Here is a 57,671-nt window from a genome sequence, read left to right on the forward strand (position 1 = left end):
ATCTGGTTGTCGCTTTGCTCGTGCGGCGTCAAGGTGTCCGACGAGTAGTGCATGATGTTCTGCGACATTTCGACGAAGGAAGAGAAGATGCGCCGGCGCGTCGGCCCGGCCGCGCCGGCCGTGTCCAGGCGCGCCTTGATGGTTTCGGAAATGGCCGCCACCACGTGCTGCGAAAAATAGCCCACGTAGAAAAAGATGATGTGGCGCTTGCGGGCCACGTCCCAGAAATCGTTGAATTCTTCGTACAGCAAATCGTGCTCCTGATGGACTAAGGGCGGAAACAGAAAAAGGTCAGGTCGTCGCGGCGCGGCTGCTCGCCCTGCCAGGCCTGGTAGTCGTCCAGCATGGCCTGGCTGACGTGGCGCGCGCACTGGGTGCGCTGGGCCAGCAGCACGTCGCGCATGCGGCGCTTGCCGTAGGCGATCTCCTTGCTGCCGCCGATCTGGTCGATCAGGCCGTCCGTGGTCAGGAATAGCAGGCTGCCTTCGGCGATGGCGATGGTCTTGTTGGTCCAGCTGTGATCCAGCGGCGTGTCGACGTAGCCGACGCCCATGCGCTCGCCGTCCACCGTCTGCACCGCCTGCTGGTCGGGATCGAGCTGGTACAGCGCCAGCTTGGCGCCGGCGAAATGCAGCCGGCGGCTGGCGTTGTCGAACCATAGGAAGGCGGCGTCCATGCCGTCGTTGGATTCGGCGGCGCCGCTTTCGATCTGGCCCAGCATGCTCTTGACGCCGCGATTGACTTCGCCGATCAGCGCGGCCGGATCGCGCGGCCCCAGCTGTTGCAAGGCCTGCGCCAGCGTCGACGATGAAATCAGGGTCATGAAGGCGCCCGGCACGCCGTGGCCGGTGCAGTCGGCGATGGCTGCGAACCAGCCGTCCGGATAGCGGGCGAAGTGATAGAAATCGCCGCCGACGACGTCGCGCGGCTGCCATTCCAGGTGGGCGTCGTCCAGCGCCTCGTTCAGCGCCAGGTCGGAGGGGCGCAGCAGCGAGCGCTGGATCACGCTGGCGTAGTCGATGCTGTGCATGATCTGGCGGTTCTTCTCGGCCTGCATATTGGCCACCACGTTCATCAGCTGCAGGCCGAAGCCGACGCCGGCCAGGCTGCCTTCGCGCGTGACGATGAAGCCGTCGGCCAGCGCCTTCTCGCCCGATTCGACGGCGCGGAAGGTCAGCTGCTCGATGCTCATGGCGGCGTCGACGATCAACGGCTCCTTGTCCATGAAGGCGATGCAGCTCTTCTTGCCGTACAGCTCGTGATAGAAGGGCTTGGACATCTGCGACATGAAGATGTTGCGGCTGATCAGGCCGATCGGCCGCTCGCCATCGATCACCGGCAGGCTCATCAGATCACGGCGCTCGGTGAACAATTCCAGCACCATGAAATTGCTGGTGTCGGACGGCACCGACACCGTTTCCACGCACAGGTCGGCGGCGATGGAGAGGCGGAATCGGGGCAGGTGCAAACGCGAGGCATTGAACTCCATGACCTGTAACCTTTGGATGACAACAATGCGGGCAATGCTACCGGGAAATTATTACCGCCTGATTACAGCTTAACCAAAAGAAAAGAATGTTATCAGTCTGTGCACATTTAGTTTCCATACGGTAATGGCCCCGTAACAATTGGTGAGTATATTGAGCCTCATCTTGTGTTGTGTGCACCTCTCTTATATGAATGCCATGAAAACCCCCAATCTGAATACCGGCGCCCGCGTGGTGGCGTCGTTTGCCATCCTGCTGTTGGTGATGGCCTGCATGTCCGGCGTGTCGCTGTGGAGCCTGCAGTCGGCCAACGACACGGCGTCCAACCTGGTCAACGACAAGCTGGCCAGGCAGCAGCTGACCTCCGACCTGCTGGGCATGACCGAGCTGAACGGCTTGCGGGCGATTTCAATCGCCCGCAGCGACAGCCTGGAGGTGGCCGACATCTTCCAGGCGCAGCTGGCCGCCGGCGAGAAAGCCGCCGCGGCGATGGAAACCAGGCTGCTGGCGATGCCGGCCGACGCCGACGAGGCCGCATTGCTGCGCGCGGTGACCGGCAAGAAGTCGGCCTACCTGGGCCTGCGCGCCGAACTGTTCAAGATGAAGGACAGCGGCCGCGTGCAGGAAGTGGGCGAGCTGCTGGACAACAAGATGCCGGCCGTGTTCCAGGGCTATACCGGCGCGCTGGGCAAGCTGCTGTCCTACCAGAGCCAGGAAGCGAAGGCGCTGGCGCAGCAGTCGGCCAGCCAGTTCCAGCGCAGCCGCGCGCTGCTGATCGGCCTCGGCCTGGCGACCCTGGGGCTGGGCGCGGTGCTGGCGCTGCTGCTGACGCGCAGCATCGTGCGGCCGTTGACGCAGGCGGTGACCTTGGCCGAGCAGGTGGCGGCGGGCGAATTGCACGTGGCGATCCAGCACGGCCGCAGCGACGAGATCGGCCAGCTGTTCGATGCGCTCAGCCATATGACCAGCCGCCTGGCCGACACCGTGGGCCGGGTGCGCGACGGCGCGGTGGCCATCGATTCGGCGTCGCGCGAGATCGCCAACGGCAATATGGACTTGTCGCGCCGCACCGAGCACCAGGCCGGCGCGCTGGAGGAAACCGCATCGGCGATGGTGGAACTGACGTCGGCGGTGCGGCAGAACAGCGGCAACGCGCGCCAGGCCAACCAGCTGGCGCTGTCGGCCTCGGCGGTGGCGGGCAAGGGCGGCAAGGTGGTGTCGGAGGTGGTGGCGACCATGGACAGCATCAATGACTACGCGCACAAGATCGTCGACATCATCGCGGTCATCGACGGCATCGCCTTTCAGACCAATATCCTGGCGCTGAACGCGGCGGTCGAAGCGGCCCGGGCCGGCGAGCAGGGGCGCGGTTTCGCGGTGGTGGCCTCCGAGGTGCGCAACCTGGCCCAGCGCTCGGCCGGCGCGGCCAAGGAAATCAAGAAGCTGATCAACGATTCGGCCGAGCGCATCGCCAGCGGCAGCGAACTGGCGCAGGCGGCCGGCGCGACGATGGACGAGATCGTGTCCAGCGTGGAAAAGGTGACCACCATCATGTCGGCGATCAGCACGGCCAGCGCCGAGCAGGAGCACGGCATCGAGCTGGTCAACGCGGCCATCGGCGACATGGACGACGTCACCCAGCAAAACGCCGCGCTGGTGGAGGAGGCCGCCGCCGCGGCCGACGCCATGCAGGAGCAGGCCAGGGAGCTGGCCGAGCTGGTCGGTTCGTTCAAGATCGACGCCGACGAGTGGGACAGCCGCGCCAGCGTCAGCCGCTTGCCCGCCGGCCGGCAACGCCCCGCGCGGCCGGCGCTGCAACTCCAGTCGCTGCCGCGCGCAGCCTGACCCCGTCGCGCCTTGCGCCGCCGCAAGGGCGGCGCCGACCTCCTTTGATCTAATGAACGATGCGTTCAACCAAAGGAGGCCGTTATGAAAACGCCGAAATCGTTCCTCTGCGGGGCGATCGTGATTGCGGCCGCCATCGCGATCGCGTCGTTGCCGCCGGTGCAGGCCCAGGTGGCGCAGCCGCTGCCGCCGGGCCATCCGACCAGCTACGCCAAGGTCGACATCAGCGAGGACTTCGCCGTGACGATGGCGCGCATGCGGGCGGCGCGCGCGGCCATCATGCAGCGCCAGCTCGACCTGCTGGCGGCCCGCTACGACCTGGCCAACCGGCCGGCGCCGGGCGTGACCATGTTTCGCGGCAAACCGGTGCAGGAGGGCGTGCGGGTGCGCCTGCCCAGGGGCTTGAGCTGGGAGCAGCTGGCCGCGCTGAGTCCGAACGAGATCCGCGAGCGCAACCTGTTCCCGGCCGGCTTCCTGCCGCTGCCGCATCCCAACCAGACCGAAGGCGGCATGCTGTTTCCGCAGTTCGAGATCGACGAGATCCAGCGCCAGGAGGCGCGCACCTTGAAGCGCTTCGACCTTGATTTCGACCTGCCGGACCATTTCCTGCCCGAGTTCCCGGCGCCGATCTTCCTGACCACGCATCCGGAAATGGGCGACGTCTCGCAAGGCAAGCTGCTGACCATCGACAACTTCCACCAGATGTTCAACGGCGTGCTCAATCCCAAGCAGCTGGAAGGCCTGCGCCTGCTGCTGACGCCGTTCCCGCAGCAGCAGTTCAACCAGACCGAGGACCGGCGCACCGAGCGGCCCAGCCGGGGCGTGACCTGTTTCGATTGCCACGCGAACGGCCACAGCAACGGCGCCACGCACCTGGCCGGCGATGCCCGGCCGCAGGAATTGCGCCACCGCATCGATACGCCCAGCCTGCGCGGCGTGAACGTGCAGCGGCTGTTCGGCTCGCAGCGGGCGCTGAAGACGGTGGAGGATTTCACCGAGTTCGAGCAGCGCGCGGCGTATTTCGACGGCGATCCGGTGATCGCCACCAAGAAGGGCGTCAATCCGCTGGAGCGCGGCAGCCAGGTGCACTTCATGGCGGAATTCCAGGAGCTGCTGGATTTCCCGCCGGCGCCCAAGCTGACGGTGACCGGCAAGCTCGATCCCAGGCTGGCCACGGCGGCCGAGCTGCGCGGGCAGGCCGTGTTCAACGGCAAGGGGCAATGCGTCAGCTGCCATGCGCCGCCGTATTTTTCGGATAACCTGATGCACAATCTGAGGATCGAGCGCTTCTTCAAGCCGCAGACCATCAACGGCATCAAGGCGGTCGGCGACGGCCCGATCAAGACCCTCCAGCTACGCGGCATCAAGGAATCGCCGCCCTATCTGCACGACGGCAGGCTGTTGACCCTGGAGGACACGGTGGAATTCTTCAACCTGGTGCTGGAAACGCACCTGAATACGCAGGAGAAGTCCGACCTGGTGGCCTTCCTGCGCACGCTGTGACGGTTGTGTCGTTGCTAGAATGGGGGCTATGAATAAATCCTCCCGCATTTTGATTCCGATTCCACTGCATGACTTTGATCCGACCGAGGTCGCGCTCAGCTGGCGCATTTTGCGCGATGCCGGCCACCGGATCGAGTTCGCCACCGTCGACGGCACGCGCGGCCATGCCGATCCGAGGATGATCAGCGGCGTGGGCCTGGATCCGTGGGGCTGGCTGCCCGGCCTGCGCAAGCTGCGCCTGATCGGCCTGATGCTGCGGGCCAACCGCGACGGCCGCCAGGCCTATGCTGCGCTGGAACAGGATGCGGCATTCCTGCGGCCGAAGCGGTTCCGGGACGTCGGCGTGGCCGACTACGACGCGCTGCTGCTGCCGGGCGGCCATGCCAGGGGCATGCGGCCCTATCTGGAAGACCTGACTTTGCAGGCGCTGGTCGCCGGATTTTTCGACAGCGGCAAGCCGGTGGCGGCGGTTTGCCACGGCGTGCTGCTGGCGGCGCGCTCGGTGTCGCCGCTGACCCGGCGCTCGGTGCTGTACGGCCGCAAGACCACCGCGCTGACGTGGAAACTGGAGCGCAGCGCGTGGAATGTCACGCGCTTCCTGGCCCGCTTCTGGGACCCCGGCTATTACCGCACTTACGGCGAGGACAAGGGCGAGCCCGCAGGCTACTGGAGTGTTGAGCAGGAGGTGCGGCGCGCGCTGGCGTCCGCCGATGACTTCGTCGACGTCCCGCCGGGCACGCCGCATTATTTGCTGAAGACCTCCGGCATGGCGCGCGACACCCCTGGCGACGACCGCGCGTCCTGGGTGGTCCGCGACGGCAACTACCTGTCGGCGCGCTGGCCGGGCGACGTGCATGCGTTCGCCCGCCAGTTTGCGCAGCTGCTGGCGGAGTAGCGCCGCCGCGCTTACATCTTGTACGAGGCCTGGATCGAGAGCGAGCGCGGCGCCATCGGCAGGTCGTACGGCAGTTGCAGGCCTGGCGCCGGACTCGGCTCGCGCACGTCGGCGTTGAAAACGTTGCGCAGCGCGGCCGAGAAATTCCATTGGTTGCGGCCGTTGCGGGTGGCCAGCGTCAGGTCCAGCGTGGTGTAGTCGGCGATCGGCGTGCGCAGGTCGCCGAAGGCGCGCCGGCGTCCCGCCACCCAGTTCAGCTGCGAGCCTGCCTGGTAGCCGCTGGCGAACACCCAATCGGCGCGGCCGTACAGATGGTGGTGCGGCGCGTAGCCCGCATCGGCGTGGGTGGTCTGGTCAGTCGAGCGCTGCCAGGCGTAGTTGCCCGACAGGCGCAGGTCGCGCGTGACCGTCCAGTTCGATTCCAGTTCAAGGCCGTGGCCGCTCTGATTGCCGGTGTTGGCGTAGGTGCCGCCGGTGCCCGGCGTGGCGTTCGGCACCACGCGGATGATGTTCTTCATATCGTAGTGATAGAAGGTCAGGTTGACGGTGGCGTCGGTGCGCGCCTGCCAGGCGAAGGCCAGCTCGGTGGTCGCGTTGCGTTCCGGCTTCAGGTTGGGATTGCCCAGCGCGACCGGATTGGTGATGCCGTAGCTTTCCGAGAACGATGGCGCGCGGAAGGCGCGGCCATACAGCAGCTTGGCGGTCAGGTCGAAGCTGGCGTCCCACACCAGCGCCAGGCGCGGATTGGTGGTGCCGCCGAAGTCTGAATAGTGGTCGTGGCGCACGCCGGCCGTCAGGTTCCAGTCCTGGGCCAGATTCCATTCATCCTGTAGATACAGGTAATCGATCCTGCGCCGCTGCGGCCGCAGGAATGGCGTGGTGTAGGTGGTCTCTATCACCGCCGGCAGCGGAATCGGCGTGCCGTTGGCCGCGTAGTTGAAGTTGCGGTATTCGCGGGTGCGGTACAGGTCGATGTCGTCATGGCCGACGCCGATGCGCACATGATGATCGTGCAGGCCGCTGTAGTCCGCATAGCCGGACAGCCGGTAGGTGCGCTCCCAGGTTTCCGGCGCGCCGATCATGCCGTTGGGGAAGGTCCCGGTCGGGAAGGCGGCGCCGGGCGGCAGCAGCTGGTACAACACCGGCACTTCCTGCGCATACTGTTGGGTGCTGAAGCTGGCCCCCATGCCCCAGTCGCGCGTGACCAGCGGTTCGGTCCAGCTCAGGTTGCTGGTGACGCGTTCGCTGCGCTGGCGGCCGACCGGATCGAGCGCCACGGCGATGCCGGCGCCGGTGCCCATGTCGTAGCGCTTCTTGTAGCCGAAGCGGGCGCGCCACTGGCCGTAGACCAGGTCGAGGTTGCCGTCGATGGATTTGACCTGGTTGTTGAGGCCGCCGGGCGCCAGGCTGGCGTGGGTCTTGAACAGCGTATCGTTGCGGGTCTGGGCGTCGGCGCCGATTTCGCTGGAGAAACCGTCGGTCTGGCCCATGCGCACATAGGCCTCGACCTCGACCGGGCCCAGCTTGCCGCCGTGCTGCAGCCAGCCGTCGTAGGTGTGGAAGGAGCCGGCGCGCGCACCCACTTCGGTGCCCTGCGCCTCGGCCGAACCCTTGGTGATGATGTTGATGACGCCGGAGAAGGCGTCCGAACCGTACAGCGCCGAACCGGGGCCACGGATGATTTCGATGCGCGAGATATGCTCGACCGGATAGCCGCCCCAGATGTTGCCCTTGTTGCCGATGAAGGCGGTGGTGATGGGAACCCCGTTTTGCAGCATCAGCACCTGCGGCGTGTAGGAACTGACGATGCCGCGCACCACATACAAGGGGTTGTTGCCGTTCGGGCCGTGGTTGACATGGATGCCAGGCACGCTTTCCAGCACCTGGTCGAGGTCGGTGGCGCCCATGGCCGCGATATCGGCCGCCGTGATGACCGAGGCCACCGCCGGCGCGCGCCGCAAGGCCAGCAAATTGCCGGTGGCGATGCTGACGCTGTCGCTGTTGCCGTAGACAAGGTTCAGTTCGTCTTCTTCGGTGGTGGGCTGGCCGGCCAGGGCCTGTACTGAAGGCAAGGCCAGCGCGGCAGCCAGGAATACATGGGACGCATAGGAAGACTTCAACATCCATTCTCCAAGGGGCTATTTTTTTTCCATTGTATCCGCAGGAAACACAGTATTGGGCAAAAATGCCACGCAAGTTGCTTGCGTGTTGCTATCTGCGCATCCAGGGCCGGGCGGCCGGGCCGTTGTAGGCCACCGCCTCGCATGGCGTGGGGAACAATGTGCCCTCGGGCTTTTCCATCGCCTCGGCCACGCAGGGAGCCATGCCGGCCAGGAAAACCGGCACCCGCAGCAGCTGGTATTCGCGCAGGGACAAGCCCATGTCGGCCACCAGCGCCGCATGCGGCGCCGCGAAATTCATGCGCAATTGCGGGTAGCGTGTCAACAACACTTTCTCGATCTCGAAGGCCAGCGTCAGGTGCGGGCCATGGCGCATGCCCAGCCGTTCGGCGACGGCCATGACCACCGGGATGCGCTCGTCGATCGAGCTGATGGGGCGGCCGTAGCCATAGATACGGCGCTGCGCCGCCTCCGCCCAGACGATATCTTCCAGCGTTTCGCCGGCCCGCACCCGTGCCAGCGTGGTTTGCAGGAAGCGCATCGAACGCAGCGCGGCGTTGCCGCCGTAGACGGTGGCCTCGGACACGGCCGCGCCGGCGATCATGCCGAGGTTGGCGCTGCTGCGGGCGTTGCCGGCCAGCGCCGCCACGCGGTTGTTCCACAGCCGCGCGTCCGGATAGCTGGTGCTGACCCACAGCGCCTGCACCATCTCCACCTGTTCCGGCGGCAGCTGGCGGCCGGTCACGCCGTAGGCGTACAGCGCCACCCATTCCAGCTGCTGCAGGTCGCGGTGCAGGTTATGGCCGCGGAACACAGCGTGGCTGCCGGGGAAGGCGCCGCCCACGCTGGTGCGCAGCACGCCGGTGTGCCGGCGCAGCGATTCCGGTCCGCTCATCGTGTCGTTCATCGTCTCTCTCATGCCGGCCCCCCCGGCGTGGCGGCGGGATCGAGTTCCAGCCGGTAGAACGGAAAGTGCTTGAAGCCGACGGCCTGTTGCTCCAGCGCGTGGGCTGCCGCGCCGGGCAGGCGCAGCAGCAGGGTCAGCATCTCGCCCTGGTCGGGGCTGAAGCCCAGGTCGTGCAGCACGCAGGCGGTCACGCCGCTGATGGACAGCGGCAGGCCGATGGACTCGGCGGCCTGGTCCAGGTTGGCATGCAGCCAGCTGGTGCCGGGGCCCGCGCCCAAGCCCGCCAGCGTGGCCGCCAGCTGGCGCACCGGCAGCGGCGTGCCGGCGCCGTGCGGGTCGAAACCCGGCACGTGGGCGCGCTCGGGGAAGATTTCCACCGGATCGTCGGCGCTGGCGGCCAGATAACCTTGCCAGGCGGCCAAGTCGGGGCCGCAGCGGCGCCACATGGTCATGGCGTCGTGCACTTCGCGCGCGCCGCCGTTGCGGCCGGCGCCGACGGCCAGCGCGGCGATCAGCGCGGACGCGGCGGGCGAGCCGCCGACGCCGGCGCACATGGCGGCATGCACCGACGGGTCGCGCGGGCCGGGATTGGCCAGCGCCACGGCCAGCGCTTCGAGCACGTCCAATGCCGCGCCGTCCGGCAGCTCGGGCCGCATCAGCAGCCACAGCATGTCCACCCAGCGCGCCCGGCCGACCATCTCGCCGTGCACGTCGTAGCCGCGGCAGCGCGCGGTGCGGGCGGCGTAGGGATTGTCGGCTTCCGGCGTTTCCTGCCAGATGCCGGTGTGGATCAAGTCCTTGGGCGAGGGCGCGGGGGCTGCGTGCGTGGACATGCCGGCCTCCTTATTCGCCGCCGTTGAGCAGCACCTTGAGGCGGCTGCCCATCGGCGGAATGGCGTCCGGATCGATCTGCACGTCCAGCAGCGTCGGGCCCGGGTAGTTGCAGATGGCCTTGATGTCGAGCGCCTGCAGGTCGGCCGCCGAGCGGATGGTGTGGCCGCGGCCGCCCAGCGCGCGCGCCAGCCCGGCGAAGTCGGTCTGCGGCAGCGCGAAGGCGATCTGCTCGCCGCCGCCTAGGCGCTGGCCGTGCTTGACCATGCCCAGCGCGGCGTCGTTCAGGATGACGAAGATCACGCACTGCTGCTCGGCCACCGCCACCGACAACTCCTGGCCGCTCATCAGCATGCTGCCGTCGCCGGTGATGCAGACCACTGGCGCGGTCGGATTGCCGGCCGCCGTGCCGACGGCCGCGCCGATGGCCCAGCCCATCGGCGCGAAGTGCGACGTCAGGCGCAGCCAGCCGCCGGTGCTCTGGCGCTTGCCCAGTTCGCGCGGACGGTCGCCGCAGCCGGTGCGGCGTTCGCCCAGGCGGCGGTCGCGAGGCTGCAGGTAGTGGATGGCCCAGGCCGCGCTGCTGCCGGCGTCGGCCAGGAAGCGGGTGCCGTGTGGGAACAGGCTGCCCAGCTCCTTCATCAGGCGCTGCGGCTTGATCGGCACGGCGTCGCTGTCGAAGGCCGTTTCGTCGGCCATGATCGACACCGGATTCCACTGCACGTTGCTTTGCTCGCGCTTGGCGATGCGGCGGGCGCGGGCGTAGCAAGCCTTGCCCAGCGTGGCGCCGTGGTCCGGCGTCATCGCGGCCAGCGCCTGCTCGTCGCCGACGATGCCGTCGACCAGGCGGTTGAACACGGCCGCCAGCGCGCCGCGCACATGCAGGCCTGCCATCGGCGTGCGCGCCAGGTGTTCCTCGGTGTTGCCGATGTGGACCAGGCGGTTGTTGAGCAGGCTGTCGCTCCAGCCGCCGGTGTCCCATTCGCCCATGCTGCAGCCGGCCGCCAGGATCAGGTCGACCGATGGATCGCGCAACGCGGCGTCGGCCGTGGCGTGGCCGCCGAAGCCGAAGGTGCCGCGATACAGCGGATGGCGCGGATTGACCAGGCCCTTGCCGTCGGTGGTGGCGATGAAGGTGGCGCCTTCGAGGTCGGCGAACTGCAGGATGGAATGGATGGAATCGCCGCAACCGCCGCCGATCAGCATCACCACGTTGCGCGCCTTGGCCAGCAGCGCGCGCAGCTTGTCGATCGCCGCGTGGTCGATCAGGCCGGCCGGGCTTTGCAGCGCCGCCAGGTCGTAGCTCGGCGTGCGCTGCTTGCTCGGCGCGCGGAACACGTCCGACGGCACGCTCAGGTGGACCGGGCCCGGCGTGTTGTGGCTGGCGTGCTGCAGGGCGGTGACCAGCTTCCATTCCAGCTGGTCCGGGTGCGACACCAAGGTGTTGTAGCGGGTGCAGTGGCTGAACATGGCCAGCACGTCGACGCCGGTGCACGACGATTCCTGCAGGCCGGTCTTGCCGAACGAGGGCAGGTTGGGCTGGGCCGTGATGACCAGCACCGGGATGCCGTTGGCGTGCGAGGTGGCGACCGCGGTCAGCATATTGGTGGCGCCGGGGCCGGAGGTGGACATGCACACGCCGAGCTTGCCGGTTTCGCGCGCGTAGCCGTCGGCCATGAAGGCGGCGCCGGCTTCGTTGCGGGCAACGATCTGGCTCAGGTTGCCGCCGTTGCGCTGGTTGCGGGCGATGGCGTTGTACAGCGGCTCGATGGCGCCGCCTGGCACGCCGAAGATGTAGTCCACCCCCAGCTGTTCGAGGTAGGCGACCAGCAGGTCGGCCATGTCCATGGCGATGTTAGCGTTAGCGGCGGCGGCGGTGGCAACTACAGGACGTGACTGCTCCTGTCGGTCAAATTCGACATTATCAAACATTACGGTTCCTAAAATGGGCAACGCGGCTTGTGGGCTAAGCCGATATTTTAACTAGCAGGCTGGCAACACACATTGTGATTAAACAATAATTGTTGCAGTGCGAGATCATAGCTTAAAAATATGGCAAAGTGTTATATTTGGTGAGAATTTATGAAAATATTCTGTCGGCTTTACAACGGACGAAAAAAAGCCGGAAGCGCTTGCTTCCGGCCTGGGCCCGGGGAAATGGGGAAAATTGCGTGGGAAATTGCGTAGTAAATTGACCGGAATTTGACCGGAAGCGCCGCCGCCGGCGCGGCGCCTCAGGCGCGCAGGCGGGCCGTCTCGTGCCGGTTGACCAGGGCGGCGAACTGCTCGGCCGGGACCGCCGGGCTCAGGTGGTAGCCCTGCATCAGGTCGCACTGGCGCCCGCGCAGGAAGTTCAGCTGGGCCTCGGTTTCCACGCCCTCGGCCACCACCTCCAGCCGCAGGCTGTGCGCCAGCGCGATGATAGCGCTGACAATGGCGGCATCGTCGGCGTCCTGCGGCACGTCGCGCACGAAGGAACGGTCGATCTTGATGATGTCGACCGGGAAGCGCTTCAGGTAGGACAGCGAGGAATAGCCGGTGCCGAAGTCGTCGATCGACAGCCGCACGCCCAGCGAGTGCAGGCGGTGCAGCGCGGCCAGCGTGTCCTGCGCGTTTTCCATCAGCGTGCTCTCGGTGATCTCCAGCTCCAGCAGGTCCGGCGCCAGGCCGGTGTCGGCCAGCACCGCCTCGACCGAGGCGGCGAAGTCCTTCTGCAGCAGCTGGCGCACCGACAGGTTGACCGCCACCCGCAGCGGCGGCAGGCCGGCGCGGACGAACTGCTGCAGCTGGGCGCAGGCGGTGCGCAGCACCCAGTCGCCGAGCGGATTGATCAGGCCGGTTTCCTCGGCCAGCGGGATGAAGTCCACCGGCGCGATCATGCCGCGGGTCGGGTGGCGCCAGCGCACCAGCGCCTCCATGCCGATGATGCGGCCGGTGGTCAGGCAGGCCTGCGGCTGGTAGTGCACTTCCAGCTGGTGCTGCTGTTCCAGCGCGCGGCGCAGGTCGCTCTCCAGCCGCACGTGCTCGGAAATCGAGTGCTCCATTGACGACTCGTAGAACTGGAAGCCGGTGTTGGTGCGCTTGGCGCGGTACATGGCGCTGTCGGCGTGCTTGACCAGCGTGGCGACGTCGCCGCCGTCGTGCGGGTACATGGCGATGCCGACGCTGGCGGTGACGAAGATGTCGTGGCCGTCGATCGGGAACGGCGCCGACAAGGTGCGCACGATGTTGTGGGCCGCGGTGGCCGCCGAGGCCGGGTTGTCCAGCTCGTTGAGGACGACGGTGAATTCGTCGCCGCCGAGGCGGGCCACGGTGTCGTCGCCGCGCACGGCGGTGCGCACGCGCTTGGCCACCGCCTGCAGCAGGCGGTCGCCGACGTGGTGGCCGAGGTTGTCGTTGACGTACTTGAAGCGGTCCAGGTCCATGAACAGCACGGCGACCTGGCGGCCGTCGTGGCCGGCCTGCTCGATGCTCTTGCCCAGCAGCTCGAAGAACAGGGTGCGGTTGGGCAGGTTGGTCAGCACGTCGTTGTAGGCCAGGTGGCGGATGCGCTTTTCCGCCCGGTTGGCTTCGATGATGCGGCGCACACGCTGCGACAGCACGGCGTAGTGGATAGGTTTCGGGATGTAGTCGCTGGCGCCGGCGGCGAAGGCGCGCTCGACCGACGAGTTGTCCTGCAGCGCGGTGATCATCAGCACCGGGATGTCGGCGGCGTTCGGCAGTTCCTGCATGCGGGCGCAGGCGGTGAAGCCGTCCATCACCGGCATCATCGCGTCCATCAGGATCACGTCCGGCTGGAAGCGCGCCAGCATCGCCAGCGCCTGCGCGCCGTCGGCCGCCTCCTCGACGCGGAAGCCGTCGCGCTGCAGGGTGTGGCGCAGGGTGCTGCGGGTGCTGCGGTCGTCGTCGACCACCAGCACCTGCGGGGTGTCGTCGCCGACGGCCGGCGTCTCGGGGTGGACGCCGCTGATTTCGCCGTACAGGAAGGCGGCCAGCGTGTCGTAGTGGGCGCGCAAAGGCGCCAGCAGCGGCACGATCTGCGCCGGCTCGCGCGCGGCGGCGAACTGTTCGGCCTGGAACGCCAGGCCGGCCAGCGTGTCGGCGCCGAAGTTGCTCGACGAGCCTTTCAGCGCGTGGGCGCGCATGCGCGCGGTGTCCATGTCGTTGGCGTGGACCGCGTGTTCCAGCTCGTCCAGGCAGGCCGGCGTGTCTTCCAGGTAGGGCGTGATGGCGTGGGGCAGGGTGTCGCCCAGCACCTCGCGCAGCTTGTCGAACACGGCCTGGTCGACCGGACCCGGACCGGCCGACGTTGGCGATGGGGGCGACACGGGCGCCGGCGGCAGGACCGGCGCCGGCATGGCCGCGGCGTGGCCGGGCGTGGCCAGCAGGCCGGTGTGCGGCAGCCATTTCTCCAGCTTGCGGCGCAGCTCGACCAGCGTGATCGGCTTGGCCAGGTAATCGTCCATGCCGGCGGCCAGGCATTTCTCGGCGTCGCCGACCTGGGTGTTGGCGGTCATCGCCACCAGCGGCGTGCGCCGGCCCAGCGCCAGTTCGGCCAGGCGGATGTGGGCGGTGGCTTCGTAGCCGTCCATCTCCGGCATGCTGCAATCCATCAGGATCAGGTCGAAGCGCTCGCGCTGCGCGGCGCGCACGGCCTCGACGCCGTCGGCGGCGAATTCGCAGACGCAGCCGTTCATCGCCAGCATGCCGGCGGCCACCATCTGGTTGGTGCGGTTGTCCTCGGCCACCAGCACGCGGAACTGGCGCTCCGGCAGCGAGGCCGGCGCCGGCGCCGGCAATGCGGCCGGCGCGCCGTCCTGCTCGGGCGCCGGACGGCAGCGGATCGAGAAGGTGAAGGTGGTGCCGCTGCCCAGCACGCTGTGCACGCCGATCTGGCCGCCCAGCAGCTCGGCCAGCTGTTTGCAGATCGCCAGGCCGAGGCCGGTGCCGCCGTAGCGGCGCGTGGTGGTCGGATCCGGCTGCACATAGGCTTCGAACAGGTGGCGGCGCACTTCCTCGCTCATGCCGATGCCGGTGTCGCGCACTTCGAACGACAGGCCGAATTCCGTGTCGCCGACCGGCGCCAGCGCGACGCTGACCGCCACCTCGCCATGCTCGGTGAACTTGACGGCGTTGCCCAGCAGGTTGATCAGGATCTGGCGCAACCGCAGCGAGTCGCCGCAGATGCGCTCGGGCACGTCCGGCGCGATGGTCCAGCCTATGCCCACGCCTTTTTGCTGGGCCGGGCGGGCCACCAGTTCCATCACTTCGGCCATCAGCGTGCCGAGGTGGAACTCGGTTTCCTCCAGCTTCAGCTTGCCCGCTTCCATCTTGGAAAAGTCGAGGATGTTGTTGATCAGCGCGATCAGCGTGCGCGAGGAGTTCCAGGCGACGTCGACGAACTCCTGCTGGCGCTGGTTCAAGCGGGTTTCCTTCAGCATGTCCAGCATGCCGACCACGCCGTTGAGCGGCGTACGCACCTCGTGGCTGACGGTGGCGGCAAACTGCGCCTTCATCTGCGCCATGTTGACGGCGGCGTCGCGCGATTCCTTCAGCTCGGCCTCGCGCTGTTCCAGCACGTTCATCATCTGGTTGAAGGCGTGCGCCATCTCGATCAGGTCGCGCGGGCCGGCGGGCGCGGCGCGCATGCCCGATTCGCCGGATTCGGCGCGGCGCATCAAGGTCGACAGCGCGTTGAGCGGATTGATCATGTGGCGCGTCAGCAAGCGGCCCAGCACCAGCAGCACCACGGCAAACGACAGCGTCAGCGCCAGGTTGCCCAGCAACAGCGACCAGGTCAGCTGCTTCAGCGTGTCCTTGCCGATCTGCACATGCACATAGCCGAGCAGTTGCTGCTGATGCTCCTGCAACTCAAACGGCGACGCCTCGCTCTGGCCGCCGTACACCGGCGCGGCAAACATCCAGCCGTCGGCGTTCTCGCCGACCAGGCCGGCGTGCGCCGGCACCGCGATCGCCAGCGCGGCGTCGTTGAGGCGGGCGCCGTCCTGCACCTTCGACAGCAGCACCGTGCGCCTGGCGTCCATGATCTGCAGGCCGGCCACGTCGGGGAAGGACAGCGTCGAATTGACCACGTCGCGGGCGTTCTCGGACGAGTGGAACAGCAGCGCGAGCGTGCTCTGGCGCGCCAGGTTGTCGGCGATGCGCTGGCCCTGGCCGATGAAGTAGTCGCGCATGCGGGCGTTGGCTTCCCACGAGTTCATCAATGCGGAGAACACCGCCAGGCCCAGGATGGCGGCCGACACGATCATCGTCAGCTGTCGTTGGAAACCGGTACGGCGCAGGAAGTTGCGGAACATTTTCATCATCAGGGCTGCGGATAAACGAAGTCAAAGCTGCGCTGCTGCAGCGCGCCCAGGTTGAGGCCGATATGGCTGGCCGTCCGTAAATTAATTGCCGTCTGCAGCTCGCGCAACGGCACCAGCGCGCGGCGGCGGACGTCGCCGGCGATCACGCCCATCGCCGAGCTGGCCAGCGTGCGGCCCAGCTCGACGTTGTCGGGCGCCATGGCGAACAGCGCGCCTTTCTTGACGTGCAAGGCATTGCTGGAGAACAGCGGCACGCCACTGTTCCAGGATTCGCGCAGCACCAGCGGCAGGATCGTGCTTTCCTCGACGGTGGTGCTGTCGTGCGGCAGCCAGACGGCGTCGTGGCGGTTGTCGGCGGCGGCGATCAGCTGCGGATACAGCTGGGCCGCGCGCGACAGGTCGCCGGCCACATGGGCCTGCAGTTCCAGTCCCTGCGCCTTGGCCGCCTCGCGCGCCAGCTTGATCAGCCATTCGGATTTCTGCGGGTTGTAGACCACGATCACGCGCTTGAGCTCGGGCAGCAGCGCGCGCAGCTTGGAAAACAGCATGGCCGGATCGGGCGTCATGCTGATGCCCATCACGTTCTCGGCCTCGGACAGCAGCAGCACGCCGCCGGCCAGCACGGCGATTTCGCGGTCCAGCCCGGCTGTGGCGTTCAAGCCCTGGCGGCCCAGCGCGATGACGACCTTGGTGCCGTTGCGCTTGAGCGTGGCGTTCAGTTCGGCGGTATCGACGCGCGGATCGACCGGATAGCTGCGCACCTTGAGCTTGGTGCGTTCCTCTATGCCCTGGATCATGGCGATGAAGGCGGAGCGGAACGGCTCCTCCGCATTCGGATAGACGACGGCGATCGTGCCCTTGCCGATCGAGGCCTGCACTTCCGGACGGCGCAACTGGTCTTCCAGCTGGGCCAGGGTGACCGTGCGCACGTCGGCCCGCGGCGCCGCCGCAAAGGCGGGGACGGCCGCAATGGCCGGGCCCGCCGGTTCGAACAGCATGCCGCCGGCAGCCGCGCCGGCGCCAAACACGGCAACGCTGGAGGGAAGCGCCGTACCCGACGCCCACGCCGGTCCGGCCAGTGTCAAGCAGAACAGGGCGCCCGCCGATCGCAAGCGCCCGCCAAGAAATATTGTTTTTTTCATCAGACTCTTTACTGCTACTACCGCGGCGCCAAAGAAGGGCGTTGTTAAGATGCCTTCACAGTATAAGCGGAGTCTTTCCCTGAGAGAAAGAAAATTGGGTATTGCAGAGATTGCTTTACGGTTCCGGGAATATAGCATCGAAGCTTCGTTGCTGAGCAGATACAAGATTGAGCCCGAGGTGGCTGGCGGTACGCGAGTTGAGCGCGGTGCGCACCGCCCGCAGCGGCACCAGGCCGCGCCGGGTGGCGTCGCCGTTTTGCATGGCCAGCGCCAGCGCGGCCAGGTCGCGGCCCAGCTGGACATTGTTCGGGTACAGGCCGAACAGCACGCCTTTCCTGACGTGCAGCACGCTGCTGGAAAACACCGGCAGGCTGCGGCCCCACGATTCCTTCAGCACCAGCGGCAGGATGGTGGTTTCCTCGACGGTGGTGGCGTCCTGCGGCAGCCACAGCGCGTCGCGGCGGCCGTCGGCCGAGGCCAGCAGGCTTTCGTAGGCGCGCGCGGCGCCGGCCAGGTCGGTGGCCTCGATCGCCGTCAACTCCAGGCCGAGGCCGCGCGCCGCCTCGCGCGCCAGCCGTATCAGCGCGTCGTTGGCCTGCGGGTTGTAGACCACGATCACGCGGCGCACGCCCGGCAGCAGGTTCTTCAGCAGGCCGAACAGCAGGGCCGGGTCCGGCGTCAGGCTGATACCGTGCAGGCGCTCGGCGTCGGGCGCGGCGCCGCCGCCGGCCACGCCCCCGACCACCACGCCCAGCGACGGATCCAGCGTGCCGGCCGCCTTCATGCCCTGGCGCCCCAGCGCGATCACCACCTTGCCGTTCTTGAGCGTGTTGCGCAGGTCGACCAGGTCGCTGTTGGCGGCCAGCGGTATGCCGCGCGCCTTGGCCTTCGATTGCTCCTCGATGCCCTGGATGATCTCGGCGAACACCGTGCGGTAGGGATCGGCGAGCTCCGGATACAGCACCGTCAGCGCCTGGGCGAGCGCCGGCCTGCCCAGCAACAGGGCGCAGACGCAGGCTACGGTTCGGATGGTCGATCTCACCATGGCAGTGGCGGCAAAATTGGAACAGCCGCAGTGTATCCTTTGCTAACGATTCTACTGCGATAGTAAATTTCAATGATAGTGCTGAAAGCGCTTCCACATGTTATAAACTCGGGTAAACAGGCAACACTTACTTTCCATCATCCCATGCCCGCCACCAAAACGCCGATCCGCACCCCGCCCATGTTCAACCTGGCTTGGCCCCTGCTCGTCGAATTGGGGCTGGCGATCGCCTCCAGCGTCATCGGCACGGCGCTGGCCTCGCGCATCTCCGACGAGGCCGGCGGCGCGTTCGCCATCGCCAGCCAGGTGTCGGCCACGCTGTTCATCCTGTTCCGCATCATCGGCGCCGGCGTCAGCGTGGTGGTCACGCAGAACCTGGGCGGCAACCAGCGCGACGCCGCCAACCGGGTCGCCTGCGCGGTGGTCGGCGCCAGCACCTGGCTGGGCGCGGTCACCGGCCTGATGGCGCTGCTGGGCGCCCACGGCCTGCTGCATCTGCTCAACGCGCCGGCCGAGGTGCTGCCGCTGGCGGCGCCGCTGCTGCAGGCGCTGGCGCCGGCCATGCTGCTCGACGCCTGGAACGCATCGATGGCGGGCGTGATGCGCGCGCACCTGCGCACCCGCGACACGCTGGTGGTGCTGGTGATCATGCACATCAGCCACCTGGCGCTGGCGATCCCGATGATGCACGGCTGGGGCCCGATCCCGGCCATGGGCCTGCCCGGCTACGCGGTCGCGCTGGCGATCAGCCGCGCCATCGGCCTGGCGCTGCACCTGCTGATGTGGCGCGTCCACCTCGGCATCCGCGTGGCGCGCGACGACTGGTGGCGTTTGCCGCGGCGCGAGCTGGCGGCGGTGCTGCATATCGGCCTGCCCGGCGCGGCGGAAAATATCGCCTGGCGCCTGGCCTTCATGGTCAGCGTGGCGACGGCGGCGGAGCTGGGCGCCAGGTCGCTGGCCACGCAGGCTTACGTGCTGCAGCTGATGGGCGGCGTCATGATGTTCAGCATCGCCACCGGGCTGGCGGTGGAAATCGTGGTCGGCTACCTGATCGGCGCCGGCCGGCTGCGCGAGGCGCACGGCGTGGTGCGGCGCGCGCTGGCGCGCGGGCTGGTGGTGTGCGTGCTGATCGCCGCCTGCGCCGCGCTGCTGGGCCGTTGGCTGCTGGGCTGGTTCACGCAGGACCAGGAGATCATCGCCGCCGGCGCCACGCTGCTGTGGATCACCGTGCTGCTGGAGCCGGGCCGCACCTTCAACCTGGTGGTCATCAACGCGCTGCGCGCCGCGGGCGACGCGCGCTTTCCGGTGATGGCCGGCGCCTTCTCGATGCTGTTCGTGCTGGCCGGCGGCAGCTGGCTGCTGGGCGTGGTGCTGGGCTGGGGCTTGCCCGGCGTGTGGATCGCCTACGCGGCCGACGAATGGATACGCGGCCTGATCATGTGGCGGCGCTGGCAGACCCACGCCTGGGTGCCGCACGCGCGCGCCTCGCGCAAGCGGCTGCGGCCCGTCATCGTGGTTGAAGGCTGAAGCGGTCCGCGATCCAGTCGATGAACACCCGCACGCGGTTGCTCAGGTGCCGGTTGGGCGGAAACACCACGTAAAACGGGTAGGGCGCCGGCTGCCAGGTCTTCAGTACCGGCACCAGCGCGCCGCTGTCGATGTGCGCGCGGGCGAGGTAGTCGAAGGTCTGGATAATGCCCAGTCCCGCCAGCCCCGCCTCGAAGTGCGCATTGCTCTCGTTGACGCCGACCGCGTGGCGCACCCGGATTTCCAGCTTCTCGCCGCCGCGCGAGAAATGCATGGCCATCGCGCGCCCGGTGCTGGCCGACAGATAGCTCACCACCCGGTGGTCGCCTTCCAGTTCCGACGGATGTCTCGGCGTGCCGTGCCGCGCCAGATAGCCGGGCGTGGCGCAGGTGACCCAGGCCGCCTTGCCGACCTGGCGCGCCACCATCGACAGGTCCGTCACCGGGCCGCCGCGTATCACGCAATCGACGTTGTCGCTGATCAGGTTCACATGGCGGTCGCTGACACCCAGGTCCAGCTGGATGCCGGGATAGCGGGCCAGGAACTCCGGCAGCGCCGGCACGATGATGCGGGTCGCCACCGACGAACCCATGTCCACCCGCAGATGGCCGCGCGGCGTGCCGTGCGCGGCGCCGAAGCTGCTGTCGATGTCGCCCAGGTCCTTCAGCAGCCGCGTGGCCTTCTCGTAGTAGGAAGCGCCGTCCGCGGTGACTGATACGTGGCGCGTGGTGCGCTGCAGGAGCTTGACGCCGAGATGCGTCTCCAGCGACTGCACCAGCTTGGTCACGCTGGCCTTGGGCATCTGCAGCGAATCGGCGGCCTTGGTGAAGGTGCCCGCTTCCACCACGCGGGCAAAGGTGCGCATTGCGAGTAGCTGGTCCATGGTTTCTCCTGTGTTCTTGATTATACACGCAGGGGAATAAAGCATTCATTTGTAGCTACTTTATCGAATAATCTGCCGGGCTTACAGTGGAGGCACTCAACCACTGAAGGAGCACATCATGAAACTCGAAGGCAAAGTAGCGCTGGTCACCGGCGGCACCACCGGCATCGGCCTGGCGACCGCACTGGAATTCGCCAAGCAGGGCGCCAAGGTGTACATCACCGGCCGCCGCCAGCAGGAGCTGGATGCGGCGGTGGAGGCCATCGGCCACGGCGCGGTCGGCGTGCGCGCGGATTCGGCCATGCTGGAGGATCTGGATCGGGTGTATGCGGAAATCGGCAAGCGCTCCGGCCAGCTCGACATCCTGTTCGCCAACGCCGGTGGCGGCGACATGCAGCCGTTGGGCGCGATCACCGAAGAACACTTCGACCGCGTCTTCGGCACCAACGTGCGCGGCACGCTGTTCACTGTGCAGAAGGCCCTGCCGCTGCTGAAGGACGGCGCCTCGGTCATCCTGACCGGTTCGACCACCTCGGTGCAGGGCACGGAGAATTTCAGCGTCTACAGCGCCAGCAAGGCGGCGGTGCGCAACTTCGCCCGTTCCTGGCTGCTGGACCTGAAGCCGCGCCGCATCCGCGTCAACGTCATCAGCCCCGGCCCGGTGGGCACCCCCGGCCTGGCGGGACTGGTGCCTGCCGAGCACAAGGACGGCCTGTTCGGCCATCTGGCCAGCCTGGTGCCGATGGGGCGCCTGGCCGAGCCGGACGAGATTGCCAAGGGCGTGCTGTTCCTGGCATCGGACGACAGCAGCTTTGTCAACGGCATCGAGCTGTTTGTCGACGGCGGCATCGCGCAGATTTAAAACTGAGAAGGCGCCTTGCGGCGCCTTCTTTTTCTATTGCACAGTGAGGATCACCTTGACGGTGTCATCGACCGCGGACTTTTCTATGTAGCCGATGGCGCTGACATCGGCCGCCACCGCCTTCTTCACCTCGGCGCTGGAGCCCAGTTCCTTGGGCGCCGAGGCCTTGCCGGTAAATACCAGCTTGGACCAGATCGCCTTTACCTGCGTGCTGTCCTTGTCCAGCACCTTTTTATAGAACTCGTTGCGCAGCGGCCCGTCGGTGTGCTCGATGGGCGTGAACAGGGTCGATTTCCCGAGGAAGAACTGGCCGGCCTGTTCGCTGAACATGCGCGTGGCCGGATTCTTCGGGTTGACGATGACCACGATTTCCGTCGCGAACACGGGCGCGACGGCCAGCCAGGTGCCTGCCGCAAGCAGCAATTTACCGATAGTCGTTTTCATAATGGTTCTCCTCAGAAGACGAAATCGATGGCTGCTGCGTAGACGTTGACGGTGCTGCCCGCGAAACCCGGCTTTGGATTCAGGAAGTAGCCGGCGCCGTCGCGGGTCTTGACGCGGTCCATCTGCACCTTGAACGCGGCCGATTTGTAGAAGTCCCAGCGCAGGCCGATGGCGGTGGACGATTGCAGGCCCGATTTGATGGCGCCATTGGTGCCGGCGCTCAGCGCGGCCAGCGGGCCGGTGGTCGGCAGCGTGCTGAAGCTGCGGATGCTGTCCTGCTTGACGTCGCCGTACGAGGCGTACGGCACGAATTTTCCGTAGCGGTAGCCCATCATGACGTACCAGGAACTGGTGTCCGGCACCAGCCGCGTATCCGTCTTGCGCTTGGCGTATTCGGCCTGGCCGATGATGTTGTTGTAGTCCATCGCGATGCCGGCCGAGGTGAACGTGCCCTTGACATCGGTCAGCGGCACCTCGTTGGCGACGGCGGTCAGGCCAAACTGCTTCAACGCGCCGACCAGGCCGGTCAGGCTGGGGTTGTTGTAGATGCCGAAGGTGGCTTGCGAGCGGCCCAGGCGATAGGTGAACGGACCGTTCTCCACCACCAGCTGGGTCGAGACCACCGGCTTGAATTCGACGTAGTAATTGCCGGGCGCGCGCACCTTGGAGCGGCCCACCGCCGCCTGCGCCGTCACGGTGGTGTCGCCGAAGCTGTGCTGGTACACCACGTCGCCGCCGTCCGCGTTGTCGACGGTGACCTGGCGGTACACTTCATTCGGCGGCCGCAGCATGGTGTTGGCGTAGCCGACGTTGCGCACGTCGGAAATCATGTACACCGGCAGGCCGATACGCCCCAGGCGAACGGAGAAGTCGTCATTCAGCTTGATCTTGGCGAAGGCCCACGCCAGCTCGGCGCCGAACTGGTCGTTGGAGCCGTTCTTGCGCACCAGCCCTTGCGCGGTAAAGGAAATCGTATCGCTCCATTTCGCCGTGGCCTGGATGCCGAAGTTCGAATCGACCCCGGCGCGCGCGTCCTTGCCGACGCCGGCGGCCTGGTTGACCCGGTTGAACTCTGCTTGATCGGAATTGGTCATGGTCAGGGCGCCGGTACCGAAGCCGCTGATGGTGATCGGCATGCCGTCCTGCGCGTGGGCAGTGGCGGCGAAGGCGCTGAGGATTGCTAAGGCTGATATCGCAAGCTTGGGTTGTTTCATCGTGTACCCTCCAGAGGTTAATGGCGTCGTCTTGTATGTGTTTTGCGCCTTATTTAGTGTGGACCGGGGAGGCGTACTTGTGTGTGTTTTATACCGGAATGTCACAATTTCGTTGTGCAGTGGCAACGATCGCGGCGCTGAAAACGCTATCACGTGATGCAAACGGCAAGCTTGTCTAAAGGATGTCTGCCGTTTCTTGATCTGGCGCAGCCTGGCCGCGATGTCACACTTTATGCGCGATGCGCGCCTACAGCGCCGGCATTTTTCGGAAGCCGACGCCCAGCCGGTTCCAGCCGTTGATGGTGTTGATGGCCAGCGTCAGGTCGACCTGCTCCTTCGGCGAGAACTGGGCCTGCAGCAGTTCGTAGTCGGCGTCCGGCGCGTGGGTGGTGGCGAGCGAGGTCAGGGCCTCGGTCCAGGCCAGCGCCGCCTGTTCGCGCGGGGTGAAGAACGGCGTCTCGCGCCAGACGCTGACGCCATGCAGGCGGCGATCCGTTTCGCCGGCCTTGCGCGCATCGGTGGTGTGCATGTCGACGCAGAAGGCGCAGCCGTTGATCTGCGAGGAGCGCAGCTTCACCAGTTCCAGCAGCGACGGCTCCAGTCCCAGTTTGCTGACCGCCACTTCCAGCGCGACCATCGCTTTCATGGCGTCGGGAGAGGCGGTGTAGAAGTCGGTACGTGCATGCATGATCTTTTCCTTCAAGGTGGTTGGTTAGTGCAACCATTTTAGGAGGCCAATCATTGACCGCGGGTGGCCAATCCGGCCTAAAACGGGTAGACCACTGATGGAGGGCTCAGCGCCCGGCGGCGGCGCGCTGGGCGGCGGGCAGGTTGCGGGCGATGGCGCGCAGCATCTGCTCGACGTCGATCGGCTTGGCGATGAAATCGTTCATGCCGGAGGCGATGCACTGCTCGCGCTCGGACAGCATGACCCCGGCCGTCATGGCCAGCACCGGCAGCTCCAGCTTCAACTCGTGGCGGATCCTGGCGGTCGCTTCGAAGCCGTCCATTTCCGGCATCTGCACATCCATCAGCACCAGGTCGTAGCGGTGCCCGTCGCTGCGCAGCCGGTCCAGCGCGGCGCGGCCGTTGTCGACGGCGTCGATGGAGGCGCCGGCGTGCGACAGCATGGCCTGGGCCACCAGCTGGTTGATCGGATTGTCCTCGACCAGCAGGATGCGTACGCCGTCGATGCGCAGGCCTGCCGGCGGGCCGCCGTCCGCCGCCGGCGCCGCGACGGCCGCTGCGTCCCCGGCGCCGGCGCTGGCGGCGCGGTCGCGCGCATAGTCCAGCGCCTGCAGCACCGTTTCGCCCAGCCGCGCCGTGGTGACGGGCTTCAGCAGCACCGCGTCGGCGGCCTGCGCGCCGTTCGTGTGCAGCAGCTTGCCCTGGCCGAAGGCGCTGACCATCAGCACCACGGCCGGCCCGTCGTCCGGCATGGCGGCGCGGATCGCCTGCATGGTTTCCAGGCCGTTCAGGCCGGGCATGCTCCAGTCGACCAGCACCGCGTCGTAGCGCGCAGCGCCGCGCAGCAGCGACAGTGCCAGTTCGCCGGATCCGGCGCGGTCGGCGCTCCAGCCCCGCGCGCGGACGGTGCGGCAAAGGTAGTCGGCGCTGACCTCGTCGTCGTCGACCACCAGCAGATGGCGGACGGTGGCGACGGCGCCCGGCTGCGCCGCTTCGCCGGCGCACTGCAGCGGCACCGTCAGCGTGAAGACGCTGCCGTTGCCCGGCGTGCTTTGGACCTCGATGGCGCCGCCCATCAACGCCGCCAGCCGGCGCGAGATCGTCAGACCGAGGCCGGTGCCGCCGAAGCGCCGCGTCATCGACGCATCGCCCTGCGAGAACGGCGCGAACAACAGCGCCAACTGGTCCGCCGGCACGCCAATGCCGCTGTCGCGCACCGTGAAGCGCAGGGCCGCTTCGCCGGTGGGCGTGGCGCCGGCCAGCTCCACCAGCACATAGACCGAGCCCTTCTCGGTGAACTTGATGGCGTTGCCGACCAGGTTGATCAGGATCTGCTGCAGGCGGTGGCCGTCGCCGAGCAGCGACTGCGGCACGTCCGGTTCCACGCCGATCGCCAGCTCCAGGTCCTTCTCGCCCGAATTGACGGTCATAATGGTGGCGATCGCCTCCAGCACGGCGCTCAGCTGGAACGGCGCCGGCGCCAGCTCCATGCGGCCGGCCTCGATCTTGGAGAAGTCCAGCACGTCGTTGAGTATGCTGAGCAGCGAATTGCCGGACGACCGTATCATCTCCAGGTACTTCTGCTGGTCCGGCGACAGCGTGGTATTGCCCAGCAGGTGAGTCATGCCCAGCACCGCGTTGAGCGGCGTGCGGATCTCGTGGCTCATGTTGGCGACGAATTCCGACTTGGCGCGGCTGGCCGCTTCGGCCAGGTCGCGGGCGACGATCAGCGAGCTTTCCGACTCGCGCAGCGCGGCGGTCTTTTCCTCGGCCAGCGCGCTGGCATAGGCCTGGCGCGCCGTCAGCGCGCGCACCACGCCGAAGAACAGCAGGCTGATAATGGCCCCGGCCAGCAGCACGATGTGCGATTTCTGGCGGTCGATCGAGTTTTCAAACGCCGGCAGCGACGTGAAGCGCAGCGTCCAGCCGTGCTGCAGCAGCGTCAGCGGCGCCGTCTGCCGGTAGGGATTGGGGTACTTCTGCAAGTCGTCGGCGCCGCGGCGGGCGCTGGTGTACAGATGGTCGGCGGGCGCGGTGCCGGCGCCGTCGAAGATCTCCAGCTGCACCTTGCTGTCGGCGTTGCCAAGCAGGCCGGTCATCAGGTCGTCGGCGCGGATCGGGCTGTAGGCGAAGCCCTGCAGCGCCGCCATGCGCTGCTCCGTGCCGGCGCTGTCCGGCAAGCGCGCCTGCGTGCGATAGACCGGGACGTACAGCAGGAAGCCGGGCTGGCCGAGCTCGGGCGCGTCCTGCACCAGCACCACCTTGGACGACAGCACCGGCGCGCCGGTGCGCGCCGCCTCCAGCAGCGCGGCGCGGCGTATCGGCTCGGACATCATGTCGTAGCCGAAGGCGCGCCGGTTGCGTCCCAGCGACGGTTCCAGATACAGCACCACGGCCGACATCGAGCGATCGTAGGGTGAGCCCGGGGCGGCCCAGATATGAAATCCGGCCCAGTTGTCCAGGCGGTGGACGCGCTCCTCCAGCGCCTCATGCTGGCCGGTCCGCAGCCAGGCGGCGTAGCCCAGCCCCAGCACGCCGGGGAAGTTGCGCGGCAAATCCAGTCCGTCGGCGAAAGCGCGGAACTGGGCCCGGCTGGGCTCCGGCTCGGCCTTGAACAGCGCCTGCGCGCCGCGCAGTCCCGCTTCGTACAAGTCCATGCGGCGCTCGATGCGTTCGGTGATCTCGGCGCATTCGGCGTCGAACTGTTCGCGCGCGCGGCGCTCGGTGCTCAGCGCGACGAGGTGCCAGACCGCCACCGTCAGGCCGAAGCCGACCAGCAGCGTGGCCCATTGCGCGGCGCTGTGATCGCGGACGCTGGCGTTCATGCGCCGGCGCTCGCTGGCGTCGGCGCACAGCACCATGCCGATCAGGCTGCACAGCACGACGAAGCTCTCGAGCGCGATGAGGGAGTCGTTCAGCGTGCCGACGGCGAACGGACCGAGGCCGCTGACGCTGCCCAGCACCGCGCCGCCGGCCGTCAGCAGGCACGCCAGGCTGGCGCCGCGCAGGCCGAAGCGGTACGAGGCCTGGGCCACGCACAGCATGAATACATAGGGCAGCCATCCGAGGCCGTCGCCGGCCGAATAGCGGCGGCCGAACACCAGCGCGATCAAGGCCGACAGCGCGGCAAGCGACAGCAAGGCCTCCGCCCAGCGCTGCCGCGGCGACTGCTGCACATCACGGGCGCCGGCGCCGGGGCGGAGCCAGGCCAGGATCGCCGGCGCCACCACCAGCACGCCGGCGGTGTCGCCGACCCACCAGGTCAGCACCACGGTGGTGTAGGCGGAAGCGGGCACCAGGCCGCCGACGACCAGCGTGATGCTGCCGATGCCGGCGCTGACCACGCACATGGCCATCGCGATCAGCGCGAATTTGTAGACGTCCTGCAGTTGGCTCAGCGGCTGCGCGGTGTCGGTGTGGCGGCGCATCAGCCAGGCGCCGGCCAGCGCCTCCAGCGTATTGCCGGTCGCGATCAGCAGCGAGGCGGTCACCAGCCCGGCGCTGAACGGCACGCCGTTGGCGGTGAAGGTGGCGAGGTTGGCGGCCAGTGCGCCCAGCAGGATGGCGGGCCAGGCGCGGTAGCCCATCGCCACCACGGCGGCGAAGGCGATGCCCGACGGCGGCCAGACCGGCGTGGCGTTGGAGGTGGCAAAGGCCAGCAGCAGGCTGGCGCGCGCGATCAGGAAGTAGCAAGCCGTCAGCAGCACCAGTGCGAGCGGAGTGGGGCCTCGGCCCGGGTGGGAGGCCGCCGTGGTAACCGGATCGTAAGCTGCGCGCATGGCAGATGATGGGGTTGTCTCGTAAGCAACCACTATACCCCGAAAACAGACCTGGGAATGTGTGTGCGGCGCCACAGCCGCATTTGTCGGGTTTATAGTGAGCGGACGTAGCCAAACAGGCCTGCGACATGTAATACTTTGATATCATCTTTCTAGCGAGTGCGCGCTGCCCATGGCGTTCAAAAAGTTTTTGCCGTCCACTCTCAGGTTCCGGCTCAGTAGCCTGGTCATGCTGCTGGTGCTGGGCGCCACCGTCACGGTGACTGTGGTGGCGCTGATGTTGGCCGAGCGCGACATGAAAGAGGTGATCGGCAGCCAGCAATACGCGCTGCTGTCCGGGGCCGCCGCCCACATCGACGAGCACCTGGCCGGCAAGAAGGCGGTGCTGGCGGCGCTGGCCGAATCGCTGCCGGCGGCGACGCTGCGCGATCCGGCGGCGCTGCGGGCCTACCTGCTGGCGCGGCCGACGGCGCGCGGCCAGTTCTCCTATCTGGAAATCTATGACGGCCAGGGCGTGCTGACCAGCGCCATGGAAGAGGCCATGCCCGAGCAGCAGTACAGCGCCGCCGGCGCCGACTGGTTCGTGCAGACGCTGAAACGGCGGCGCGGCCAGGTGTCGGCGCCATTCGCCAGCAAGCTGGCCGGCGCGCCGACGGTGCTGATCTCTGCGCCGGTCCTCGACGCCGAAGGCCGCGTCGTGCTGGTGCTGGCCGGCGGCATCAACCTGCTGCACTACGCGCCGTTCGAGGCGCTCAGCGCGCTCAAGCCGGGCAGCACCGGCTTCAACTTCATCATGACGGCCGAAGGGATTTTGCTGAGCCATCCGGACAAGAAGCGCATCCTGCACAGCATCAACGAGCGCCCCGGCGTCAACCTGGCCACGCAAAAGGCGCTGGAGGGCTTCCAGGGCTGGATGGAGGCGGAGAACAAGGATCACGTCAAGGGTATTTATTCGTATCGCCGACTGCAGCACGCGCGCTGGATCGCCGCGGCGCGCTTCCCCAGCGACGAGGCGCTGGCGCCGCTGCGCGAATTGCGCTATGAGGCGGCCATCGCTTCGACGGTGTTCGCCGGGCTGGCGGGCGTGCTGGCGTGGGTGGGCATCGCGCGCCTGCTGCACCCTCTGCAGCGGCTGCGCCGCAACATCGCCGAGGTCAAGGACAGCCGCGCCGGCATTCAGGTGCTGCAGCTGCACCGCAAGGACGAAATCGGCGAATTGAGCGGCGCCTTCTACCGCCTGATGGCCGAACGGGAAGCGGCGCAGATGCGCACCTACGAAAGCGAAAAACGCGCGCGCATCCTGGCCGACAACCTGCCGCTACTGGTGGCCTACGTGGACCGCGAGCTGCGCTACCTGTTCACCAACGAGCACTATCGCACGCAGTGGGGCATCGATCCGCAATCGATGCTGGGCAAGACCGTGAGCCAGGTGTTCGGCGAGGCGGCGTCCGCCCCGTGGCTTGACGACCTGGCGCAGGCGCTGTCGGGCCGCCGCCTGCACTATGAACGGGAACTGCTGCTCAACGGCCAGGTCCAGCATTTCATGGTCGACCTGGTGCCCGATATCGCCGCCGGCGGCGAGGTGCTGGGCACCTACCTGATGGCGATGGATATCACCGACCGCAAGAACGCGGAACTGATGCAGGCTGCCGGCGAGCAGCGCGCGGCCGCCGCCAGCCGCGCCAAGAGCGAATTCGTGGCCAACATGAGCCACGAGATCCGCACGCCGATGAACGCGGTGCTGGGCGTGGCCTACCTGCTGGGGAATACGGAGCTGAGCGCACCGCAAAAGGAATACGTGGACATGATACGGTCGTCGGGCAACGTCCTGCTGGGCATCCTGAACGACGTGCTGGACTTTTCCAAGATCGAGGCGGGCCGCATGGAGCTGGCGCCCACCATCTTCCAGCTGAACGAAGTACTGGACGCGGTGGCGCAGGTCATGATGCCGAACGCGGAGGCCAGGGGCATCAGCCTGGCCATCGGCGCCGACAGCGCCGTGCCGCAGTCGCTGGTCGGCGACGCCATGCGCCTGCAGCAGATATTGATCAACCTGGTCGGCAACGCCATCAAGTTCACCGCGCAGGGCCAGGTGGCGCTGCGGGTGGCGCGCGTCGACGGCGGCGCCGCCGCGTATCACGCCGCGTACCAGTACGGCGCCGACGCGGTCGGCCTGCGCTTTGTGGTGCGCGACACCGGCATCGGCATGGACCTGGAGCAGCAGAGCCGTTTGTTCGAAGCCTTCAACCAGGCCGACGCCTCCACCACGCGGCGCTATGGCGGCACCGGTCTGGGGCTGGCCATTTGCCGCCAGCTGGCGGAGCTGATGGGCGGCGGCATCGCCGTCAGCAGCACGCCGGGCATGGGCAGCGAATTCGTCGTCACGCTGCCGTTCCAGCTGGCGCGGACCGAACCAGCCGCGCCGATGGCGCCGCTGAATGAGGAGACGGGCGAGCAGTGCCTCAAGGGATTGCGCCTGCTGCTGGTCGAGGACCATCCGCTGAACCAGGTGGTGGCGCGCGGCATGCTGGAATACGCCGGCGCCAGCGTCGACGTGGCCGAGAACGGCCAGCTGGCGGTGGACCGCCTGCGCGAGCACGGCGGCGACTACGATATCGTGCTGATGGATGTGCAGATGCCGGTCATGGACGGTTTTGCCGCCACCGCCGCGATCCGCGAGGAACTGAAGCTGGACTTGCCCATCCTGGCGATGACGGCCGGCGTGATGCAGTCGGAGCAGGAGCGCTGCGTCGCCGCCGGCATGAACGACTTCATCGCCAAGCCGGTCGATGTCGAGCAGATGCTGGAGATTATCTCGCGCCATCTGCCGGCGCGCCTGCGTGCCTGAGCTGCCTTGATGTGGACGTGGCGCGCATTTCGCGCCGCCGGACCGCATTTCGCGCCGGACGCGCGCATTTCGTCGCATCGGCGGCCGTAGCCAGGCGGCGCTGGCTAGAGTGGCAGCACATTCACTCACCGGAGCACATCATGCGACTTGCCATTCTTGCCGCCGCCATCCTCGCAGCCGCCGCCAGCACGCCATCGCGCGCCGCCGACCTGACCATCGCCGTCACCGGCGTGGCCAGCGCCCAGGGCCAGATCATGGTGGCCCTGTACAATTCCGCCGACACCTTCCAGGCCAAGCCATACCGCGCAGTCGTCGCACCGGCCGCCGCCGGCACCGTGCAGATCGCGGTCAAGGACCTGCCGGCCGGTGATTACGCCTTCGCGCTGTACCACGACGCCAACGGCAACGGCAAACTCGATCGCAACCTGGTCGGCATGCCGACCGAGGACTACGCCTTCAGCAACAACGCCATGGCCAGGCAACGTGCGCCGGCCTACGAGGCGGCGCGCTTCCAGCTGCCTGCCTCCGGCGCGGTGGCCAGCGTCAGCCTGCGCTGATCGGGAGGCGACATGGACAACCGTCGTCAATTCCTCGCGCGCGGCATCGGCCTGGCCGCACTCGGCCTCGCTTCCGGCACGGCGCTGGCCGACAGCGCCACCTTGCGCAGCTTCCACCAGGCGCTGGCGCGCAATCCCATGTTGTCGCTGTATGCCGGCGCGGAAGGCGACCAGTCCGGCGACGCCGTGCTGCATGGCCGCCTGCCCGACGACTTGCGCGGCGTCTTTTACCGCAACGGGCCGGGACGCTTCGAACTGGGCGGAGAGCGTTACCATCACTGGTTCGACGGCGACGGCTTTGCCCAGCGCTGGCAGATCGGCGGCGGCAAGGTAAGCCATCGCGGACGCTTCGTGGCAACGCAAAAGTTCGCCGAGGAGAGCGCGGCGGGGCAGTTCCTGTATCCGGCCTTCGGCACCCATATCGGCCGCAAGGCGGCCAGGAACAACGACACCGTCAATGCCGCCAACACCAATCTGCTGCCGCTGAACGGCCGCGTTTATGCGCTGTGGGAGGGCGGGTCGGCGGTGGAGGTCGACCCGGCGACGCTGGAGACGCGGGGCATCAAGACCTGGCGCGACGACATGAAGGCGATGCCGTTTTCGGCGCATCCCAAAATGGATCCGGACGGCGGCCTGTGGAACTTCGGTAATCTGCCGGGCAGCGACCGCCTGGTGCTCTACCGCCTGAACGCAGCCGGTGAACTGACCCGCACGGCCATGATCAACGTGCCGCAACTGAATATGGTGCACGATTTCGTCGTCAGCGGACGCCACCTGATCTTCCTGGTGCCGCCTTACGACATGCGTCCCGGCGACGATTTGAGCTTGCGCGAAAGCCTGCGGTGGAACGGCGAGCGTCCGCTGCGCGCGGTGGTCATCGCCAAGGATACGCTGCAGCTGCGCCAGGTGTTCGAACTGCCTGGACGTTCGGTCTTCCATCTCGGGAACGCCTTCGAGGACGGCGCCTGCACCCGGTTGGACTGCGTCATGCACGAAGGCGACATGCTGCCAAGGCTGGCGTTGCCGATGCACGGCGAGGCGATTCCATACAGTGCCGGCTCCAGCAGCACGGTGCAGATCACGCTGGACTATGCCGCCGGCCAGGCGCGCGAGGCGCGGCTGTTCGGCGTCGGCGAGTTTCCACGGGTGGCGCCGCAGGTGGTGTCGGCGCGCCATCGCAAGCTGGCCGTGCTGGGCGCCAGCGCAGGCGCCGAACATATCCTCAACACCGTCAACCTGATCGACACCGACAGCGGCAAGGCCGACAGCTACCGCTTCGACGCCGGCTGGCAGGTCGAGGAGCACGTGCTGGTGCCGCGCCGAGGTGCCGGCACCGGCGCGGGCCCGGAAACCGACGGCTACCTGGTCGGCGTGGCGCAGGACGCGCGGCGCGGCCAGACAGTGCTGACGGTGTTTGATGCGCACAACATCAAGGCCGGTCCGAGGGCGTTGGCGCGCTTGCCATATCGCGCGCCGCTTTGCTTTCATGGTAACTTTCTGCCGGCTTGAATATTATGGACACCACTATGAATAACCGCAGCATGCCGCCGCTGGGCCACCCGCTGGAATTGATACCGTTCTTCCGGCGCTGGCCGCCGTCGATGCGGCGTAACCTGCTGTACACGCTGATCTGGAGTTGCGGCCTCGGCGCGTTGCTGACCGCGGTGGAGATCGCGCTCTTGCACGACCGCAAGCCGCTGCTCGGCTATCTGCTGCCGATGCTGCTGATCTCCAACCTGATCGGTTTCATGATACACGGCGGCTCGATGCTGGCCAGTTCCCTGACGGACGGCCGGTCCAGCCGCATGAGGGGCCTGCCGCGGCTGATGTTCAGCATCTGCCTGGTGGGATCCAGCGTCCTGCTGGGGCTGGGACTGGGCAACGCGCTGTTGAGCGGGAAGAATCCGTTCGAACTGCTGGCCAACCGCAGCGTGCTGCTGCAATCGCTGGTGCTGGCGGTGGCGATCGCGCTGGTGATGTACTGGGTGCGCGGCTCCGCCGAAAAGCGCCTCGAACGCGCGCTTGACGAGGCGCGGCAGAAGGAGCTGATGTCCTCGACCGCGCGGCTGCTGGCGGAGGCGCGCCTGCGCGCGCTGCAGGCGCAGATCGAGCCGCACTTCCTGTACAACACGCTGGCCAATGTGGTGAGCCTGATCGGGCCGAAGCCGGCGCAGGCCCAGCACATGCTGGAGCGCTTCATCGATTATCTACGCGCCAGCCTGGCGTCCAGCCGTAGCGAGGAGGCCACGCTGGGCACGGAGACCAGGCTGGTCGCCGCCTACCTGGACGTGCTGGCGGTGCGCATGGGCGAACGCCTGCGCTACCGCATCGAGCTGCCCGACGAACTGCGGCAGTTCGCCATCGCGCCGATGCTGCTGCAGCCGGTGGTGGAAAACGCCATCTCTCATGGCCTGGAGCCGAAAGTGGAGGGCGGCGAGATCGTCGTCAGCGCGCGCGTCGAGGGTGCCTGGCTATGTCTGCAGATCAGCGACACCGGCGTCGGCCTGCAGGAGACGGCATCGGCCAAGCCGGGCGGCGGCGTGGGCCTGAGCAACCTGCGCGAACGCCTGCGCAGTTTGTATGGCGGCGCGGCTCGGGTAGAATTATTGGAAAATCAACCTTGCGGCATGACGGTGCGCCTGATGCTGCCTTTGAAAGCGAGTCCGATATCAATACTCCCCGCGCCCTGATCGCAGACGACGAAGAGCATCTGCGCGACTATCTGGAAACCCAGCTGAAAACCGCGTGGCCGGAGCTGCGGGTGATCGCCAAGGCCGCCAACGGCCTCGAAGCCCTGCGCCTGATCGACGAGGAGGCGCCGGACGTAGCCTTCCTCGATATCCGCATGCCCGGCATGACGGGGCTGGACGTGGCGGCACGGCTGGTGGCCGGAGCCAGGCCGCCGCTGATCGTGTTCGTCACCGCCTTCGACCAGTATGCGGTGGAGGCGTTCGAGCATTCGGCGGTGGACTACCTGCTCAAGCCGGCCAGCGAGGAGCGGCTGGCCAAGACCGTGGCCAAATTGAAGGGCAAGCTGGTGGCGCCGGCCGCATCGTCCGCTCCCGCGGCGATTTCGGCGGCCACGCTGCAGGCGTTGTTGCAGCAGTTGAGCGGCGCGGCGGTGGCTCCGGCCGCGCCGGTGCCCAGCCTGCAATGGATACGGGCCTCGCAGGGCGATCAAACCCGGTTGATCTCCATCGACGAAGTGATTTACTTCCAGAGCAACGACAAGTACACCAGTGTGTTCCTGGCCGACGGCGAGAGCCTGATCCGCACGCCGATCAGCAAGCTGCGAGAGCAGCTCGATGAGCAGCAGTTCTGGCAGATCCACCGCAGCGTGATAGTCGCGGCGAAGCACGTGTCAGGCACCCGCCAGGACTTTCGCGGACGCCTGATGGTTCAGCTGAAGGACCGTCCGGAGCAACTGGTCGTCAGCCGCAACTACGTGGATCTTTTCCGGCAGATGTAGGGCTTATTTACCTGCGAGTACAGGGCGGACTTTCGCCGCGGCTTCCTTGGCGCGTGCGCGGGCGGTGTCGACGTCGTCGGCGGTGGCCAGCGCCACGCCCATGCGGCGGCGCGCGAACGATTCCGGCTTGCCGAACAGGCGGATGTCGGAACCCGGCACGCGCAGCGCTTCCGCCACGCCTTCGAAGGCAATGCCGGCCGCCTCGTGCTGGCCGTAGATCACCGCCGACGCACCCGGCGATTTCATCGCGACATTGACCGGCAGGCCGAGGATGGCCTTTGCGTGCAGTTCGAACTCGCTTTGCAGCTGGGTCGCCATCGTCACCATGCCGGTGTCGTGGGGACGCGGGCTCACTTCCGAGAACCAGACCATATCGTCCTTGACGAACAATTCCACGCCGAACAGCCCGAGGCCGCCCAGGTCGCCGGTGACCTTTTGGGCGATGTCGCGCGCGCGCGCCAGCGCCAGTGGATTCATGCGGCACGGCTGCCACGACTCGACGTAGTCGCCTTGCACCTGCACGTGGCCGATCGGATCGCAGAACTGGGTTTCGACCTGGCCGTCGGCGCCGATGGAGCGCACCGTCAGCAGCGTGATTTCGTAGTCGAAGTCGATGAAGCCTTCAACGATCACCCGGCCGGAATCGACGCGGCTGCCGGCTGCGGCGTAGTCCCACGCGGCCTTGACTTCGGCGGCGCTGTCGATCTTGGACTGGCCCTTGCCGGACGAGGACATCACCGGTTTGATCACGCACGGGAATCCGATGGCGGCGGTGGCCGCTTCCAGTTCCGCCAGGCTGCTGGCGAAGCGGTACGGCGACGTCGCCAGGCCCAGCGTTTCGGCAGCGAGGCAGCGGATGCCTTCGCGGTTCATCGTCAGCTGGGCGGCGCGCGCGGTCGGGATGCAGGTGATCTTGCCGGCTTGTTCCAGCGCGGCCAGCGTGTCGGTGGCGATGGCCTCGATTTCCGGCACGATCAGGTCGGGCTTTTCCAGTTCGATCAGGGCGGCCAGCGCGGCGCCGTCGGCCATGTTGATGACGTGGGAGCGGTGCGCGACCTGGTGGCCAGGCGCATTCGGATAGCGGTCGACGGCGATCACTTCGACGCCCAGACGCTGCAGCGCGATGATGACTTCCTTGCCCAGCTCACCGGAGCCGAGCAGCATGACTTTGGTGGCGTTGGGGGACAGCGGCGTACCGAAAATGCGTGGAGTGTTCATGAATAGTATGGACGTGTTTAGAAAGAGTAGACCAGTGTTACCGAGGTCTGTGTATCGGTGTTCTTTTTATCTTCGGGTACGTTGGTGTCGTTGCGCACGCTGAAGGCGGCCTTCATCTGCATGGTGCTGTTGATCTTGGTGCGCAACGCCGTCTCGGCCAGCGAGTGGATATTCGAGGTGCCGCGTTCGACGCTGAGGTTCTGCGTGAACTGCGCGTTGTCGCTCAGCTTCCATTTCAGATTGGCCGCGCCGCGCACCGTCAGGCCGCTCTCGGTCTCGCCGGTGGAGCGCGCGCCGCTGAAGTAGCCCGGCCCGATTTCCACATCCAGCGTGCTTTCCGGCGTCTTGTATGCCTCGGTGCCGTAGCCGACGCCGACGGTCGAATAGCGCGTGTAGGCGCCGAACTTGTCGTTCACATGGGTGGCCAGCGCAAACAGTTTGTCGTGGTCCTGCAGCAGCTTGTACGCGGCCTTGGCGGATGCCGAGTAGCGCTGGGCGGAGCGCTCGCGCACCTTTTCGCCGTCGGCTTGCGTGACCTGTTCGTCCTTGAAATAGCCGGCCAGGATGTATTCGTTGCTCCAGTCGGGCCGCTCCTGCTTGGCATCGAGCTTGCCGGTGACCGAGGTGCCGACGGTGTTGCCTGAAGTGGAGATGGCGCCCAGTTCGGCGGAATTATTCCAGCCGTGATCGGGGACGGAGTCGGCGACAGCGTAGCCGTGCGCCATGGAGAGGAGTGCAGGGATAAGAAGTATGGCTTTCATCCCGACATTGTACCCGAGGCGGAAAAACCACGGCGCCAAACGGACTGATTCTTCTCCGTGCGCGGCCGCACAGATTAACTTGAAAAATTGCGAGAAAATCAATTGACTTGTTAAAAAGGATAGATCATGAACACCTCCCTGCGACTGATGCAACTGTTTGCCTGCGCGGCATTGGCCGTCTCCAGCGCGTACTCCGCCGCGGCCGTCAATCGCTGCGTCGGCCCCGATGGCGTGGTTCTGTTCACCGACCAGGAATGCCCGGTCTCCAGCCGCTCCGCCAGCAGCGATGATGGCAGCGTGGGTATCGCCATCAACACCGGCGGCGTTCCGGCCAGGTCGGACGATGGCGTCGAGCACGTATCGCCCGGCATCGTGCGGGCATCGCTGCCGCGCAGCGTCTGGGCCGATCTGCCGCGTCCTTTGCAACGTAAAACCATCGGTCTGGATGCGGGAACGCTGCAGGCCGCCCGGGTAACCATGCAGATGCAGGACGAGATGCGCCGTCAACGCCATGTCGCCTCACTGCGCTAATTAAGATAAATATGAAAATTTCACTAGTTGCGGCACTCGCCGCATTGACGTTCACGGCCCACGCCAGCGCCGACACCAACATGGCCTATCTGGGCCAGGTTGCCGCCTATGGCCCAGGGATCGGCGACTCGGCCGGCGCGCAGTACGGCGGAGGTATGGCATCGCTGGACAGCGTCACCGACGGCACGTTCACGCCGCTCGGGCAGCAGTGGAATTATGGATCGGTGTACTGGTCGGGCCTCGACAGCGGCGTGACGATCACGCTGTCGCATCTCGCCTCAGTCGGCCGGCTGGTACTGGAAGCGGATAATAACGACGACTACCGCACCGAATTCCTCGACCGCGCAAGCGTCTGGCAGAACCTGACGACGGTCGAAACCGACAAGGCCGAACAGGGCCAGAATTTGTACGGCGGCTTGCTGTCGACGTCGATCGAGGCGCGCGCCTTCCGCATATCCGCCTACGGTGACAATCATTATTCGGTGGCGGAATTCCAGGCCGGCGGCGACCGGATCGCGGATGACACGCCTCCCCAGCCGGTACCGGAACCGACGACCTGGTTGATGCTGGGCGCCGGCCTGGCCGTGCTGGGTGCGCGGAAAAAACTCGGCTGGTTCTCCAGCTGATCATCTAGCTGATCAACCAGTAGTCCGGCCGCGCGTAAATCTCCTTCAGCATGTCGATGAAGAAGCGCACCTTGGCCGGCAAGTGGCGCTGCTGCGGATAGACGGCCATGATGTCGTACTGCGGCAGCGCGTAATCATCGAGCACGGTGATCAATTCCCCCGACGCCAGCTGCGCCTGGATTTCCCACGACGAGCGCCATGCCAGCCCCAGTCCCTCGGTGGCCCAGCGGTGCAGCAGTTCGCCGTCGTTGCAGTTCAAATTGCCGTCCGCGCGGACGGTCACCTGCTTGCCCTGAACCTGGAAGTACCAGCCGCGCTGCTGCCCGCCTTGCAGGTTGAAGGCCAGGCAGTTGTGGTCGGCCAGGTCGTCCAGCGTGCGCGGTATGCCGTTGCGCTCGAAGTATTCCGGCGTGCCGCACACCACGCGGCGGTTGCTGGCCAGCTTGACGGCGACAAAACTCGGATCGATCACGCCGCCGATGCGGATGCCCACGTCATAACCGTCCCTGACCAGATCGACCACGCGGTCGGTCAGGTTGAACGAAATCTGCACGTCCGGATGCGCGCGCACGAAGCCCGCCGCGTGCGGCGCCACGTGCTTGCGGCCAAACGCCGCCGGCGCCGACACGGTCAGGTGACCGGTGGCGCGGTGGCGGCCTTCCGACACCATGCGGTCCGCATGGCCCAGATCCGCTAGTAATTTGCGGCAATGGTCCAGATACAGCATGCCTTGTTCGGTCAGCGTCTGATGGCGCGTGGTGCGGTGCATCAGCTTCACACCCAGCCTTTTTTCCAGCGCATCGATACGCCTGCCCAGCATGACGGGCGTGATGTGCTGCCCCATCGCCGCGCGTACCAGGCTGCCTTTTTCGGCCACGTCGACGAAGGCCTCGATTTGCGTAAGTTTGTCCATGTCCCGATTATTCCATACTTATTCGATATTGTGGGTATCGAATAAAGCGAGAGTTTGTCTTCTTATCACAGCGCTTCTTTCCCGCTACGATGGCTCCATTGACTTCAATACTCAACTGACAGGGGACCAGCATGGCACGGATGACAGCAGCGCAGGCAGCAGCAATCGTTTTGGAAAAAGAGGGCGTGAACCAGGTATTCGGTGTTCCGGGCGCCGCGATCAATCCATTTTACGCGGCATTGAAGAAGCAGGGTAGTGCCAAGCACATCCTGGCTCGCCACGTCGAGGGCGCCTCGCACATGGCCGAAGGCTACACCCGCGCCACGGCCGGCAACATCGGCGTCTGCATCGGCACCTCCGGCCCGGCCGGCACCGACATGATCACCGGTTTGTATTCGGCCCAAGCAGATTCCATACCAATCCTCTGCATTACCGGCCAGGCGCCGCGTGCCCGCCTGTACAAGGAAGATTTCCAGGCGGTCGACATCGAATCGATCGCCAAGCCGGTCACCAAATGGGCCGTCACCGTGCGCGAGCCGGCGCTGGTGCCGATGGTGTTCCAGCAGGCTTTCCACATCATGCGCTCCGGCCGTCCCGGTCCGGTGCTGGTCGACCTGCCGTTCGACGTGCAGATGGCCGAGATTGAATTCGATCCGGACACCTACCAGCCGCTGGAGCCGTACAAGCCGAAAGCCACCCGCGCCCAGATCGAAAAAGCGCTGACGATGCTGAACGACGCCGAAGCGCCGCTGATCACCGCCGGCGGTGGCGTCATCAACGCCGACGCTGCCGACCTGCTGGTGCAGTTCGCCGAACTGACCGGCGTGCCGGTGATCCCGACGCTGATGGCGTGGGGCGCGATCCCGGACGACCACAAGCTGATGGTCGGCATGGTCGGCCTGCAAACCAGCCACCGCTACGGCAACGCCACGCTGCTGGCGTCGGACTTCGTGTTCGGCATCGGCAACCGCTGGGCCAACCGCCACACCGGCACCATCGAGGTGTACACCAAGGACCGTAAATTCGTCCACATCGATATCGAACCGACCCAGATCGGCCGCGTGTTCGGCCCGGACTTCGGCATCGTCTCCGACGCAGGCGCCGCGCTGAAGCTGATGATCGAAGTGGCGACCGAATGGAAAGCCGCCGGCAAGCTGAAAGACCGCTCGGCCTGGGTGTCCCAATGTAATGAACGCAAGCGCACCATGCAGCGCAAGACCCACTTCGAGCAGGTGCCGGTCAAGCCGCAGCGCGTGTACGAAGAGATGAACAAGGCCTTCGGCCGCGACACCTGCTACGTCAGCACTATCGGCCTGTCGCAGATCGCCGCCGCGCAGTTCCTGCACGTGTATAACGCACGCCACTGGATCAACTGCGGCCAGGCCGGTCCGCTGGGCTGGACCATCTCGGCGGCGCTGGGCGTGGCCGCGGCCGATCCGAAGCGCAAAGTGGTGGCGATCTCCGGCGACTACGACTTCCAGTTCATGATCGAGGAGCTGGCCGTCGGCGCGCAATTCAAGCTGCCTTACCTGCACGTGGTGGTGAACAACTCCTACCTCGGCCTGATCCGCCAGTCGCAACGCGGCTTCGACATGGACTTCTGCGTACAGCTGTCGTTCGAGAACATCAACGCGCCGGAACTGAACGGCTACGGCGTCGATCACGTCGCCGTGGTGGAAGGCCTGGGCTGCAAGGCGATCCGCGTCACCAATGCCGACGACCTGCCGGCCGCCTTCGAGCAGGCCAACAAGTGGATGGAAGAGTTCCGCGTGCCGGTGGTGGTCGAGGTGATCCTGGAGCGCGTGACCAACATCGCCATGGGCACCGACATCGACAAGATCAACGAGTTCGAAGAACTGGCCCTGAGCGCCGCCGACGCGCCAACCGCCGTCACGCTGATGGACTAAGGAGCAATCACATGACCAAACTTGCAGCCAATCTGACCATGCTGTTCACCGAAGTGCCGTTCCTGGAGCGCTTCGAGGCGGCGGCCCGCGCCGGATTCAAGGCGGTGGAGTTCCTGTTCCCGTATCCGTACAGCGCCGGTGAGCTGGCCGGACTGCTGAAGGCCAACAAGCTGGAACTGGTGCTGCACAACCTGCCGGCCGGGAATTGGGAAGCGGGCGAGCGTGGCATCGCCTGCCATCCGGACCGCGTGCAGGAGTTCCGCGACGGTGTCTGGACCGCGATCGCCTACGCCAAGGAGCTGGGCGTCAAGCAGCTGAACTGCCTGGTCGGCATCGTGCCGCCCGGCGTGACGCGGCAGGATGCGCAGTCGGTGCTGGTGGAGAACCTGAAGTTCGCCGCCGACGCGCTGAAGGACGAGGGCATCCGTCTGCTGGTCGAACCGATCAACACCTTCGACATTCCAGGCTTCTTCCTGACCAATACGGCGCAGGCGGCGGCACTGATCGAGGCCACCGGTTCGGACAACCTGTTCATCCAGTACGACATCTATCACATGCAGCGCATGGAAGGCGAACTGACGAACACCATCAAGAAGCACCTGCCGCTGATCCGTCACGTGCAGCTGGCGGACAACCCGGGCCGCAACGAGCCGGGCACCGGCGAGATCGGCTACCGCTACCTATTCGACCAGTTGAGCGTGGCCGGCTACGACGGCTGGATCGGCTGCGAGTACAAGCCGCGCACCACCACCGAAGCAGGACTGGGCTGGCGTGCGGCGCATGGCCTCTGAAGCTGGCGTTTAAACCACATCATACAAAGGAAAATATCATGTCTCGAGTTGGATTTATTGGTCTGGGCATCATGGGCGCACCGATGGCGCAGCACCTGCTGGACGGCGGCCACAAACTGTACCTGCACGACATCAAGAACCCGCCGTTCCACCTGATCGAAGCCGGCGCCACCGTGTGCACCTCGGCGGCGGAAGTGGCGGCGCGCGCCGACATCATCATCATCATGGTGCCGGACACCCCGCACGTGGCCAACGCGCTGTTCGGCGACGAAGGCGTGGCCAAGGGCCTGCGTCCGAACACCATCGTGGTCGACATGAGCTCGATCTCACCGATCGAAACCAAGGCCTTCGCCAAGAAGATCAATGCGCTGGGTTGCGAATACCTGGACGCGCCGGTGTCCGGCGGCGAAGTGGGCGCCAAGGCGGCCTCGCTGACCATCATGGTCGGCGGTTCGGAAGCGGCGTTCGAAATCGTCAAGCCGCTGTTTGAACTGATGGGCAAGAATATCACGCTGGTCGGCGGCAACGGCGACGGCCAGACCACCAAGGTAGCCAACCAGATCATCGTCGCGCTGAACATCCAGGCCGTGGCCGAAGCGTTGCTGTTCGCCTCCAAGGCCGGCGCCGATCCAGCCAAGGTGCGCTCCGCGCTGATGGGGGGCTTCGCCAACTCGCGCATCCTGGAAGTACACGGCGAGCGCATGGTCAAGCGCACCTTCAATCCCGGTTTCCGCATCGAGCTGCACCAGAAGGACCTGAACCTGGCGCTGCAAGGCGCCAAGGCGATGGGCGTGTCGCTGCCGAATACCGCCATGGCGCAGGAACTGATGAACGCCTGCAGCGCCAACGGCCTGGGCGGCATGGATCACTCGGCGCTGTGCCGCGCGATTGAAATCATGTCCAACCACCAGATCGCCGAGGCGTAATGAGCACCTTCAATCCACGCCAATTCCTGCTTGACCTTTACGGCTCGGCCGTGAACGCGGTCAGCGCGGAAAAATGCCTGCCCGCGTACCTGCCGGAGCCGCCGAAGAACGGCCGCACGCTGGTCATCGGCGCAGGCAAGGGCGCGGCCGCCATGGCGCGCGCTGTCGAGCAGCACTGGAAGGGCGACATTTCGGGCCTGGTCGTCACGCGCTATGAACATGGCGTGGACTGCGAGCGTATCGAAGTGGTCGAAGCGGCCCATCCGGTGCCGGACGAAGCGGGCCGCGCGGCGGCCGGCCGCATGATGGAGATGGTCAAGGGCCTCAGCGAGAACGACCTGGTGCTGTGCCTGATCTCCGGCGGCGGCTCATCGCTGCTGGCGCTGCCGGCGCCCGGCATCACGCTGGAGCAGAAGCAGGCGCTGAACAAGGCCCTGCTGCGCAGCGGCGCGGCGATCTCCGAAATGAATTGCGTGCGCAAGCATCTGTCGGCGATCAAGGGCGGACGCCTGGCGCTGGCCTGCGCCCCCGCGCGCGTGGTCACGCTGCTGATTTCCGACGTGCCCGGCGACGATCCCGGCATCATCGCCAGCGGCCCGACCTTGCCAGATGCGACCACCTGCGCCGATGCGCTGGCGGTGTTGCGCAAGTACGACATCGCCATTCCCGACAGCGTGCGCGAGCACCTGGAATCCGGCGCCGGCGAAACGCCGAAACCCGGCGATCCACGCTTCGCCCGCAACAGCCATCACGTCATCGCCATCGCGCAGGACGCGCTGGAAGCGGCTGCGGCCCATGCCAGCGCGGCCGGCATCACGCCATACATCCTGTCCGACGGCATCGAGGGCGAATCGCGCGACGTCGCCATCGTGCACGCGGCGATGGCGCGGCAGGTGGCGACCCGCGGCCAGCCGTTCCAGAAGCCCTGCGTCATCATCTCCGGCGGCGAAACCACGGTGACGGTGCGCGGCTCGGGTCGCGGCGGACGCAACGCCGAGTTCCTGCTCAGTCTCGCGGTGGCGCTGGAAGGCCATCCCGGCATCCATGCGGTTGCCTGCGACACCGACGGCATCGACGGCTCGGAAGACAACGCCGGCGCCCTGTATGGACCGGATTCGCTGGAACGCGGCCTGTCGCAGAAGCTGCGCGCCAAGACGCTGTTGGAAAACAACGACGGCTACGGCTACTTCAGCGCCTTGAACGACCTGGTGGTCAGCGGCCCGACCCGCACCAACGTCAACGACTTCCGTGCCGTTTTAATTCTGTAGATAAGGAATACCCAATGCGACGTCAACGTCAGGCCAAAATCGTGGCCACGCTCGGCCCGGCCAGCAGCACCAAGGAAGCCATCCTGGCGCTATTCGAGGCCGGTGCCGATGTGTTCCGCTTTAACTTCAGCCACGGCACCCATCAGGACCACCAGGCGCGCTGCAACATCGTGCGCGAGATCGAACGCAGCGTTGGCCGGCCCATCGCCATCCTGGCCGATTTGCAGGGACCCAAGCTGCGCGTGGGCCAGTTCGCCGAAGGCAAGGTAAAGCTGGAGGCTGGTCAGGAATTCTCGCTGGACCGCGATCCGGCGCCGGGCGATGCGCAGCGCGTCTGCCTGCCGCACCCGGAGCTGTTCGAGGTGATCGACGCCGGCCAGTCGCTGCTGCTGGACGACGGCAAGGTGCGGCTGGCGGTGCTGGCCAACGAGGGCCGCCGCGTCATCCGTACCCGCGTCGTCAATGGCGGCGTGCTGTCGGATCGCAAGGGTGTCAATGTGCCCGACGTGGTGCTGCCGATTCCCGCGCTAACCGCCAAGGATCTGCGCGACCTGGACTTCGCGCTGGAGATGGGCGCGGACTGGATCGCGCTGTCGTTTGTGCAGAGGCCCGAGGATTTGCTGCAGGCCCGCGCCATCGTCGGCGACCGCGCTTCGCTGCTGGCGAAGCTGGAAAAACCTGCGGCGATGGATGCGCTGGACGCGATCGTGGCGGTGTCGGATGCGATCATGGTGGCGCGCGGCGACTTGGGTGTCGAGTTGCCGCCGGAGTGCGTGCCGGGCGTGCAAAAGCGCATCCTGCGCGCCTGCCGCCAGCAGGGCAAGCCCATCGTCATCGCCACGCAGATGCTGGAATCGATGATCTCCACGCCGGTGCCGACGCGCGCCGAGGCGTCCGACGTCGCCAGTGCTATCTATGACGGCGCGGACGCGGTGATGCTGTCGGCCGAATCGGCCAGCGGCGCGTATCCGGTTGAAGCGGTATCGATCATGAACCGCATCATCTGCGAAGTGGAGAAGGATCCACTGTACCGTCAGATGATCGATGCGCAGAACCAGGCGCCAATGCCCAACAGCGGCGACGCCATCTGCTCGGCGCTGCGCGACGTGACGCAGATCGTCGGCGCGGTGGCGACCGTGACCTACACCAGTTCCGGCCACACCAGCCTGCGCGCGGCGCGCGAGCGGCCGACGGCGCCTATCCTGAGCATCACGCCGAACCTGTCGACGGCGCGCCGCCTGGCGCTGGCGTGGGGCGTGCATTCGACGGTCAGTCCGGACGTGCGCAATGTCGACCGGATGGTGGCGGCGGCCTGCCAGGCGGCGTTGCGTGAAGGCTTCGGCCAGCCGGGCGACCAGATCGCGATCACGGCGGGCGTGCCGTTCGGCCAGCCGGGCAGCACCAACTTGTTGCGCATCGCGCAGATCTGGCCGACCGACGAACCTGTCGCGGCGTGATTCTATCGTCGTCTCGTGGCGCTGCGGTTCCCTTGATATTGCAGCGCCAGTTGGTCGGAATAGGGCAGATCTACTTTCAGGCTTCGCCAATATTTGGCACGGTACTGCTGCTTTGCCTGTACTTGAATGCACCGGCACTGGCGTTGGGCTGCGCGCTCGGCGTCAGTTCCGCGTCGCTTGCGGCATGGGCGATGCGGCTGCCGTCGGAAAACCGTCATGACGGTATATACAGTTTCAACGGCGCGTTGACCGGCATCGGCTTGTGCGCCGCGTATCGGCTGGATGGCGCGCTGCTGGTCTGGATCGCAGCCAGCGGTCTGCTGACCGCCGCGCTGACGCAGGTAATGCAGCGCCTGCGCATCCCGCCATTGACGCTGCCGTTTGTCCTGATGATGTGGCTGGCCATGGCGATAGGCCAAAACTTCGGCTTGCAACCATCGCCGCTGCCCGGCGATTCCAGCTGCGGCAGCGCCCCATTGAACTATCTGTTTTGCACATTGAGCCAGGCGACCTTTATCGGCCTCGCGCCGCTGGGCATGCTGCTGTGGGCCGCGATGTCCCGGTGCGACTGGCATCTGGCCATGTCGGCGCTCGCGGGTGCATCCGTATCCTGGCTCACGTTCATTGCCACCGCGGCGGCATGGCCCGACAGCGGCATCGCGGCCCACGCCACCGGCGCCGGTATCAACAGCACACTCGTCATGCTGGCCCTGGGCAGCCGGCATTGTCGCTGGCACCTGCGACTGGCGGGCGTAGCGCTGAGCATTGTGCTATCCGTCGCCCTCGGCGGTCTCTCGCTCTCATACTTCACGCTGCCGTTCATCCTGACGACCTGGATGATACTAAGCGGTATTAAGCGGCATTGACATACTCGGTCAATCCATCCGCCAGCGCGGCGAAGGTGGTGGCGCAGGCGGGGTTGCTGCGCAGGTTTTCGTGCATCGCCAGCCAGGTATCGAGCGGGATGGTCAGCAGGTCGGGCAGTACGCGCACCAGTTGTGGATCGCGCTCGGCCAACCGGACCTGGCAGATGCCTATGCCCAGCCCCGCGCGGATCGAGGCCAGATGTACCAGGTCGCTGTCGCTGCGTAGTGCGAAGGTGTTGTCTTTCAGTTCGCCCAGCAGGTGCTGCAGCTTGCGGGTGAACGCCGTCTCGCTGTCCACGCCGATCAGCGAGTGGTTGGCCATGTCCTGCCAGCTCAGCGGCGTGCCGCGACGCTTGAGATAATCGCGCCGCGCGTGGAAGCCCAGGTCGATGTTGCCGATACGCCGCGCCACCAGCACATCCTGGTCGGGGCGTTGCATGCGCACGGCGATGTCGGCATCTCGCCGCAGCAGGTTTTCGATGCGGTTGGAGGTCGTCAGCTCGATGGTGATGCCGGGGTGGTGCCGCGTCAGCCGCGCCAATATCGGCGGCAGCACCTCGACGCCCACCACGTCGCTGGCCGTGACCCTTACCGTTCCCTTGATCTCTCCGTGGCCAAGCCCCGACGCCGCCCACAGCAGCGCCGACGACGTAGCTTCCAGCGTTTCGGCATACGAGCGCAGGGCGTGGGCGGCCTCGGTCGGAATGAATCCCGTCTGCGAACGGGTGAACAGCGACAACGACAATGCCTGCTCCAGGCCGTCGATGTGGCGGCCGACGGTCGGCTGCGTCAGGCCCAGCGCGCGGGCGGCGCCCGACAGCGATCCCTCGCGCAGCACGGCGAGAAAGGATCGATATAAGTCCCAGTTTGGTTCGGTCATACGAAATTGTATAGCGCCTATGCGAATTTAGGTAATTTTCTTTTAACTCCGTTTGGCCCACACTGGCTACATCAACTCACCACACGGAGAACACCATGGAAAAGACAGCATTGGTATTGGGCGCGACGGGCGGTATCGGCGGCGAAGTGGCACGTTTGCTGCTGGCGCGCGGCTGGACGGTCAAGGCGTTGCACCGCGCTCCGCTCAGCGCGGCAAAGCAGGGCGACGGCCTGCAATGGCTGGCCGGCGACGCGATGAATCGCCAGGACGTGATCTCCGCCGCGCAGGGCGCGCAGTTGATCGTGCACGCGGTGAATCCTCCCGGCTACCGTAACTGGGGCGCGCTGGTGCTGCCGATGATAGACAACACCATCGCCGCGGCACGCGCCAGCGGCGCGCGCATCCTGCTGCCCGGTACCGTCTACAACTACGGCCCCGATGCGTTCCCCCTCATCGACGAGGAGTCGCCGCAGAATCCCGTCACTCGCAAAGGCGCGATCCGCGTGCAGATGGAGGCACACTTGCAGGCGGCGGCCGCCGAAGGCGTGCGCACCTTGATCGTACGGGCCGGAGACTTTTTCGGGCCGAAAGCGGGCAACAGCTGGTTCGCACAGGGCCTGGTCAAACCCGGCAAGCCGCTGACGGCGATCAGTTATCCCGGCAGCGTGGGTATCGGCCATCAATGGGCCTATCTGCCTGACGTGGCGGAGACGATGGTGCGGTTGATCGAGAAGGACGATCAGTTGGAGACCTTCGCGCGCTATCAGATGGAAGGCCACTGGGATGCCGACGGTACGCAGATGGTCACGGCGATCGCGCGCGCCGCCCGCCGGCCGGAGCTGAAGGCAAGTGCTTTCCCCTGGTGGTTGCTGTCGCTGGCGTCGCCGTTTGTGACGGTGTTCCGCGAACTGCGCGAGATGCGCTATCTGTGGCGGCAGCCGGTGCAGATGTCCAACCGCCGGCTGGTCAAGATGCTGGGCGTGGAGCCGCGCACGCCGCTCGACGTCGCGGTGCGGAGCACCCTGGATGGCCTGGGCAGCCTGTAAGTACTAGGCCAGTCCGTATTTGGCGAGGATGCGCTGCGACGTACCGTCGGCATCCATCGCCATCTTCGCGCGTTGGAACTGCTGGGCGGTGGCGTCGTCGAAGTCCAGCGATCCGGCCAGCCACGCGGTGGTGCTGCGTACCGGTGGACTGACCTGGAAATCCTTTTCGGCGTTGCGGCTTCTGAGCGAACTTTGAATGATGAACCTCTCCCCGAATGCCGCGTCGGCCATGCCCTGGAGGAGAAAGCGATGGACTTCCTCGATCGAGCTGGCTTCGATCAGGTTGTGGTAGCCCAGATCCTGCAGCATGAGGGCCTGCCCGGCGCCGCGCAACGTGGAGATGCGTGCGGACTTCATCAATTCCGGATGCTGGGTATCGAATTTGCCGCTGCGTGGCGCGAGGAACAGATAATGTTCTTCATACATCGGCGCCAGCCAGCGGAATTTGTTCTCACGTTCCGGCAAGCGGGTAAGCGGAAAAATGACGGTGGCCGTCATGGTCGTCGCCAGGAACTGAGCGCGTTTCCAGGGGAAGAATTCCACCTTGGGCTCGAGCTTCATCCTTTTGCACAATTCCATCAGCAGCTCGTACAGCGCACCGGGCCTGTCGCCGCCGTTCTCGAGGACCAGCGGCGGCAGGTGTGCGGTGACTACACGCAGTTGCCGGCTTTCCGTCGCCAGGATGGAAGCGGGGGCGCAACCAAGTGCCAGCGCCAGGTTGAATAAGGTACGCCGTTTCATGGCGCTATCCTACCCGATTTTAGTCCTGCTCGGACCACAGCTTGCCGGCGGTGGCCCAGTTCTCCCGCTTGCACTCGTGGATGATGATGTCGACCGATTCGGCCGACGCGCCCAGCGTCTGCACGGTGGCTTCGGTGACGGCTTTGACGAATGCGCGCTTTTGCTCCAGCGTGCGGCCTTCAAACAGTTGTACGTTAATAGTCGGCATGGTGCTTCCTTTCAGGAGCGATAGTTCGGGCTCAGTTTATCCAGTTTGCGCAACAGAGCGGGCCATTCGAGGCGTCCGTCCGGGCTGCCGTCGCCCAGCAGTTGCCGATGCGTCCTCAGGCAGGTTTCGTGCTGTGGCATATGCAGCCTGCCGTCGCCGGATTGCGCCTTGAGCTGGATGGCGCAGGTTTTGTCCAGTATCGTGGCGCGCGCCGTGCACCGCCGCATGCAGCGCGAAGCCCGGGCGGTTGATGTCGTATTGGGCCGCGTCGACCGGGTTGCCGTCGCCGTCCACCTTTACCACGTTGGAGGCGCACACCTCCTCAAACCGCAGACCGAACGGATTGATGAGGTAGCGGCCAGCCTCGCCCGGCACGACGGCCGAGATGTGGGTGTAGATTACATCGTCCCAGCCATGCAGGGCGCACAGGTGGTAGCACGCGGCGAGATCGACGCGTGCCTGCCATTCGTCCTTGTTCATCCGCTTAGTCCTGGCGCTGGTGCACGACGCTGCCGGCGGCGTAGGTGGCGGAGATGGCGCGGTCGTCGCCCAGCATGGCGATGGCGAACAGCAGCTCTTCGATCGAATCGGTGCGCTCGGTGCGACGTGCCAGCAGCGGCGTCGCCTTCGGATCGAGGACGATGAAGTCGGCCTCGGCGCCGGGCACGAAGTTACCGATCGTGCCTTCCAGCTGCATCGCGCGGGCGCCGCCCAATGTGGCGAGGTAGAACATGCGCATTGCCTGCAGGTAGGTACCGCCCATGCGTGCTACTTTGTAGGCTTCGTTCATCGTCTGCAGCATCGAGAACGAGGTACCTCCACCGACGTCGGTCGCCAGCGACAGCGGGATCCTCTTCGCAAAGGCTCGCTCGAAGTCGAACAGGCCGCTGCCGAGGAACAGGTTGGAGGTAGGGCAGACCGAGATCGCCGACTGGGTCTCGCCCATGCGGGCGCGGTCGGTGTCGTCCAGCCAGATGCAGTGGGCGTACATCGAGCGCGGACGCATCATGCCGAAGTGGTCGTACACGTCCAAATAGCTGCGGGCGTTGGGGAACAGCGATTTGACCCAGGCCACTTCATCGGTATTTTCCGCCACGTGGGTTTGCAGGAAGGTGTCCGGATAGGCCTTGGCCAGCGCGCCGGCCAGCTCCAGCTGCTGCTCGGTGGAGGTCGGGGCGAAGCGCGGCGTGATGGCGTACAGCTGGCGGCCGCGCTTGTGCCATTTCTTGATCAGGTCTTCGGTTTCGCGGGCGCCGCTTTCAGCGGTGTCCTGCAGGAAGTCGGGGCAGTTGCGGTCCATTAGCACCTTGCCGGCGACCATGCGCAGGTTGCGCTTTTCGCTCTCGGTGAAGAAGGCGTCCACCGATTGCGGATGCACGGTGCAGTAGACCATGGCGGTGGTGGTGCCGCAGCGGGTCAGTTCATCGAGGAAGAAGCTGGCGACGTTGGCCGCGTGCTCCGGATCGGCGAATTTTCGCTCGGTCGGGAAGGTATATTTCTCCAGCCATGGCAGCAGGCCGGGCGCGGGCGAGGCGATCATGTCGGTCTGCGGATAGTGCACATGGGTGTCGATAAAGCCGGGCATGATGATCTTGCCGCGGTAGTCGTGCAGCGGCGTGTCCTTCGGCAGGAATCCGATCAGCTGGCTGAAGTCTCCGGCCAGGTGGACCTTGCCGTCGTTGACGATCAACAGGCCGTCTTCGTGCCACAAGCAGGCGTTGGCCTGGTAGGCCGGGTCGTCGCTGAAGTGGAGAAGGCTGGCGCGATATGCCTGGAAGTTGCCGCTTTGGGTGATGATGCTTGCCATGATTTGATTCCTCGATTTTTGCGGACGGCAGTTGACGCGCGCGCAGTGGGCGGCGCGACTGACATGGTCGTCGGCGATTAAGGCGGGCGCGTGGCGCCACACCGGCTGTACGTTTTGTGGATTTAAACTAGCGCGACGGCTAGATCAATGAGAGGCGATGACGCGCTCCCGCCCCGGCGCTGCCGGAGAGTGAGGGCGCCCAGGCTGCAGGCAATGTAGAGAGAATCAGATCACGCATTATGTGCTGAGTTCCGATGTTTCGAGAGTAGCGGATGCGTCGATTTTAACACTAATCTCCGCCGGAGTCAGAGCTGCGGCTTCCCACACCTGCATCAACTGCGCGGCCACCGAGACGGCGATGACGGCCGGCGCCTTGTCGTGGATGCCGGGCAGACCGATGGGGCAGGTCATGTCGGCCATGCGGGCGGCTGGAATGCCGCGTTCCTGCAGGCGGCGTTCGAACGACACGCGCTTGGTCCTGGAGCCGATCAGGCCGAACCAGGTAAAGTCGGTACGGCGCAGGATGTGCTCGGACAGCTGCTGGTCCAGCGCGTGGCTGTGGGTCAGCACCAGGAAGGAGGCACCGGCCGGCGCTTCTTCGACCACGGCTTCCGGCGTATCGGTCGCTTCGACCCGCACGTTGGCCGGAAGCACCGGCGGGAACATGTCGTCCCGCTCATCGACCCAGACCACCTGGCAAGGCAGTTCGGCCAGCGCGCGCACGATGGCGGCGCCGACGTGGCCGGCGCCGAACAGGTAGAGGCGAGGGCGGTAGGGCAGACAGGAGTCGATCAGCCAGCGGTGGCCGAAATCGTCGATGCGTACCTTACAGTCGATACCGGGGCCAGGACGGGCCAGCATTGCGGGGCCGGGGCCTGAAAGGTGAGCGCCGGCTGCGTCGTAGATGCTGGCCGGCTCGGCGCAGTCCAGCGGCACCAGGCGCCAGCTGTCCTGGCCGTCACGCCAGCGGCGGGCCAGCGCGCCGAAGTGTTCGCCGGCTTCCGGCATGATGCGTTCAAACGCCAGGTGTACCACGCCGCCGCAGCATTGCCCCAGGCTTGGACCGAGCGGGAAGCGTTCGAGGCGACGCTCGGCATGGACGTCGCCGGCGGGCATGGCCAGCATTTCGCGGGCGATATCGGTGGCGACCATTTCAAGATGGCCGCCGCCGATGGTGTCGAAGGCGTGATACTGGGTGATCAGCATCTTGGCGCCCGGTTCGCGCGGCGCCGAGCCGGCGACCTGCGCCACCGTCACCAGCACGCGCGGGACCGCCTTGCTGGCGGCCGCCGTCAGCGCGTTGAGGTTGAAAGGCATGCTATTGTTGGACATGTCAACCTCGTTCCTGGACCGCCGTGATGGCGTTCAGGATGGATTCGCTGGTGGCTGGCGCGCGTAGCGGCGGATTGTACTTGTGGTCGGCCACGGCGGAGCAGGCGTCGCGGATCGCCAGGAACACCGAGAACGGCAGCAGCAGCGGCGGCTCGCCGACCGCCTTGGAGCGGTGTATGCTGTCGGCCACGTTGCGGTTCTTGAACAGGCGCACGCTGAAGTTCTCCGGACAGTCCGACACGCCGGGGATCTTGTAGGTCGACGGCGCGTGCGTCATCAGCTTGCCGGCCGCGTTCCACCACAGTTCCTCGGTGGTCAACCAGCCCATGCCCTGTATGAAGGCGCCTTCGACCTGGCCGACGTCGATGGCCGGATTCAGCGAGTTGCCGGCGTCGTACAACGCGTCGGCCTTCAACAGCTTCCATTCGCCGGTCAGCGTGTCGACCACCACTTCCGACACCGAGGCGCCGTAAGCGTAGTACGAGAACGGGTTGCCACTCATGGTCTTCGGATCCCAGTGCAGGCCCGGCGTGGCGTAGAAGCCGTCCGACCACAACTGGACGCGCGCCAGGTAAGCCTTCTGAACCAGCTCCGAGAACGGAATCGCAAGGTCGCCGACGTGGACGAAGTTGGCTTCGAAGCGCACGGTGTCGGCATCGCCGTCGTGGCGCTTGGCGGCGAATTCGGCCAGGCGCTTGCGGATGGTGTTGGCCGCGTCCTGCGCCGCCTTGCCGTTCAAGTCCGCGCCGGTGGAGGCGGCGGTGGCCGAGGTGTTGGCAACCTTGCTGGTGTCGGTGGCGCTGGCGCGCACCATCGCCAGGTCGATGCCCAGTTCATGTGCTACAACCTGGCATACCTTGGTGTTGATGCCCTGGCCCATTTCGGTGCCGCCGTGGTTGACCAGCACCGAGCCGTCCGTGTAGATGTGCACCAGCGCGCCGGCTTGGTTGAAGTGGGTGACATTGAAGGCGATGCCGAATTTGACCGGCGTCAGCGCCAAGCCACGTTTCAGCACCGTGCTTTTGGCATTGAACGCGTTGATTTCCTCGCGGCGCTTGCGGTAGTCGGACTCCTGCTCAAGCTGCGCGACCAGTTCGTGGATGACGTTGTCGACCACTTTTTGCTGGTATTGCGTGACGTTGCGGCCTTCTTCGTCGTTGCGGCCGTAGAAGTTGATCTTGCGGACGTCCAGCGCATCCATGCCCAGGTTGCGGGCGATTTCGTCCATGATGTATTCGATGGCGATGGCACCCTGCGGACCGCCGAAGCCGCGGAACGCGGTGTTCGATTGCGTGTTGGTCTTGCCGGCCATGGCGCGGATGTCGACGTCGGCCAGGTAGTAGGCGTTGTCGAAGTGGCAGACGGCGCGTGTGGCGACCGGTGCCGACAGGTCGGCAGAGAAGCCGGCGCGCGACACCATCTCCACCTTGGCGGCGACGATGCGGCCGTCGTCGCCGTAGCCCATCTCGTATTCATAGTAGAAGCAGTGGCGTTTGCCGGTGACCATCATGTCGTCGTCGCGGTCGGCGCGCAGCTTGACCGGCTTGCGCAGGTGCGCGGCCGAGATGGCGGCGCAGGCCGCCCAAAGCGCCGATTGCGATTCCTTGCCGCCGAAACCGCCGCCCATGCGGCGGCACTCGACCACGATATCGTGCGAATGGCGGTGCAGGGCGTGCGCGACCACGTGCTGCATTTCGGTCGGGTGCTGGGTCGAGCAGTAGATCAGCATGCCGTTGCCTTCCTTCGGAATGGCATACGAGATCTGGCCTTCCAGGTAGAACTGTTCCTGGCCGCCGACATGCAGATCGCCTTTCAGCTTGTGTTTCGAACGCACGAACGCCGCTTGCGCATCGCCACGCGCCAGGTGCATCGGCGGGACGACGAAGGATTTCGCGTCGCGCGCGGCTTGCGGTGTCAGGATGGCCGGTAGCTCAGCGTATTCGATGACGGCTTTCTTGACAGCGCGGCGGGCGTTGTCGTGCGAGTCCGCCACCACGATGAAGATCGGCTGGCCGATGTATTCGACCAGTCCTTCGGACAGGATAGGGTCGTCGTGAATGATAGGACCACAATCGTTGGTACCGGGAATGTCCTTGTGCGTATAGACGGCGACCACGCCAGGCATGGCCTTGACCGCGTCGAAGTTCATCGACAGGATGTTGGCGTGCGCCTTGGACGAGATGCCCAGCGCGGCGTGCAGCGTGCCTTGAGCTTCCGGGATGTCGTCGGTGTAGGTGGCTTCGCCCAGCACGTGCAGCACTGCCGATTCGTGCGGGTGCGACTGGCCGACTTCGGCCCAGGTCATTGGAACTCCGGGAACCGCGGGCTGCGTCAGGAATGCTTCGGATTTGCTGTTCATGCTGGCACGGCTCCTTCCGCGTAGTGGTAGGCGTTGATCGATTGCACCGGCTGGGCGGAGTCCGGATTGGTCTCCAGCCAGTAGCGGCGCAGCAGGTTTTGCGCGGTCTTCATGCGATAGTTGGCGGTGGCCCGCATGTCGCTCAGCGGGGTGTAGTCCCTGGCCAGTTCGGCCATCGCCAGTTTCAGCGTTTCTTCGTTCCAGCGCTTGCCGTTGACGGCCGCTTCGGCCAGTGGCGCGCGGCGCGAGGTGGCGGCCATGCCGCCGTAGGCGATGTGGGCGTCGCTGACGATGCCGTCCTTCAGCGTGAAGGCGAAGGCGGCGCAGACGGCGGAGATGTCCTGGTCGTAGCGCTTGGCCAGCTTGTAGGTGCGGAACTGGATATCCTTGCGCGGCAGCGGAATGCGTACGGCTTCGACGAATTCGCCCGGCTGCCAATCCTTCTTCATGTAGTCGACGTAGAACTTCTCCAGCAGCATGGTGCGCTGGCCCTTATCGCTGCGGATGACGATTTCCGCGCCGAGCACGATCATCCACGGCGCCGAGTCGCCGATCGGCGAGCCGTTGGCGACGCTGCCGCCCAGGGTGCCGGTGTTGCGGATAGGCTGCGAGGCGAAGCGCTGCCACATTTCGTGCAGCTCGTCCTTGTAATGCTTGCAGACGGCCTCGTAGGCATCGTTGAGCGAGACGGCGGCGCCGATGGTCAGCACGCCGTCGCTTTCTTCCATGTGGTGCAGTTCGCGCACCTGGCGCACGTAGATGATGTCGCCGAGGTTGCGCATCTGCTTGGTGACCCACAGGCCGACGTCGGTCGAGCCGGCGACGATGGTGGCGGTCGGTTTTTCGGCGCGCAGCGCGGCCAGTTCGGCCAGCGTGCGCGGTGCGTGGAAGGTCTGGCCGTCGTGGCTGTAGCTATACATTTCGGTCCGCTGGATGGATTGCAGCGAGGCTTTCAGCGCCTCGCGGTCGAAACTGACGTGAGGCAGTTCGCCCATGCGGCGCGCGGCATCGATGATCGGACGGTAGCCGGTGCAGCGGCACAGGTTGCCGGACAGCGTTTCATCGACGGTCTTGCGGCACGGCGGCGTGGTCTGGCCGTCCTGCTTCAGGTACAGGCTCCACAAGGACATGGCGAAGCCCGGCGTGCAGAAGCCGCATTGCGAACCGTGGCATTCGACCAGTGCTTCCTGCACCGGATGCATGCTGCCGTTGGCCTGCTTCAGGTCCTCGACGGTGAAGACGGCCTTGCCGTCCAGCGTAGGGACGAACTGGATGCAGGAGTTGACCGACTTCATGGCCACTTCGCCGTCGGGCTGCAGCTCGGCCACGACTACGGTGCAGGCGCCGCAGTCGCCTTCGGCGCAGCCTTCCTTGGTGCCGGTGCAGTGCAGGTCTTCGCGCAGGTGCTGGAGCAGGGTGCGGGTTGGTGCGCTGCCCGCGACGTTGTGCACCTCACCGCGGTAGAAGAATCGAATTGGTTCAGTCATGATTGCTCCGCAATTACTTGGTTTGGAACTGGCGCAGGAAGTCCAGGAAGATCTGTGCCGACACTTCGGCGTCGTCGGCCGTCATGGTTTCCAGCGGGTTGTGGCTGATGCCGCCGTTGCCGCAACGGGTGAACAGCATGGCCACGTCGGTCATGCGGGCCAGCGCCATGGCGTCGTGGCCGGCGCCGGACGGCAGTTCGAACACTTCGATGCCGGCGCGCTCGGTGGCGGCAGCCAGCTGCCTGACCAGCCATGGCGCGCATGGCGCGGCCGGAGCCTGCATGATCTTGGTGACCTTGAGGCCGATCTGGCGGCGCGCGCAGACGGCTTCGGCCTGGTTCAGGATGTCGGTGACCGCGGCGTCACGGGTCGCATCGTCGGCCGCTCGGATATCCAGCGACAGCTTGCAGGCGCCGGGGATCACGTTGACCGAGCCGTCCGGCACGTGCAACTGGCCGACGGTACCGACCAGCGAAGGTTCGCGGCCGCAGCGGTCTTCCACGTACAGCACGATTTCCGCTGCCGCCGCTGCCGCGTCCTTGCGCATGACCATCGGCGTGGTGCCGGCGTGGCTGGCCAGGCCGGTCAGTTCGACCTGGTAGCGGCAGCTGCCGGCGATCGAGGTGACGACGCCGGTCGGCAGGCCTTTGCCCAGCAATACCGGGCCTTGTTCGATGTGGACTTCGACGAAGGCCAGCACGTCTTCCGGCTTGCGCGCCACCGAGGCAATCTTGCCGACGTCGTGGCCGGCTTCGGTCAGCGCGGTGCGCATGGTGATGCCCTGGGCATCGGCCTTGTCCAGCAGCTTCATGTCGAACTGGCCAATGACGGCGTTCGAACCGAGGAAGGTGCTCTGATAGCGCACGCCTTCTTCTTCCGAGAAGCCGATGATCTCCAGGTCGAACGGCAGGCGTTCGCCGCGCTCGTTCAGGTGCTTGACCACGGCGATCGGCAGCAGGATGCCTTCGCGGCCGTCGTACTTGCCGCCGTTGCGGACGGTGTCGTAGTGGGAACCCGTCAGCAGTGCCTTGGCGCCCGGCTTGTCCGATTTGTAGCGGCCGACCACGTTGCCGACCGGGTCGATCTCAACCTCCATGCCGGCTTCCTTCATCCACGCCGCCAGCTGGGCGGCGGTCTTGCGGTGGGCGTCGGTCATGTAGGCGCAGGTTAGGTTGTCGGCGTCGTCGCTCCAGGCGCCGATCACTTCCGACCATTCCATGATGGTGGGGCCGAACTGCAGTTGCAGTTCCAGCAGTGCGTTCAGGCGCATTTCGGCGATGCGGCCGATCTGGCGCAGGCATTCGGCTAGTTCGTCGTCGCGCTGCGAACGCAGGCGGCGGCTGAAGGCGGCGATGATCTCCTGGCGCGACAGGCCGTTGCCGGTCGGTCCTTTCACCGCGAGGATGAAGGGGAAGCCGAATTTGGCGTTGTAGTCGGCGTTCAGCTTGTGCAGCGTGGCCAGTTCGTCGGCGCTGCAGTGGGTCAGGCCGGCCTGCGCCTGTTCGCCGGTCGACTCGGCGGTCAGTTCGCCGGCCAGGGCCGCCTTGCCTGCCAGTTCCGGGTGGGCGCGGACCAGGCCCAGTTGTTCGTCCTCGGTGGCCTTGCGCACGACGGCTTGCAGCGCCTGTTTCAGGGCGGACGTGGTGGCGAATGGACGCTGCGCGGCGGCGCGCTGCGGGATCCATGGCGAATGTTCGTACAGGCCGTGCAGCTGCTGGGTGAACTCTTCGGCGCTGCAGCCGTTCAGGTGATCTAGTGTGATTGTCATCGTTGTGCAGGCGGGGCCTGTCTCCTCTTGGTATAAGAGGAATGATATATGGCGGGGGAGGCTGTTATATATGCCCGGGGCCATAACCGCATTCAGCCCGGGCTTATGGGAAGTGTTGTGACCTTGCCACGGATTATTTGGAGACGAGCGCCTGCGCCGCCTGCGTGACCTGGTCGCGCAGCCATTTGTGTTCCGGGGCGTGGTGCACGCGCTCGTGCCACAGCTGGTAGAAGCGCATCGTCGGGAAGCGCACCGGCACCGTGAAGGTCTTGAGCGGCAGGTTGCGCTCGTAGAAGCGCAGGTACTGGCGCCCCGTGGTGAGCACCATGTCGGTCTGCGTCAGCATGTAGGGAATCAGGCTGAAATAGGCCGATTCGACGACCACGTTGCGCTGGTGGCCCTGCTGCG

The 57,671-nt window shown here is 66.1% G+C and carries 45 protein-coding genes and 1 pseudogene (2 of these 46 cut by a window edge); 19 read left to right on the top strand and 27 right to left on the bottom strand.

Annotated elements, in window-relative coordinates:
* Both ABWW33_RS02690 and ABWW33_RS02695 read right to left on the bottom strand, forming a co-directional pair.
* On the bottom strand, window positions 1–251 hold the 5' portion of the coding sequence (locus ABWW33_RS02690; RefSeq protein ID WP_353398560.1) for a SiaB family protein kinase. It extends 307 nt beyond the left edge of the window; only the first 251 of its 558 coding nucleotides appear in the window; it begins with the start codon at window positions 249–251; the stop codon falls past the left edge of the window.
* 17 nt (window positions 252–268) lie between these two features.
* Window positions 269–1,489, bottom strand: a complete 1,221-nt coding sequence (locus tag ABWW33_RS02695; protein ID WP_176650938.1) for a SpoIIE family protein phosphatase — start codon at window positions 1,487–1,489, stop codon at window positions 269–271.
* Between the two features lie 196 nt (window positions 1,490–1,685).
* Between ABWW33_RS02695 and ABWW33_RS02700 the strand changes: the two genes are divergently transcribed.
* From ABWW33_RS02700 to ABWW33_RS02710, 3 genes are all read left to right on the top strand, one after another.
* On the top strand, window positions 1,686–3,332 hold the full coding sequence (locus ABWW33_RS02700) for a methyl-accepting chemotaxis protein (protein WP_353398563.1): 1,647 nt from the start codon (window positions 1,686–1,688) through the stop codon (window positions 3,330–3,332).
* 84 nt (window positions 3,333–3,416) lie between these two features.
* Window positions 3,417–4,835, top strand: a complete 1,419-nt coding sequence (locus tag ABWW33_RS02705) for a hypothetical protein (protein ID WP_353398566.1) — start codon at window positions 3,417–3,419, stop codon at window positions 4,833–4,835.
* Between the two features lie 28 nt (window positions 4,836–4,863).
* Window positions 4,864–5,730 carry a type 1 glutamine amidotransferase domain-containing protein gene (locus tag ABWW33_RS02710; RefSeq protein WP_353398569.1) on the top strand — a complete coding sequence of 289 codons (867 nt, stop codon included), beginning with the start codon at window positions 4,864–4,866 and terminating at the stop codon, window positions 5,728–5,730.
* An 11-nt stretch (window positions 5,731–5,741) separates the two neighbouring features.
* On the opposite strand, the gene ABWW33_RS02715 is transcribed toward ABWW33_RS02710, so the two are convergent.
* The 7 genes from ABWW33_RS02715 to ABWW33_RS02745 form a co-directional block, all read right to left on the bottom strand.
* Entirely contained in the window at window positions 5,742–7,853 is a 2,112-nt protein-coding gene (locus tag ABWW33_RS02715; RefSeq protein WP_353398572.1) for a TonB-dependent receptor plug domain-containing protein, read from the bottom strand.
* A gap of 88 nt (window positions 7,854–7,941) precedes the next feature.
* Window positions 7,942–8,757 (bottom strand): citrate/2-methylcitrate synthase, encoded by an 816-nt coding sequence (locus ABWW33_RS02720; RefSeq protein WP_353398575.1) that lies wholly within the window; start codon window positions 8,755–8,757, stop codon window positions 7,942–7,944.
* Window positions 8,758–8,765: 8 nt separating this feature from the next.
* Complete coding sequence (locus ABWW33_RS02725) at window positions 8,766–9,590, bottom strand: citrate synthase family protein (protein WP_353398577.1); 825 nt, start codon at window positions 9,588–9,590, stop codon at window positions 8,766–8,768.
* 10 nt (window positions 9,591–9,600) lie between these two features.
* On the bottom strand, window positions 9,601–11,520 hold the full coding sequence (locus ABWW33_RS02730) for a thiamine pyrophosphate-binding protein (protein ID WP_353398579.1): 1,920 nt from the start codon (window positions 11,518–11,520) through the stop codon (window positions 9,601–9,603).
* A gap of 302 nt (window positions 11,521–11,822) precedes the next feature.
* On the bottom strand, window positions 11,823–15,914 hold the full coding sequence (locus ABWW33_RS02735; protein WP_353398582.1) for an EAL domain-containing protein: 4,092 nt from the start codon (window positions 15,912–15,914) through the stop codon (window positions 11,823–11,825).
* Complete coding sequence (locus ABWW33_RS02740) at window positions 15,914–17,056, bottom strand: ABC transporter substrate-binding protein (protein WP_353398584.1); 1,143 nt, start codon at window positions 17,054–17,056, stop codon at window positions 15,914–15,916. The genes ABWW33_RS02735 and ABWW33_RS02740 overlap by 1 nt, the downstream gene beginning before the upstream one ends.
* Window positions 17,057–17,171: 115 nt before the next feature.
* Window positions 17,172–18,101: an ABC transporter substrate binding protein gene (locus tag ABWW33_RS02745; protein WP_353398587.1), complete on the bottom strand. Its 930-nt coding sequence runs from the start codon at window positions 18,099–18,101 to the stop codon at window positions 17,172–17,174.
* Between the two features lie 144 nt (window positions 18,102–18,245).
* Here ABWW33_RS02745 and ABWW33_RS02750 point away from each other — a divergent pair, with 144 nt between their 5' ends.
* Window positions 18,246–19,628: an MATE family efflux transporter gene (locus ABWW33_RS02750; protein ID WP_176650753.1), complete on the top strand. Its 1,383-nt coding sequence runs from the start codon at window positions 18,246–18,248 to the stop codon at window positions 19,626–19,628.
* On the opposite strand, the gene ABWW33_RS02755 is transcribed toward ABWW33_RS02750, so the two are convergent.
* Window positions 19,609–20,511: a LysR family transcriptional regulator gene (locus ABWW33_RS02755; protein ID WP_353398590.1), complete on the bottom strand. Its 903-nt coding sequence runs from the start codon at window positions 20,509–20,511 to the stop codon at window positions 19,609–19,611. The two genes, ABWW33_RS02750 and ABWW33_RS02755, sit on opposite strands and share 20 nt — an antisense overlap.
* A 118-nt stretch (window positions 20,512–20,629) precedes the next feature.
* On the opposite strand from ABWW33_RS02755, the gene ABWW33_RS02760 reads away from it, so the two are divergent.
* Window positions 20,630–21,373 carry an SDR family NAD(P)-dependent oxidoreductase gene (locus ABWW33_RS02760; protein ID WP_176650755.1) on the top strand — a complete coding sequence of 248 codons (744 nt, stop codon included), beginning with the start codon at window positions 20,630–20,632 and terminating at the stop codon, window positions 21,371–21,373.
* Window positions 21,374–21,406: 33 nt separating this feature from the next.
* On the opposite strand, the gene ABWW33_RS02765 is transcribed toward ABWW33_RS02760, so the two are convergent.
* The 4 genes from ABWW33_RS02765 to ABWW33_RS02780 all read right to left on the bottom strand — a co-directional run bounded on the left by ABWW33_RS02765 (window position 21,407) and on the right by ABWW33_RS02780 (window position 27,497).
* Window positions 21,407–21,817: a type 2 periplasmic-binding domain-containing protein gene (locus tag ABWW33_RS02765; RefSeq protein WP_176650756.1), complete on the bottom strand. Its 411-nt coding sequence runs from the start codon at window positions 21,815–21,817 to the stop codon at window positions 21,407–21,409.
* 11 nt (window positions 21,818–21,828) lie between these two features.
* Complete coding sequence (locus ABWW33_RS02770) at window positions 21,829–23,031, bottom strand: porin family protein (RefSeq protein WP_353398595.1); 1,203 nt, start codon at window positions 23,029–23,031, stop codon at window positions 21,829–21,831.
* Window positions 23,032–23,278: 247 nt separating this feature from the next.
* Entirely contained in the window at window positions 23,279–23,719 is a 441-nt protein-coding gene (locus ABWW33_RS02775) for a carboxymuconolactone decarboxylase family protein (RefSeq protein WP_353398598.1), read from the bottom strand.
* A gap of 106 nt (window positions 23,720–23,825) precedes the next feature.
* Window positions 23,826–27,497, bottom strand: a complete 3,672-nt coding sequence (locus ABWW33_RS02780) for a CHASE domain-containing protein (protein WP_353398601.1) — start codon at window positions 27,495–27,497, stop codon at window positions 23,826–23,828.
* A gap of 172 nt (window positions 27,498–27,669) precedes the next feature.
* Between ABWW33_RS02780 and ABWW33_RS02785 the strand changes: the two genes are divergently transcribed.
* The 5 genes from ABWW33_RS02785 (at window position 27,670) to ABWW33_RS02805 (ending at window position 34,371) form a co-directional block, all read left to right on the top strand.
* Window positions 27,670–30,345 carry a PAS domain-containing hybrid sensor histidine kinase/response regulator family protein gene (locus tag ABWW33_RS02785; protein ID WP_353398603.1) on the top strand — a complete coding sequence of 892 codons (2,676 nt, stop codon included), beginning with the start codon at window positions 27,670–27,672 and terminating at the stop codon, window positions 30,343–30,345.
* 140 nt (window positions 30,346–30,485) lie between these two features.
* Window positions 30,486–30,902 (top strand): DUF2141 domain-containing protein, encoded by a 417-nt coding sequence (locus ABWW33_RS02790; protein ID WP_353398605.1) that lies wholly within the window; start codon window positions 30,486–30,488, stop codon window positions 30,900–30,902.
* Window positions 30,903–30,914: 12 nt separating this feature from the next.
* A complete protein-coding gene (locus ABWW33_RS02795) occupies window positions 30,915–32,411 on the top strand; it encodes a carotenoid oxygenase family protein (RefSeq protein ID WP_353398608.1) in 1,497 nt (498 codons plus the stop codon).
* Window positions 32,412–32,428: 17 nt separating this feature from the next.
* Window positions 32,429–33,592, top strand: a complete 1,164-nt coding sequence (locus ABWW33_RS02800; protein WP_353398611.1) for a sensor histidine kinase — start codon at window positions 32,429–32,431, stop codon at window positions 33,590–33,592.
* Window positions 33,593–33,612: 20 nt separating this feature from the next.
* Window positions 33,613–34,371 (top strand): LytR/AlgR family response regulator transcription factor, encoded by a 759-nt coding sequence (locus tag ABWW33_RS02805; protein ID WP_353399237.1) that lies wholly within the window; start codon window positions 33,613–33,615, stop codon window positions 34,369–34,371.
* Window positions 34,372–34,374: 3 nt separating this feature from the next.
* On the opposite strand, the gene purT is transcribed toward ABWW33_RS02805, so the two are convergent.
* Window positions 34,375–35,589: a formate-dependent phosphoribosylglycinamide formyltransferase gene (purT, locus tag ABWW33_RS02810; protein ID WP_353398614.1), complete on the bottom strand. Its 1,215-nt coding sequence runs from the start codon at window positions 35,587–35,589 to the stop codon at window positions 34,375–34,377.
* A gap of 17 nt (window positions 35,590–35,606) precedes the next feature.
* The gene (locus ABWW33_RS02815) at window positions 35,607–36,314 is read right to left on the bottom strand and encodes a DUF481 domain-containing protein (RefSeq protein ID WP_353398617.1); all 708 of its coding nucleotides are present in this window, start codon (window positions 36,312–36,314) and stop codon (window positions 35,607–35,609) included.
* 162 nt (window positions 36,315–36,476) lie between these two features.
* On the opposite strand from ABWW33_RS02815, the gene ABWW33_RS02820 reads away from it, so the two are divergent.
* Window positions 36,477–36,881: a DUF4124 domain-containing protein gene (locus ABWW33_RS02820; RefSeq protein WP_353398620.1), complete on the top strand. Its 405-nt coding sequence runs from the start codon at window positions 36,477–36,479 to the stop codon at window positions 36,879–36,881.
* A gap of 11 nt (window positions 36,882–36,892) precedes the next feature.
* Window positions 36,893–37,507 carry a PEP-CTERM sorting domain-containing protein gene (locus ABWW33_RS02825; RefSeq protein WP_353398623.1) on the top strand — a complete coding sequence of 205 codons (615 nt, stop codon included), beginning with the start codon at window positions 36,893–36,895 and terminating at the stop codon, window positions 37,505–37,507.
* Window positions 37,508–37,511: 4 nt separating this feature from the next.
* Here the strand turns inward: ABWW33_RS02825 and ABWW33_RS02830 are convergent, their stop codons facing one another.
* Window positions 37,512–38,420 (bottom strand): LysR family transcriptional regulator, encoded by a 909-nt coding sequence (locus tag ABWW33_RS02830; protein ID WP_353398626.1) that lies wholly within the window; start codon window positions 38,418–38,420, stop codon window positions 37,512–37,514.
* A gap of 131 nt (window positions 38,421–38,551) precedes the next feature.
* Between ABWW33_RS02830 and gcl the strand changes: the two genes are divergently transcribed.
* Genes gcl through ABWW33_RS02860 form a run of 6 tightly spaced genes read left to right on the top strand, consistent with a single transcriptional unit; the run spans window position 38,552 to window position 45,635 of the window.
* Entirely contained in the window at window positions 38,552–40,327 is a 1,776-nt protein-coding gene (gene gcl / locus ABWW33_RS02835; protein ID WP_176650770.1) for a glyoxylate carboligase, read from the top strand.
* Window positions 40,328–40,338: 11 nt separating this feature from the next.
* Window positions 40,339–41,118, top strand: coding sequence for a hydroxypyruvate isomerase (hyi, locus tag ABWW33_RS02840; RefSeq protein ID WP_353398629.1), 780 nt, complete (start codon window positions 40,339–40,341; stop codon window positions 41,116–41,118).
* A 2-nt stretch (window positions 41,119–41,120) separates the two neighbouring features.
* Window positions 41,121–42,044 carry a 2-hydroxy-3-oxopropionate reductase gene (locus ABWW33_RS02845; protein WP_353399240.1) on the top strand — a complete coding sequence of 308 codons (924 nt, stop codon included), beginning with the start codon at window positions 41,121–41,123 and terminating at the stop codon, window positions 42,042–42,044.
* A complete protein-coding gene (locus ABWW33_RS02850) occupies window positions 42,044–43,312 on the top strand; it encodes a glycerate kinase type-2 family protein (RefSeq protein WP_176650773.1) in 1,269 nt (422 codons plus the stop codon). Before ABWW33_RS02845 ends, ABWW33_RS02850 begins: the two co-directional genes overlap by 1 nt.
* A gap of 14 nt (window positions 43,313–43,326) precedes the next feature.
* Complete coding sequence (pyk, locus tag ABWW33_RS02855) at window positions 43,327–44,769, top strand: pyruvate kinase (RefSeq protein ID WP_176650774.1); 1,443 nt, start codon at window positions 43,327–43,329, stop codon at window positions 44,767–44,769.
* A gap of 32 nt (window positions 44,770–44,801) precedes the next feature.
* A complete protein-coding gene (locus ABWW33_RS02860) occupies window positions 44,802–45,635 on the top strand; it encodes an urea transporter (protein ID WP_353398634.1) in 834 nt (277 codons plus the stop codon).
* Here ABWW33_RS02860 and ABWW33_RS02865 read toward each other — a convergent pair.
* The gene (locus ABWW33_RS02865; protein ID WP_353398637.1) at window positions 45,622–46,515 is read right to left on the bottom strand and encodes a LysR family transcriptional regulator; all 894 of its coding nucleotides are present in this window, start codon (window positions 46,513–46,515) and stop codon (window positions 45,622–45,624) included. The two genes, ABWW33_RS02860 and ABWW33_RS02865, sit on opposite strands and share 14 nt — an antisense overlap.
* Before the next feature lie 95 nt (window positions 46,516–46,610).
* Here ABWW33_RS02865 and ABWW33_RS02870 point away from each other — a divergent pair, with 95 nt between their 5' ends.
* Entirely contained in the window at window positions 46,611–47,561 is a 951-nt protein-coding gene (locus tag ABWW33_RS02870; protein WP_353398640.1) for an SDR family oxidoreductase, read from the top strand.
* Window positions 47,562–47,564: 3 nt separating this feature from the next.
* Here ABWW33_RS02870 and ABWW33_RS02875 read toward each other — a convergent pair whose 3' ends face one another.
* From ABWW33_RS02875 to ABWW33_RS02915, 9 genes and pseudogenes are all read right to left on the bottom strand, one after another.
* Window positions 47,565–48,302, bottom strand: a complete 738-nt coding sequence (locus ABWW33_RS02875) for a substrate-binding periplasmic protein (protein ID WP_353398643.1) — start codon at window positions 48,300–48,302, stop codon at window positions 47,565–47,567.
* Window positions 48,303–48,321: 19 nt separating this feature from the next.
* The gene (locus tag ABWW33_RS02880) at window positions 48,322–48,510 is read right to left on the bottom strand and encodes a 4-oxalocrotonate tautomerase (RefSeq protein ID WP_353398646.1); all 189 of its coding nucleotides are present in this window, start codon (window positions 48,508–48,510) and stop codon (window positions 48,322–48,324) included.
* 11 nt (window positions 48,511–48,521) lie between these two features.
* Window positions 48,522–48,990: pseudogene (locus ABWW33_RS02885) on the bottom strand (class II aldolase/adducin family protein).
* Window positions 48,991–48,994: 4 nt separating this feature from the next.
* Window positions 48,995–50,317, bottom strand: coding sequence for a guanine deaminase (guaD, locus tag ABWW33_RS02890; protein ID WP_353398648.1), 1,323 nt, complete (start codon window positions 50,315–50,317; stop codon window positions 48,995–48,997).
* A 237-nt stretch (window positions 50,318–50,554) separates the two neighbouring features.
* Entirely contained in the window at window positions 50,555–51,649 is a 1,095-nt protein-coding gene (gene xdhC / locus ABWW33_RS02895; protein ID WP_353398651.1) for a xanthine dehydrogenase accessory protein XdhC, read from the bottom strand.
* A gap of 1 nt (window position 51,650) precedes the next feature.
* Window positions 51,651–54,008, bottom strand: coding sequence for a xanthine dehydrogenase molybdopterin binding subunit (gene xdhB, locus ABWW33_RS02900; protein WP_353398654.1), 2,358 nt, complete (start codon window positions 54,006–54,008; stop codon window positions 51,651–51,653).
* Entirely contained in the window at window positions 54,005–55,495 is a 1,491-nt protein-coding gene (gene xdhA / locus ABWW33_RS02905) for a xanthine dehydrogenase small subunit (protein WP_353398657.1), read from the bottom strand. Before xdhA ends, xdhB begins: the two co-directional genes overlap by 4 nt.
* A 13-nt stretch (window positions 55,496–55,508) precedes the next feature.
* Window positions 55,509–57,263: an allantoate amidohydrolase gene (locus ABWW33_RS02910; protein ID WP_353398659.1), complete on the bottom strand. Its 1,755-nt coding sequence runs from the start codon at window positions 57,261–57,263 to the stop codon at window positions 55,509–55,511.
* A gap of 133 nt (window positions 57,264–57,396) precedes the next feature.
* Window positions 57,397–57,671 carry the 3' end of a LysR family transcriptional regulator gene (locus ABWW33_RS02915; RefSeq protein ID WP_353398662.1) on the bottom strand. 664 nt of this gene lie beyond the right edge of the window, so the window shows 275 of its 939 coding nt (coding positions 665–939); its start codon lies beyond the right edge, outside the window — the gene reads right to left on this strand; the stop codon is at window positions 57,397–57,399.

The sequence above is a fragment of the Duganella hordei genome, assembly GCF_040369125.1.
In the GTDB taxonomy this organism is placed as follows: domain Bacteria; phylum Pseudomonadota; class Gammaproteobacteria; order Burkholderiales; family Burkholderiaceae_D; genus Rugamonas; species Rugamonas hordei.

Bases quoted from the DNA above. Each gene is read 5' to 3' on its own strand.
- ABWW33_RS02695 (WP_176650938.1), bottom strand. From the start codon at position 1,489: ATGGAGTTCAATGCCTCGCGTTTGCACCTGCCCCGATTCCGCCTCTCC.
- ABWW33_RS02700 (WP_353398563.1), top strand. From the start codon at position 1,686: ATGAAAACCCCCAATCTGAATACCGGCGCCCGCGTGGTGGCGTCGTTT.
- ABWW33_RS02705 (WP_353398566.1), top strand. From the start codon at position 3,417: ATGAAAACGCCGAAATCGTTCCTCTGCGGGGCGATCGTGATTGCGGCC.
- ABWW33_RS02710 (WP_353398569.1), top strand. From the start codon at position 4,864: ATGAATAAATCCTCCCGCATTTTGATTCCGATTCCACTGCATGACTTT.
- ABWW33_RS02715 (WP_353398572.1), bottom strand. From the start codon at position 7,853: ATGTTGAAGTCTTCCTATGCGTCCCATGTATTCCTGGCTGCCGCGCTG.
- ABWW33_RS02720 (WP_353398575.1), bottom strand. From the start codon at position 8,757: ATGAACGACACGATGAGCGGACCGGAATCGCTGCGCCGGCACACCGGC.
- ABWW33_RS02725 (WP_353398577.1), bottom strand. From the start codon at position 9,590: ATGTCCACGCACGCAGCCCCCGCGCCCTCGCCCAAGGACTTGATCCAC.
- ABWW33_RS02730 (WP_353398579.1), bottom strand. From the start codon at position 11,520: ATGTTTGATAATGTCGAATTTGACCGACAGGAGCAGTCACGTCCTGTA.
- ABWW33_RS02735 (WP_353398582.1), bottom strand. From the start codon at position 15,914: ATGATGAAAATGTTCCGCAACTTCCTGCGCCGTACCGGTTTCCAACGA.
- ABWW33_RS02740 (WP_353398584.1), bottom strand. From the start codon at position 17,056: ATGAAAAAAACAATATTTCTTGGCGGGCGCTTGCGATCGGCGGGCGCC.
- ABWW33_RS02745 (WP_353398587.1), bottom strand. From the start codon at position 18,101: ATGGTGAGATCGACCATCCGAACCGTAGCCTGCGTCTGCGCCCTGTTG.
- ABWW33_RS02750 (WP_176650753.1), top strand. From the start codon at position 18,246: ATGCCCGCCACCAAAACGCCGATCCGCACCCCGCCCATGTTCAACCTG.
- ABWW33_RS02755 (WP_353398590.1), bottom strand. From the start codon at position 20,511: ATGGACCAGCTACTCGCAATGCGCACCTTTGCCCGCGTGGTGGAAGCG.
- ABWW33_RS02760 (WP_176650755.1), top strand. From the start codon at position 20,630: ATGAAACTCGAAGGCAAAGTAGCGCTGGTCACCGGCGGCACCACCGGC.
- ABWW33_RS02765 (WP_176650756.1), bottom strand. From the start codon at position 21,817: ATGAAAACGACTATCGGTAAATTGCTGCTTGCGGCAGGCACCTGGCTG.
- ABWW33_RS02770 (WP_353398595.1), bottom strand. From the start codon at position 23,031: ATGAAACAACCCAAGCTTGCGATATCAGCCTTAGCAATCCTCAGCGCC.
- ABWW33_RS02775 (WP_353398598.1), bottom strand. From the start codon at position 23,719: ATGCATGCACGTACCGACTTCTACACCGCCTCTCCCGACGCCATGAAA.
- ABWW33_RS02780 (WP_353398601.1), bottom strand. From the start codon at position 27,497: ATGCGCGCAGCTTACGATCCGGTTACCACGGCGGCCTCCCACCCGGGC.
- ABWW33_RS02785 (WP_353398603.1), top strand. From the start codon at position 27,670: ATGGCGTTCAAAAAGTTTTTGCCGTCCACTCTCAGGTTCCGGCTCAGT.
- ABWW33_RS02790 (WP_353398605.1), top strand. From the start codon at position 30,486: ATGCGACTTGCCATTCTTGCCGCCGCCATCCTCGCAGCCGCCGCCAGC.
- ABWW33_RS02795 (WP_353398608.1), top strand. From the start codon at position 30,915: ATGGACAACCGTCGTCAATTCCTCGCGCGCGGCATCGGCCTGGCCGCA.
- ABWW33_RS02800 (WP_353398611.1), top strand. From the start codon at position 32,429: ATGAATAACCGCAGCATGCCGCCGCTGGGCCACCCGCTGGAATTGATA.
- purT (WP_353398614.1), bottom strand. From the start codon at position 35,589: ATGAACACTCCACGCATTTTCGGTACGCCGCTGTCCCCCAACGCCACC.
- ABWW33_RS02815 (WP_353398617.1), bottom strand. From the start codon at position 36,314: ATGGCGCACGGCTACGCTGTCGCCGACTCCGTCCCCGATCACGGCTGG.
- ABWW33_RS02820 (WP_353398620.1), top strand. From the start codon at position 36,477: ATGAACACCTCCCTGCGACTGATGCAACTGTTTGCCTGCGCGGCATTG.
- ABWW33_RS02825 (WP_353398623.1), top strand. From the start codon at position 36,893: ATGAAAATTTCACTAGTTGCGGCACTCGCCGCATTGACGTTCACGGCC.
- ABWW33_RS02830 (WP_353398626.1), bottom strand. From the start codon at position 38,420: ATGGACAAACTTACGCAAATCGAGGCCTTCGTCGACGTGGCCGAAAAA.
- gcl (WP_176650770.1), top strand. From the start codon at position 38,552: ATGGCACGGATGACAGCAGCGCAGGCAGCAGCAATCGTTTTGGAAAAA.
- hyi (WP_353398629.1), top strand. From the start codon at position 40,339: ATGACCAAACTTGCAGCCAATCTGACCATGCTGTTCACCGAAGTGCCG.
- ABWW33_RS02850 (WP_176650773.1), top strand. From the start codon at position 42,044: ATGAGCACCTTCAATCCACGCCAATTCCTGCTTGACCTTTACGGCTCG.
- pyk (WP_176650774.1), top strand. From the start codon at position 43,327: ATGCGACGTCAACGTCAGGCCAAAATCGTGGCCACGCTCGGCCCGGCC.
- ABWW33_RS02865 (WP_353398637.1), bottom strand. From the start codon at position 46,515: ATGACCGAACCAAACTGGGACTTATATCGATCCTTTCTCGCCGTGCTG.
- ABWW33_RS02870 (WP_353398640.1), top strand. From the start codon at position 46,611: ATGGAAAAGACAGCATTGGTATTGGGCGCGACGGGCGGTATCGGCGGC.
- ABWW33_RS02875 (WP_353398643.1), bottom strand. From the start codon at position 48,302: ATGAAACGGCGTACCTTATTCAACCTGGCGCTGGCACTTGGTTGCGCC.
- ABWW33_RS02880 (WP_353398646.1), bottom strand. From the start codon at position 48,510: ATGCCGACTATTAACGTACAACTGTTTGAAGGCCGCACGCTGGAGCAA.
- guaD (WP_353398648.1), bottom strand. From the start codon at position 50,317: ATGGCAAGCATCATCACCCAAAGCGGCAACTTCCAGGCATATCGCGCC.
- xdhC (WP_353398651.1), bottom strand. From the start codon at position 51,649: ATGTCCAACAATAGCATGCCTTTCAACCTCAACGCGCTGACGGCGGCC.
- xdhB (WP_353398654.1), bottom strand. From the start codon at position 54,008: ATGAACAGCAAATCCGAAGCATTCCTGACGCAGCCCGCGGTTCCCGGA.
- xdhA (WP_353398657.1), bottom strand. From the start codon at position 55,495: ATGACTGAACCAATTCGATTCTTCTACCGCGGTGAGGTGCACAACGTC.
- ABWW33_RS02910 (WP_353398659.1), bottom strand. From the start codon at position 57,263: ATGACAATCACACTAGATCACCTGAACGGCTGCAGCGCCGAAGAGTTC.